The organism is Micromonospora sp. NPDC005203, from assembly GCF_042872705.1.
Taxonomy (GTDB): domain Bacteria; phylum Actinomycetota; class Actinomycetes; order Mycobacteriales; family Micromonosporaceae; genus Micromonospora.
The window spans coordinates 314,789-371,630 of record NZ_JBIAKV010000006.1 but is presented as its reverse complement, the minus strand read 5'-3'; the positions used below and the strand labels follow the sequence as shown (position 1 = coordinate 371,630).

Here is a 56,842-nt window from a genome sequence, read left to right as displayed (position 1 = left end):
TCCTCTCCGGATACGCGCTCACCTTCGGCCTGGCGCTGGTGCCCGCCGGTCGCTTCGGTGACGCCCGCGGCCGGCGCAACGCGTTCGTCTTCGGCATCGCACTGTTCACCCTGACCAGTGCGCTCGCCGGCCTCGCCACCACCCCGACCTGGCTGGTCATCACCCGCCTGCTCCAGGGTGCCGCCGCCGGCATCGTCAACCCGCAGGTCATCGGACTGATCCAACAACTCTTCCGCGGGCCGGAACGGGCCCGCCCGTTCGGACTGCTCGGCGCCACCATCGGTATCTCCACCGCGGTCGGACCGCTGCTCGGCGGGCTGCTCATCGCCATCGGCGGCGAGGAACACGGATGGCGGTGGGTCTTCTTCGTCAACGTGCCGGTCGGCGTCCTCGCGGTGATCCTCGGCTGGCGCCTCCTGCCCGGCCGCCCCGCCGGTCAGCCCGGCTGGCGCCAACTCGACCCCGTCGGCGTCCTTCTGCTCGGTGTCGGCGTGGTCCTCGTCCTGCTTCCGCTCGTGCAGGAGCAGCAGTGGCGGACCCCCTGGAAATGGGCGCTCATCCCGGTCGGTCTCGCGGTGCTGGTCGCCTTCGGGCTCTGGGAACGGCGATACGCACGCCAGCACCAACCGCTGTTCGACCTCCGCCTGTCTGGCCTCCGGTCGTACACCCTGGGGTCGCTCATCGCGCTGGTCTACTTCGGCGGCTTCACCGCGATCTTCTTCATCTTCACGCTGTTCCTACAGATGGGTCTCGGCTACAGCGCGCTCGTCGCGGGCCTGGCGATCACCCCGTTCGCCCTGGGTTCGGCCGCCGCCGCCGTGCTGGGTGGCCGCATCGTCAACCGCATCGGCCGACCGCTGGTCGCCATCGGTCTGCTCACCATCGTGGTCGGTCTGGCCGCGACGGTTGTCGCGTTGCGCCTCGCCCCGGACGACCCCGCCCCCTGGGTCACCGCCGGTCCGCTGCTCGTGGCCGGCATCGGCAGCGGGTTGGTGATCGCACCCAACCAGACGATCACCCTCGCCGACGTCCCGGTAGCGCAGGCGGGCAGCGGCGCGGGCATGCTCCAGACCGGTCAGCGAATCGGCGCCGCCGCCGGCATCGCCGCCGTCGGCTCGGTGTTCTTCTCGTCGCTGGCCGACAGCCGCGGCAACTGGACCACGTCCTTCGAACGGTCGCTCATGCTGGCCACCGGCATCATCGCGCTCGCGCTGGTCTGCGCGCTTATCGACATCCTCCGCACCCGCCGCCACAAGACCTGACAACACCAGGGGTACGCCGCTGGCCGGCACCCGAGTTGCGGGGTGCCGGCCAGCGGTCGGTGTCGTGCGGGTGGTGCTGGTGCGGTGGTGCTGGTGTCAGCTGTTCCAGTACTGGGCGACCAGGTCGGTGGCCTGCTGCTCCCACTGGGCGTAGGCGTCCGGGTAGGCCGACACCTGCACGGTCTGCGCGGCCTCGGTCAGCGGCATGTCCTGCCACCCGTCAACCTGCTTGAGGCCCTTCAGGAACGCCGTCGTCGAGTAGGCCGGGTCGGTGATCTGCTCCGGCGTGCCCCAACCACTGGACGGGCGCTGCTGGAACAGGCCCAACGAGTCGTGGTCGTTGGCGTCACCGAGGTGGCCCAGGTTGTCCAGCTTCGACTCCTGCAGGCTCGTCGCGATCGAGATCACCGCGGCCCGCTCGGGCAGGCCGGCCTTCTTCGTGGCGGCGATGATCGCCTTGGCGTTGGCGGTCTTCTCACCGTTCAGGTCGATGTGCGACTGCTCGCCCTGCGTGCCGTGCGGGATCAGCTTGCTGGCGTCGGGCTTGTCCGCCTGCACGGCGACCGCGACGGGCTTGCCCTCGACCGGGGTGGCGGCGTGGGCGGCGATCGGACCGGCGAACACACCACCGGCGAAGGCGAGACCAGCAACGGACAGCACGCTCTTACGCATGATCGTGTTCATGGGGGTAGCTCCTTCGGGGGTAGAACACCCCACCACCAAGAGGGGAAACGGCAGCAGGGTGTGAGCACCTCGTCCGGCGCTGCACAAACAAACGGGGAAAGTCTGGGGGATCGGCGGGCCAGGGGCTCACGGCGCCCGGGACGCGGCGACACACACGCGGGAAGGCCGGCCACGGTCGGCGACCGGCAAGCGCGGGGGCTCTCGGTGCCGGGGTCCAGGTGTAACGACCCGGGGGCCAGGATCATTCCGGGGGCGGCCCATCCATCGGCACCCACCTGAAGGCGGTGCCTGCGGTCGTCCGTGGGGACTGCAACGACCGGACCGGGGTCCCGCATTCCCACCCCGGCGGGCGGGGCGGCGGACCGGTGGTCCTGCGATCGTCAGGGTATGTAACGACCCCGGCCCCGCCATGATTCCGGCCCACGGGTGCCGCCGGTCACCGGTCGTTAAAGCCCAGAGCCGGACAAACCACCCAACCCGGACCACCGCCGACGACCCGCCGGCCCCACACCAGGGTCAGACAGGGTCAGACAGTCGCCCCGGGCATGACCTACTCGACTTGACGGATATCGCGGTGTTCGTGACGGTCCGACACCCCGACACCAGGAAAGCCGAGTCGATCACGAACGGCGACGGACGGGTCCGGCGGTGCCGGCGAGGGCCGCCTCGAACGGCACACGGACGGGCTCACCAGACGGCCAACAGGCGCTGGCGCCCGTCGGATCACTCCGACGGGCGCCAGCTTCAGGTGCGGTTCGGGCAGTGCCCGGTGGTGTGCGGACTAGTGCGCGGCCCCACCGAGGCGCTGGCGGCGACGCCAGGCCAGGGTCAGCAGCAGCATGACCGCTCCGGCGCCGACCAGGCCGCCGCCGAGCTTCATGGGCGTGCCGATGCTGTCACCGGTGACCGGCAGCGGCTGCTTCTTGTGCAGCACCCGCAGCTCGGTGCTGGCGGTACGGCCGGACTCCCGACCCGTGGCGGTGAAGGTCAGCAGACCCGTCACCGACGGCTTGTAGCTCTTGGTGAACCGTCCCTGGGCGTCGGTGTACGCCGTGAAGTTCAGCGGCGCGCTCGCCTGGTAGGCCACCGGTGCCATCGCCACGGTGGTGCCGTCGCTGCGGCGAGCCGGAGCCTGGCCGCCGGCCGGAGCGGCAAGCGGGGTCACCGTCACCGCGATGTCGACAGTCTCGTTCGGACCGAACCCGGTGCCGGTCAGGATGACCGTCTCACCGATGAAGATCGTCGGCCGGTTGACGGTGAGCGACGGGTTGGTCGGCGGGTACGGCGGCGGCTGGGTCGGGTCGGTGGTCGCGCTGGGCGTCGGCTGCGGCTGTGCCGCCCCCGCTGCCGTCGGCACGGCCACCACGGCCAGGCCGACCGTGAGCGCCATGATGATGCGGGAAAGCCGCATGATTGGTTCCCTCCTACTGGTCACAGCTTGGTGCGGAATGAACTTGGGTGATCCAGGGGTTGGCGGTGGGGGTCAGCCACAGCTCGGCCTGCCCGACTCCGGTCTTGGCCGTCAGCACGGTGGCCTCCAGCACCTTCTCGGCGCCGGGGCCGACGTCGACACTGGCGGTCGCCACGTGACGGCGGCGTTCGGTGCCGCTGCCAAGCGCCGCCTCGGCCCCGTTGAGCCGGGCCTCGACCACCGCGCCACCAGTCGGGCTGAAGATCGACACCAGGGTGCGAACGGTGTACGGGTCGCCAGCCAGCCCGAGGCCGAGGACGGATTCGCTAAGTCCGGACTTCGGCGCCGTCGAGCGCAGGGTTACCCGCAGCCGTAGCTCGCGGCGACCGTCGGGCCGGCACTCGCCGACCGTCAGGTTTGCCGTCGGCCGCAGGTAGTAGCCGAGCTTCGCACCGCTGCCGTCGTTGAAGAACACGCCGACCGTTGGCACGGTGTCCTGTTCCGGAAGCGTCCCGGCCATCCGGCTCGCGCCGAATGTCCGCTGTTCCTCAGGTCGGGCACTCCAGAACAATATCCGCCGTTCAGTGATAGCACGGTCAAATGCGGACAACAACACACGTGGGTTGACATTCTTCTTGAAAAAGGCGTCGAACACCGACGCGGCGGAGGCCGCGAAGAACTCGTCCTGCTGCCGTAGGTCCAGCCGCTGGTAGCTGTCATTGAGCAGGGTCTGCACGACCTTCTCGCTGGCCAGCGGGACACCTCCGGGCACCAGCACCGGTCCGGTCGCCTTGAGCAGGTACGACAGCACCACCGGGTCGACGGCGAGCACCCCGTCGACGGTGATCTTCGTCGAGCGCCGGAACATCTCGCGGTACAGCGCGGCGGCGCTCGGGAAGTGCGGTGACAGGTTGACGTCGGCGGGATAGATGCCGGGCAGGTCGGTCCAGATCGCCCGGATCTCGGCGGGCACCTTCAGCGGCGGGGTGAACCGGCCGAGCGAGGCACTGCTGCCCTGCTTGCCCATCTTCACCGCGCCGTCCTGGGCCTCGATCATGGCGTACGCCCCGAACATGCCTCCGGTGGCGCGCAGCTCGGCGAGGTTCTGTGAGACCAGCAGGTATCGTCGCGGCCCGTTCGCGCCGAGCAGCGGCGGCAGCAGGCGGGCTCCCTGGTCGGCGGCCGTGGTGAGGCCGGCCAGGCGATCGATCTCGTCGCGCAGGTCCGTCAACGCCTGCCGGACCTGGCTGACCAGGCGGTCGGCCGGCACCGCACCCAGGTCTCGGCGGGTCCGCTGCACCGACTCGTTGACCCGGGTCAGCTCGGTGGACACCGCGGTGAGCTGAGCGAGGTCCAGCCGTCCGCCGCTCGGCACCAGTCGGGTCAGGTCCGTGCGCAGCAGCGTCGGAAACGCCTCCCGGGCCAGTTGGTCGACGGCGAGGGCGATGCGGCGGACGGCGTCGAGATCGTCACCCGCGAGCGGTGTTCGCCGACCGAGTCGCCAACTCGGATCAGCCGTCGCCGCCCGAGCAGCACCGGACTGTTCCTGCAGGGCGGCGAGCGTCCGCTGGGCACGGTCGGTGTCCCCACCCACCACCTGGGCGCTCAGCTCGCGGGCCAGCCCGGCGGCGTTGACCAGATGGGTACGCGCCTGCCAGCCACGGAAGCCGATCCAGCCGCCGGTCGCCAGCACCAGCGAGCCGACGACCAGGGCACCGAGGAGGGCGCGCCGCAGTCGGGCACGCCGACGACGTCGGGACCGGCTCCGCCGTCGGGTCGGCCGTTCGCTCTCCGTCACACCACACTCCCGTTCGCGGAACCGGACAGAAGGTCGGTTCCCTGACGTTCTTAGCACGTGTCGGGGAACTTCGTACCCTTATTAGCTTCTTCGTCCTTTAAACGAATTTCCTTCGCGGATCACCCGCGGGCTCGGTGACTCGTCCCGCCGCCTCGTGCAGCAGCCGCTCGATCCGGTCCACACCGGCGGGCAGCGACATCTCCCGCAGGTACGCCGCCCGCCCCCGGCGACCCATCTCGTTACGCGCCGGCGGCGGGATGGTGGCGGCCAACCAGAACCGGTCGGCCAGCGCCGCCCAGTCCTCCGGTGGGCAGGACAGCCCGGCCCTGACTCGTTCGACCAGGTCGGCGGTGTCGCCGCCGGCCGACGCGACCACCGGTGCGGCGCAGGAGAGCGCCGCCTGCACCTTGCCCGGCACCGTGCCCCGCAGTTCCGGCAGGTCGCGCAGCATGACCAACTGATAGTCGGCGGCGGCGTACAGCTCAGGCATGTCGACAGGCGACCGACGCTCCACGAAGCGGACGTTGTCGGCGCCCAGCTCGGCGGCGAGCCCCCGGACCCGCCGCTCGGCCGAGCCCGAACCGACCAGGACCAGGTCCATCGTCCGGTCCAGCGCCGCGGCCGCCCGGACGGCGGTCTCCAGCCCCTGCCGTGGGCCGATCGTGCCCGCGTGCATGACCACGCACCGACCGTCCCGGCGGACCAACTGGCGGGCTGCCGCACCGGGCGTCGCCGGATAGAAGATCCGCTCGTCGGTCCAGTTGAGCACCAGCCGGACCCGATCCGGCTCGGCACCGGCGGCCACGACCAGATCCCGCATCGACGGCGCCGCGACCGCGATCCGCGCGGCGGACCGGTAGATCCGGGTCATCGCGCTACCCATCCGCGCCACCCAACGCCCCTCGCCCGCCTCGTCGGCGCCGTCGCGGGTCCAGATGTCCTGCACGTGCAGCACCGTCGGCACCCTTCCGAGCAGCCGGAGCACCCCGGCGGCGGCGAACGTCGTGGCCGGGAGTTGAAAGACGTACAGCGCGTCGAGGTCGCTGAAGTACCGGCGGGCGGTCAACGTCGCGCTGCCGGCGAAGGACAGGTAGCTGGCCATCCGGGCGCCGGTGGACGTGGCACCTGCGGGGTAGCGGGGCACCCTCCGCACGGTCAGCCGTTCACTGTGCGTCTCGTGGTGCCACCGCTGTCTCCAGCCGGGATAGACGTGCCCGCCCGGGTAGTCCGGAAACCCGGTGAGCACGCGGACCTCGTGCCCCCGCGCGGCCAACTCCTCGGCGAGGCTGCCGGGGATGAACGCGGGCTCGGGCGGAAAGTGGTAGGACAGAATTCCGATCTTCATAGCCGTGCCCCCGTCGGCCGTGAATCGGCGGCGATCGGCGCGGCACCCGGCCCGACGGGTGGACGGCCCGAGTACGATTCCGACAACCCCTCCCCGCGCGGCCGCCGGCACCGACGCACCGTTCGCACGGTGTGCCCGCGCGCGTCCGCACCCACGAGAGGGGCACCGATGGCTGATCGCGTGTTGTTCGTCTGCCACGCCAACCTGTGCCGATCACCGATGGCCGAGCACCTGGCCCGCCGGCTGCTGGCCGAACAGGTCACGGTGGCCAGCGCCGGCACCGACGCGATCGACGGGCTGTCCATGCATCCGTACGCCCTGGAGGTCGCGACCGAGAGCGGCGCGGACCCGTCGGCGTTCCGGACCCGCGGTCTGCGGCCCGAATACCTCATCGACGCGACGCTGGTGCTGACCGCCACCCGCCGCCAGCGCTCGATCTGCACCGCGCTGGCGCCCAGCGCGCTGCACCGGACGTTCACCCTGCGCCAGTTCGGTCGGCTGGCCGCGGCGGCCGAGCCGCCCGCCGAGCCGGCGGGCGACCCGTTGCGGGCGGCGATCGCCGCCGTCGCCCAGGCCCGGGGACGGCTGCAACCCGCCGCCCCGGACGCGGACGACCTTCGGGACCCGATCGGCGGTACGTCCGCCGACTTCCGACGCTGCGCCGAGGAGATCGAACGGTCGCTGCGACCCCTCGCCGCGCTCATCGGGGCAGCCGGGTGAGTTCCTGGGTGTGGTCGGCGACGCCGTTGACCCCGGTGCTGGTGTCGCTGTGCCGGCCGGCCATCGTCCGCTCGGCCGGCACCGACGCCGGCGGTGTCGCGGCGACCACCCGGTAGGCCTCGTACTGGTACGCCTCGGCCTTCGCCACCTTGGCCATGTTCAGCACGCAGCCGAGCAGGCGGACCGAGACCGAGTGCAGTGCGCGGGCCGCCGCGGCGACCTGGGTGCGGGAGGTACGGCCCTGCTGGCTCACCAGCAGCGCACCGTCGGCCTGCACGGCCACGACCACGCCGTCGGTCACCGCGAGCAGCGGAGCGGTGTCGATGATCACGATGTCCGCCGACTCCCGCAGCGCCAGCAGCAGGTCCGACATCGCCTTGGAACCGAGCAGCTCGCTCGGGTTCGGTGGAGCGGAACCGCTGGGTAGCACGAGCATCGACTTGTCGCCCCAGCGCTGCACCACGTCGCCGACCTTCACATCGCCGACGAGCACGTCGGTGAGGCCGACGCCGGCGTCCAGCCCCAGGTACTCGTCGACCTTCGGCCGGCGCAGGTCCGCGTCGACGAGCAGCACCCGCCACCCCGCCTCGGCCAGCGCGATGGCCAGGTTGCAGGAGAGCGTGGTCTTGCCCTCGCCCTGCAGCGCGCTGGTCACGGCGATGACCCGGGCCGGCTCGTGGACATCCACGAAGCGCAGGTTCGTCCGCAGCTTGCGCACCGCCTCGGCGCGGGCCGAGGTCGCGGCGTCGCCGATGATCAGCGGCTCGGTGCGGGCGCTGCTCTCGTAGGGGATCTCGCCGAGCAGCGGACTACCGGTGGCGCGTTGCAGGCCGGCGGAGTCCCGCAGTCGGACATCGGCGACGCCGCGCAGGATCGCCAGGCCGACGCCGAGCACCAGGCCGATCAGGCCGCCGAGGGTGAGGTTGCGGGTGGGCTGCGGTGAGACCGGGTTGGCGGTGACCCGTGGGCCGCTGACCACCTCGATCTTGATCGGCGCCTTGCCCTCGGATGTCGTCTCGACCTTCTGCACCAGGTCGACGAACTTCGCCGCGAGCGACTCCGTCACCCGCAGCGCCCGGGCCTGGTCGGTGTCGGTGACCGAGGCGCGCAGCAGGACGGTGCCGGTCTCGGTGGAGGTGCTGACCCGGCTCCGCACCTCGTCCGCGGTGAGGCCCACCGGGGTCTCGGCCACCACGCTCTGCGCCAGCCGGTCGCTGGTGAGCAGGTCGGCGTACGACTTGACGCGCTGTTGGAGGAAGAGCCCGCCCTGGTAGGCATCGCTGACGCCGGAGTTGGGGGTGGTGACGAAGAAGGTCACCGAGGCGACGTACCGGGGTTGTGCCCGTACGGTCAGGAACGCCGAGGCGCCCAGGGCCACCATGACCGTGACCAGCACGACCCACCAGTGCCGACGCACGTGGCGCAATTGGCGGAGCAGGTCCATCAGGTGCGCCTCCGCGTCGGTCCGGTTACGCCAAAAAACTTCACAAAAACCCCCAAGGTCGTCTGTCAACTCGTGAAACCATTAAAGCGGCTCTTACGGCCTATGTCCGGAGTTAGGTGGTTCTGACTTCGACACGTGCGCCCGCATAACCAACCGGGCAACGGGGCATTCGGCTGCGGCGAGACCCGGGGGAAAAGTCGGCCGCCGATCGGATACCGACCAAACGACCCCTGCGATCGCCACCGCGCCCGAGCCCGGATAGGGTCGGCAGCGGTGTGCCGGGAAGTCTGGTCGGCGAGTGGATTCCTGCCGTCCCAATTCCCGAGGTGAGCCCCGCCGATGACCTCCCCCACCCCACCGCCCGTCCGGCGACCGAAGGCCCGGCTGTTCTCCCGAACGTCCTGGCCCGAGGCCCGGCAGCTGGCCGACGTCCTGCGCACCGAGACGGTCGGTGGCGCGTTGCTGCTGCTCGGCGCCGTGACAGCGCTGGCCTGGGCCAACTCGCCCTGGTCCGACTCGTACACCCGGCTCGGCGGTTGGGTGCCCTGGCCCGGCGGCGCACCCTGGCACCTCGACCTGGACGTGGCCACCTGGGCGGCGGACGGCCTGCTGGCCGTCTTCTTCTTCGTGGTGGGTCTGGAACTCAAGCGGGAGTTCGTCGCCGGGGAACTGCGCGACCCGCGCCGGGCCGCGCTGCCCGTGGTGGCCGCCCTCGGCGGGATGCTGCTGCCGGCGCTGATCTACGTGGCTGTCGTCGTGGCCGGGGGTGGGCCGGGGCTGCGCGGCTGGGCGATTCCGACCGCCACCGACATCGCCTTCGCGCTCGCCGTGCTCGCGCTGGTCAGCTCACACCTGCCCCAGGGCCTGCGCGCCTTTCTGCTCACCCTCGCCGTGGTCGACGACCTGTTCGCCATCACCATCATCGCGGTCTTCTACACCGCCGACTTCCATCCCGTCCTGCTGCTCGCGGCGCTCGCGCCGATCGGGGTCTTCGCGGTGCTGGTGCGACGCGGCCACACGTGGTGGTGGGCGCTGATCCCCCTCGCGGCGGCGGCCTGGGCACTCGTGCACGCCTCCGGTGTGCACGCCACAGTGGCCGGTGTCCTGCTCGGCTTCACCGTCCCGGTGCTCGCCCGTCAGCGGACGGCGGGCACCAGCGGCACGGAGACGGACGGCGGCGGGCTCGCGGCGCGCCTGGAGCACCGGTGGCGGCCGGTGTCGGCAGGCATCGCGGTGCCGATCTTCGCCCTGTTCGCCGCCGGGGTCACCCTGCGCGGCACCGACCTCGGCGCCCTGCTGACCGACCCGGTGGTGCTCGCCATCGTCGCCGGACTCGTGCTCGGCAAGAGCATCGGCATCTTCGGCTCGACGTACCTGCTGGCCCGGTTCACCCGGGCCGAGCTCGACGAGGACATCACCTGGGCGGACCTGGCCGGGATCGCCCTGCTGGCCGGGGTCGGGTTCACCGTGTCGCTGCTCATCGGCGACCTGGCCTTCGGCACGGGCAGCACGGCCGACGACCGGGTCAAGGTGGCCGTGCTGCTCGGATCGGTGCTCTCCGCCGGGCTGGCCGCCTCGGTGCTCCGCCGCCGCAACGCCGCCTACCGCCGGGTGGCGCGGCGGGAGCGGCTCGACGCCGACGGCGACGGCGTGCCCGACGTCTACCAGCGGCCCGCCGACCGTTGATCGGTGCCGTCCGGGCCACACGGCGGGTCTGCGGTCAGCGGCGACGCTCGGCGGGCGGCAGGTCCTCGGTCTCCTCGGCCAGCGCCTCCGCGGCCGGCGCGGTGAGGTCGTCGCCCGGCACCGCGACCTCCTCGACGCGATCCTGCTCGTCGGGCTTGCCGGCCGGCGGTGGCTCCGGAGCGGTGCCATCGCCGGCGAAGCCGTACTCGTTCGGTTCGTCGTGCCGGCTCATCTGGTCATCCTCCCGCTTTCCCGGTGTCGCCCCTCACCGCCAACGGTAGGTGGTGATCGTCCTCGGCGCAGGGCGCCGGGGATTGTCGGGACCAGGGCGGTGGGGTGCTCAGCGCCGCCCCGAGCAGCTGACGCAGGGCGATGATCGCCACCGCGCCGGCCAGACCCTTCCACCCCGGGTCGCCGGCAAGCCGGAGCAGTCCGGCCGCGGTCAGCAGGTCCAGCAGTACCCGGACGCCACTGCGCAACGCCCCGGTGCTGAGCGTGGTGAGCACCCCGGCGACCAGCGCCAGGGCGGTGACCGCCGTGATCAGCACCCCCGTTCCGTGCGTCGCTCACCCTCGGCCACCTGCCGCTGCTCCTGGCGGATCTCCCGACCCAGGAAGTAGTTGAGCGCCGTCCGGATCGTCGCGATCGCGGCCAGTTGGCCGATCTGGTCGAACGACGGGGACACCGCCGTCCGCAGGACGTCTGCCGCCAACTGGAACTCGAGGCCGAGGGTCAGGAAGCGACCCAGCGAGAGCCGGATCGGCGTGAAGAGGGCGGCGCTGCGGCGGCGCAGCCCTTCGACCACGAACCGCACCGCCGCCCAGACCGCCCCGACGAAGATGACGAGCGCGCCGGCGACCTCCACCACGGCAACCAGCACCTGGTCGCCCTGGCGCAACAGCTCGGCCGCATCCACTCCGGGCCGTTACCCGCCCTCGGGCCAGCTAGTCGGCACTCAGGTCAGCTCGTCGACCGCCTCCAGGATCAGCCAGAGACCGGAGATGGCGAACAGGATCGCGGCGCCGTACTTGATGGCCTTCTCCGGCAGCCGCCGACCGAGCATCCGGCCGACCAGAATGGCCAGCGCGTCCGCGGCCACCATGCCGATGGTGGAGCCGAGCCAGGTGCCGAACCAGCCGTACTTGGTGGCGAGCGTGATCGTGGCGAGCATCGTCTTGTCGCCCAACTCGGCCAGGAAGAACGCCACCGACACCGCCACGATCGCGGTCTTGCTCGTCTTCTCCGCCTTGCGCTTCTCCTCTTCGGTGAGCTTGTCACCGCGCAACGTCCACGCGCCGAAGCCGAGGAACGCCACACCGGCCACCAGGGAGATCCACTCGGTCGGCAACACCGCCCCGAGACCCACGCCGATGGCCACCGACGCCAGGTGCACCACCGCCGTGGCGACCGTGATGCCGATCAGCACCGGGATCGGCTTGAACCGCGTGGCGAAGGTCAGTGCCATCAACTGGGACTTGTCCCCCAGCTCAGCGACGAAGATGACGCCGAAGCTGATCACCAGCGCGGCGAAAAATCCCTCCATGACATCCTTCCCGTTCACGCCGGGAGGAGGTACAGGGGCGCCCTCGACCCGGCTGCAACAGCCTGAGTCGAAGGTCTCGCCCGCCCCGGAAAAACCGGGGCCGCGTGGCCGGATGCGGAACGCACCAGTATGTCGACCACGACATTGGGGGCTACTCCCCTTCGCGGGATCAGCCTAGCCGATCACTTCCGGGCCGGGCCGGGGTGGGTGAACCGGCTCACCGCGCCCTCGCCAGCGTGACCCCGAAGAGCCCGTCCGGGTCGGTCCAGAACTCCGTCGTGGCGAAGCCCGCCGTGGCCAACTCCGCGGCGATCCCCTCCGGGCGGAACTTCGCCGAGACCTCGGTGCGCAACTCCTCCCCGGCGGCGAAGTCCACGATCAGGTCCAGCACCCGTACCCGCATCGGCCGGGTCGCCCGCAACCGCATCTCGATCCACTCGTTTGTCGGGTCCCAGCGGGCCACGTGCGCGAACGCCTCCGGATCGAAGTCGGCGCCCAACTCCCGATTGATCACCCGCAGCACGTTGCGGTTGAACTCGGCGGTGACCCCGGCGGCGTCGTCGTAGGCGGGCACGACCACCGACGGGTCCTTCACCAGGTCGGTGCCGAGCAGCAGCCAGTCGCCGACCTCCAGCGCGCCGCGCATCGCCGTCAGGAACTCGGCTCGCTCGGCGGGCAGCAGATTGCCGATGGTGCCGCCCAGGAACGCCACCAACCGACGGCCGCCGGTGGGCAGCCGGTCCAGCTGCCGGGTGAAGTCGCCCACGATGCCCCGGACCCGCAGGCGGGGAAAGTCCGCGGCGATCTGGGCCGTGGAACTCGTCAACGCGCTGACCGACACGTCGAGCGGGACGAACGTGCCCAGCCCGCCGCGCCGGCTGAAGGCGTCCAACAGCAGCCGGGTCTTCTCCGACGAGCCGGAACCCAACTCGATCAGGGTCTTCGCCCCGGTCAACGCCGCGATCGCGGGAGCACGCTCGGCCAACACCGCCCGCTCGGCCCGGGTCGGGTAGTACTCGGGTAGCCGGGTGATCTCCTCGAACAACTCACTGCCCCGGGCGTCGTAGAACCATTTCGGCGGCAGCCACTTCTGCCCGGCGCTCAGCCCGGCCCGGACGTCGTCGCGCAGGCCGCGCTCCAGGTCGCCCTCTTCGAGGTAGATCTCCAGCGGATCCGCGGTCATCGGTTCGCCTCTCTCTTGGACCAACAGGTGGTGCCTCGACCGGTGCGCTTCACCGGATCGCCAACGGGCGTACCCGTACCTCGCCGGCAGTGGCCAGGACCAGGTGCCCCTCCGGCACCGCCCGCCACCCCGGGTCGTCGTCGTGCGGCTCGGAGGCGAGCAGCACCGAGTCCGGCGTCGCACGGACCGACAACGCGTGCCCGGACACGCTGGCGACCGCCCGGCGGCCGTCGGTGAGCAGCAGGTTGAGCCGCGACCCGGGGGCCGCCGCGGCCACGTCCGTCACCGTCCGCCCGACCGCCTCCGCCGGGTCCTCGCCGGCGCGCAGCCGATGCCGCACCAGCGCCCAGAGCAACGCCGAGTCGGTGGCGGCATCCAGCGTGAGCAGGTCACGCACCGGCAGCCCGGCGGCGAGCGGCACCACCGCGTCGGGCCAGCCGCGGACCACGCCGTTGTGGCTGAACAACCACCGCCCCTCGGCGAACGGCGCGGCCGCCCCGTCGAGCACCGCCATCCCGACGGTGGCCGACCGCACCGCCGCGAGCAACGCGCCGGCGGAGGTGACCGCGGCGAGCTGGGCGATCGTCGGGTCGCTCCAGATCGGCTGCGCCCGCCGGTAGCGCACCGGCTCGCCGTCGCCCGGATACCAGCCGACCCCGAACCCGTCGGCGTTGATGGTGCCGCCGCCGCGCATGTCACGCGGCGCCCAGGACTGCCGCACCAGCGAGTGCGCCGGGTCGAAGAGCACCTCGGCCAGGGTGACCGGCGGCCCCAGGTAGGCCAGGTGACGACACATCAGCGCCCCGTGCGCGCCGGGCCGTTGGCCGCACGGCGCCTCACCGGTACGACTCCTCCGCTCGGACGTCGCGGGCGCAGCGGAAACCACTGAAGATCTGCCGGCGGATCGGATAGTCCCAGTTGCGGAAGGTGCCCCGACAGGCCGAGCGGTCGGTGCCGAACGAGCCGCCGCGCAGCACCCGGTGGTCGCCGCCGAAGAAGACCTCCGAGTATTCGCGGTAGGGGAACGCGGTGAAGCCGGGATGCCCGTCGAACGCGGTCGAGGTCCACTCCCAGACGTCACCGATGAGCTGGTGCACACCCAACGGCGAGGCACCACCCGGGTACGCGCCCACCGGCGCCGGCCGCAGATGACGTTGGTCGAGGTTGGCGTGGGCCTCGGTCGGGTCGTCATCTCCCCAGGGATAACGGCGCGACCGCCCGGTCGCCGGGTCCCACCGGGCCGCCTTCTCCCACTCCGCCTCGGTCGGCAGCCGCTTGCCGGCCCACGCCGCGTACGCCTGCGCCTCGTACCAGCACACGTGCACCACCGGCTCGTCGGCGCGGACCCGGCTCCACCGGCCGAAGCGCCGGTACGACCAGTCGTCACCGTCGCGGCGCCAGTGCAGCGGCGCGCCGAGCTGCTCCCGAACCCGGTGCGACCAGCCCGCCGCGCTCCACCACCGCGGATCGGTGTAACCGCCGTCGGCGATGAACGCCGCGTACTGCCCGTTGCTGACCGGGGCGGCGTCGATGACGTACGCGGGCAGGTCGACGCGGTGTGCCGGGCGCTCGTTGTCCAGCGCCCACGGGTCGCTGTCGGTGCCCATGGTGAACTCGCCGGCCGGCACCAGCACCTCGCCACCAACCCCGACGGTGGGCTCGGGCGGCGGCGGGGCGTGCAGCACCGCCGACCCCGACCGCAGCTGGTGGGTGGCGAGCATGGTCTCGTCGTGCTGCTGCTCGTGCTGCACGATCATGCCGAAGGCGAACCCGTCGGCGACCAGCGGCCGCTCGGTGAACGCCACCCGGTCGAGCAGGTCGTGCACCTTGTCCCGGACGGTGGCCAGGTAGGCGCGCGCCTCGGCGGGCGGCAGCAGCGGCAGCGTGGGACGGTCCCGTCGCGGCTGCTTGAACGCGTCGTACAGCTCGTCGATGTCACACCGGACCGGCTCGCGGCCCCCGACGTCACGGACCAGCCACAGTTCCTCCTGATTGCCCACGTGGGCGAGATCCCAGACCAGCGGCGACATCAGCGGTGAGTGTTGGCGCAGCAGATCCGCCTCGTCGACCACCTCGGTCAGCAGCGTCGTGCGGGCGCGGGCCCGCGCCAACTCTCCCGCGATCCGGTCGCGCAACCGCTCCCCGTCGATGTGTCCCGTCGTGCTCGCGCTCACCACGCCGCCCTTCGCTCGCGTCCCCGGCGCACTCCTCGTGGTCACCTGTGCCGCCCTCCCGTCGCGGCGGACAGCCGCCGTCGTAAACCGTGCTGGATCTCGTCGTGGATGCCCGCCGCCAGGTCCAGCCGGGGCAGTGTGCGCAGGGCCAGGTCGAGCAGCGCCGCCGACGCGGCGGCCAGCGCGGGATCGGCCAGGCCGTGTCGGGCGGCGGCCGACCAGCGGTGCGCCACCGGCGCGGCGACCTCGTGTGCCGCGCGCACCGTGCCCGGATCGGTGAAGAGGGCGGCCAGCACGGCCAGCGGTAGTCGCCAGTCCCGGTCGGACTGGGCGTCCAGGTAGCGCAGCTCCAGATAGCCGCGCGGGCGCACCGGCGGAAAGAGGGTGCTGACGTGGTAGTCGAGGTCGTCAGTGGTGGGCGGTCGGGGCAACGCGCCGTCGAGCCAGTCGGCGAAGGTCACGCCGGGCGGCGCGGTCCAGTTCGTGCCCTGCCGGCGCAGACAGAGCAGGGGCGCGGCCAGCACGTACCGGATCCAGCTGGCCCTCGGGTCGTCGTCGGCGTGGCCGGGCGTCCAGACCGGGCGGGTGCGGGCCGGGTCGATGGCCAGCCAGGCGGCCATCCGCGCGGAAGCCCAGCCGGTGCGCCGCCCGGCGTGCCGGTTGGCCGACGCGAACACCGCGAGCAGCGGCGGTCCGACCGCGTGGGCGGCCGCCCAGCGAGCCGCGACCTGGTCCGGCTCACCGGCGTCGAGGCAGATTTGCAGGCCGGCGGTGCTGTACATCATGGTGCGGCCGGCTGCGCCGTACCTGTCGAAGGCGTCGCGCATCGCGCGGTAGCGGGGAGTTTCCACCACCGGGCGGGGCCGTCGGTGGGGGTCGATGCCGCTGCGGCCGAGGATCAGCCCGGCGGCGGCCAGCAGGTCGGTGACCTGGGCGATGTCGGCCTCGGTGGCCTGGATCAATGCGGTGACCGAGGGGCGGGGCGGGGTGGATATTTCCAACTGGCCACCCGGCTCGAGGGTCACCAGGCCGCCGTGTCGCAGCGGCTCGGCCGGGCTGGTGGCATCCAGCGTGGCGGGGCTGTGCCGCCCCAACGCCGCCCGTAGCCGCGTCGTGTCGACGGGGCGGGCGGGATCGGCGGCGTCGTGCACGGTCCATTCCAGTTCGACGCCGGTGAGTGTCGGTGGGCCGGTCTTGAAGCAGATCCGGGCTAGGTGGTGGCCGGCGGCCCCGGACTCGCGCAGGATGGCGCTGCGATCCAACTCGGGTGACGTAACCAACGGTAGGGACCCCTCTCCGTGTGCCGACTCGGGGACACGGGTGCCACCGTAAACCCACCCACCGACACCGTCGGGGACGTACGAGCGCCACCCACCCCTGTCTAACAGAGGATCTTCCCCACGCAGGGCGGAACGGAAACGCGGCTGCCACCGGCCGTTCACCGACGGGCGGGGTGGCCCGTCGGTGAACGTGGCGCCTTGGGCTTCGCCGGCTCGGAAGGTCGGGACTCGGGCACCAACCGCTGGCAGTACGCCTCGACCTCGGCGACGCCGCCGGCGGCGGCGACCAACCTCTCGAAGGCCGGCGTCCGTAGCGCCTGCTCCCGCTGTTCGGGCTTCTTGGCCTGCCAGGCACGGCACAGGCCGTGCAACTGGCCGGCCGGCGCGCCAGGGGTCGACGGCGTGCCCGGTGACGGCGGGCCGGGCACCGGCGGTCGGTCCGACACCGGCGCACTGGGAGACGGTTGGCCCGTCGCCGGTGGGCCGGGCGGGGTCGATCGACCGGACCCACCGGACGTGGGTGCGCTCCGGTCGGGGCTCGCCGACGTCCGCGACGGCGCCGGCGCGACCGGCTCCGGTGTCCGGTCGAGGTTGACCGCGGCGAAGGCGGCGCCCGCCGTCGCGGTGGCCGCGACCGCGCCGATCCAGACCAACGCGCCGGTGGTCAGGCGGCGACGGCCGGGTCGGTGGGGCACGGACGGCGCCGGCGCGGCCCGGGCGGCCCGGAACGCGGCCAGCGCGGCCTCCTCGCCGGCCAACTCGCCGGGCCGGGCCGGGCCGGAGGCCGCAGCGAGCACGCCGGCCACCGGGTCCGCCGGGGGCACGCGGGCCGGCGACGACGCCGCCTCCCCTCCGGACGACGTGGCCGGTCGCGCCTGGTCCGCCGACGCGTCCACGTCGGCCCGGGCCGAGTCGAGCAGCCGTTCGGTCTCGGCGTGGTCGACGCGCCGGAACGGGTTCATCCAGAATCCCCTCACGTCAGCCGTCCGCCGGCTCGGCGTGCGGTGCCCGCAGGGATGAGCTGCCGCCCGTGCGGGGCGGGGGCACCCCGTCGACCTCGCGGGACGGCTCGGCCGCGCGTTGCGTCTCCAGCACGGCCGCGAGCCGTCGCAGACCGCGGTGGGCGGCCGTGCGGACGGCACCGGCCCGGCGGCCCAGCACCCGGCCGGCGGATCCCGCGTCCAGCCCGATCACGGCCCGCAGCAGGACCGCTTCGGCTTCCCGGGGAGGCAGGGTGGCGATCAGCGCCAGGGCCGTCTCGGTGCCGATCGTCTCGCTGGCACCCTCGGCGGTGTCCGCCGTGCTGGCCAGGTCGACAAGCGCGTGCACCGGGACCGGCAGGGACGGTCGACGGCGCAGCCGGCGCAGGTGGTCCATCGCCCGGTTGCGGGCGATCGTGACGGCCCAGGCGCGGAACTCGCCACCGGTGAAGGTGGGCAGGTCGCGGGAGATCTGCAACCAGGTCTCGGAGGCGACGTCCTCCGCATCCGGGCCGACCAGGGCGGTCAGGTAGCGCAGCAGACCCGGTTGGAGGCTGCGGTAGAGCAGGCGGAACGCGTCCTCGTCCCCCGCCTGCGCCGCGCTGACCGCCTCGGACAGCTCGCCGGTCATCCGCGCCCCGTGGCACGCCCGGCTCGGGCCGCCCTGCTCCGCCGCGACGGAGCAGACCACGCGGTACGCATCGTCCGCCCGCTCACCACCCGCCCCGCCGCCCTCCGCCGATCTGGTCCCGCCCGTGGCCGAGGTCGCCGGCCCGGGTGTCTGTGGGCCGACGCCAGGGTCGTCAGCTCGGCGCGCCGGCGGCCGAGGTGACCGGGGGCGGCTTGAGCCGGGCTAACGCTAGGACGGGGCCAACGACGCGACAAGCCGGGAGGTTGTCACGGAAGAGTGACAATAATCAACCCGGCGAGCCGGCGTGTCGTCATCACTGCCCGTGAGCAGAGCGCGCAAACCTGGCCGCTTCCCACCCTTTCGGCCAGCGTCGATCACACCGACGTGCCGAAATATGTCACTTTTCATCACAGCACGTTGCCGCACCGTCACAGGGCGGCGGTGTCCATCCAGGTCAGAGCGGATACCCCACGGTTGTCACTCGTTCGGCGGACAGCCCGTGTCGCGCCGCCGCGCGCCACTCTGGGTACGGTATTGCGGTGTTGTCATCGGGGGTCGTGCTCAGCGGTCGGTACCGCCTGGAGGAACGTGTCGCCACGGGCGGCATGGGCGACGTCTGGCTTGCCGCGGACCTGATCCTCGGCCGGCAGGTAGCGGTCAAGGTGTTGCTGCCGACGCTGGTCTCCGACCCCGACTTCATCGCCCGGTTCCGGGCCGAGGCCCGGATCATGGCGGCGCTTCGGCACCCCGGCATCGTTCAGGTCTTCGACTGCGGCGCCGACGACCTGCCCGACGGCGCCGGTCGGGCGGACTACCTGGTCATGGAGTTCGTCGCCGGCGAGCCGTTGTCCAAGCGGATCGAGACGGCCGGCCGCCTCGACGTGGGCGAGACGATGTCGATCGTGGCCCAGGCCGCCGCGGCGCTGAACGCGGCGCACCGCGGCGGCATCGTGCACCGCGACGTCAAGCCCAGCAATCTGCTCGTGCTCGAGGACGGTTCGGTCGTCCTGGTGGACTTCGGCGTGGCGCGTTCGCTCGACATCACCAGCATCACCAGCACCAACGCGGTGCCCGGCACCGCCCTCTACATGGCCCCCGAGCAGGCCGCCGGGCGACCGGTCACCGGCGCGACAGACATCTACGCGCTGGGCGCGGTCACCTACTGCTGCCTCACCGGCAGTCCGCCGTTCACCGGCGACAACCCCCTCCAGGTTGCCGTGCGACACCTCGACGACGAGCCGCCGGAGCTGCCGCACGAGATTCCGGAGGCGGTCCGCGCCCTGGTGTCCCGGGCCCTGGCCAAGGACCCGGTCGAGCGTTTCACCAGCGGCGCGGCGATGTCCGAGGCCGCGCGGACCGCGGTGACCGGCGGCGAGCCGCCCACCGCAATGGCGGCAGCCGCTCCGCTGCGCGACGCCGGGCCGGGCACCCGCGGCGACGGGCCGCTTGGCGCGGCGGTGGCGGGTGGGGCTCGGGACGCGCGTCAGCGACGCCGGGGTCCGCTGGTCGGCGCGGCGGTGGCCGTGCTCGTCGCGGTGGTCGGGCTCGCGGTGGCACTGGCCACGACGCGCAAGACCAACGAGGACCCGGCGGTCAACCTGCCGTCCAGCTCGCCGACGGCGGCGCCGAGCGGCCCGTTGGATCTGCCAGCGGGCAACGAGCAGATCGCTACCGGTGGCCCGACCCGGCCCGACCGGTCGGTGGTGCCCGGCAACTCCCCGTCGGCGTCGATCTCCGTCTCGCCGACCACGCGCCCCAGTCAGACGGTCAGGCCGCCGACACCTTCGCTGACGCCGACGATGACCACCCCGCCGACCTCCACCGCGCCGAGCACCCCGACGACCCCGTCGTCCGTGCCCACTCCGACGGCCACGGACAGCCCGCCGGCCGTCCCGGAGGGACCGGCGGTCAACTGAGCGCGCCGGCTTCGCCTGCCGCCGACAGTCCCACCAGCACCGATATTCCCAAAACGGACTTGGGCCGCCGAACACCCCTCTAGGCTCCTCAGCAGGTCATATCCACCGTCTGCTGCGGGAGCCTGGGTGAACGCTGAAAAGCTGGTCGTGATCGGTCAGGGGTACGTCGGGCTGCCGCTGGCGATGCGCGCGGTGGAGGCGGGGCTGGACGTCGTCGGCCTCGACGTCGACGCCGACCGGGTGAAGCGTCTCGCCTCGGGCGAGTCGTTCATCGAGGACATCCCGACCGACCGGCTGGGCCGCGCGTTGGGTAGCGGCCGGTACAACCCCAGCACGGAATACACGGATGCCGAGGGCTTCGACATCTGTGTCATCACCGTGCCGACCCCGCTGCGCGACGGCACCCCCGACCTGAGCTTCGTCGAGCAGGCCGGTGTCGGCATCGGCCCGTACGTCCGCCCGGGGTGCACGGTGATCCTGGAGTCGACCACGTACCCGGGCACCACCGAGGAGTTGCTACGCCCCCTGTTGGAGTCGGCCAGCGGGCTGCGCAGCCCGGGGGACTTCCATCTCGGCTACAGCCCGGAGCGGATCGACCCGGGCAACCCGACGTGGCGGTTGGAGAACACCCCGAAGGTGGTCTCCGGCGTGGACGCCACATCGCTGGCCAGGGTGGACGAGTTCTACCAGCGCCTCGTGGAACGCACCGTGCCGGTGGGCTCGACCCAGGTGGCCGAGCTGACCAAGCTGATCGAGAACACCTTCCGCCAGGTCAACATCGCGCTGATCAACGAGCTGACCATGCTCTCGCACCACCTCGACATCGACGTCTGGCAGGCGATCGACGCCGCCGAGACCAAACCGTTCGGATTCCTGCCGTTCCGGCCCGGTCCCGGAGTCGGTGGGCACTGCCTGCCGATCGACCCGTGTTACCTGTCCTGGCAGGTCAAGCGCCGCCTCGGCCGGCAGTTCCGGTTCATCGAGCTGGCCAACGACATCAACCACGAGATGCCCGAGCACGTCGCGCAGCGGATCATGGCGGGACTGAACCGGGACAGCCGGGCCGTCAGCGGCGCCCGGCTGCTGCTGCTCGGTCTGGCGTACAAGAAGAACACCGGCGACATGCGCGACTCCCCCGCGGTCGACGTGGCCCTCCGGCTGCGGTCGCTGGGCGCCGAGGTGCACGCGGTCGAGCCGTACGCCGAGGCGCACCAGATCCCGGCCGGGGTGACCGTGGTCGGGCTCACCGAGCAGGAGATCCGCGCCGCCGACGCGGTGGTGGTGGTCACCGACCACGACAGCTTCGACTACGACCTGGTGGTCCGGCACGCGCGCTACGTCTTCGACACCCGCAACCGGTGCGTCGGCCCGATGGTCGAGCGCCTGTAGACCCGGCACCGCTGGCCGGTCCCGCCGCCGGGGAAGACGGCGGGACCGGCCGGCGGATGTCCGTTCCCGCCCCCGGCGGCCAGCCCCCGTCGACGGAGCCGGCCAGCCGCAGCGGGCGGCGGCAACCGCTGGACGCAGCGGGCGGCCGCACCGCCGGCGGGTCCAGCGTCGGTCACTGGTCGGCGAGCGCCTCGACGACCGGGCGGGACAGCGCCCGGCGGGCCGGCAGGACCGAGGCGAGCAGGGCGGCCAGCACCGCGACGCCGAGGATCAGCCCGAGCTGGCCGAACGGCAGCACCAGGTGGAAGTCCCCGCCGAGGCGCGTCAACAGGGCCATCGCGGAGGCGCTGACGGCGGTGCCCAGCCCCACGCCGAGCACCGCACCGACCAGTGCCATCAGCACCGCCTCGACGGCGAGCACCGCGCGCATCCGTCCGCGGGTGAGCCCGACCGCCCGCAGCACGGCGTTCTCCCTGGTCCGCTCGACCACCGACAGGCTCAGCGTGTTCGCCACGCCGACCAGGGCGATCACCACGGCCAAGCCGAGCAGCGCGGTGACGAAGCCGAGCACCATGTCCACCGTGCCGGTGAGCATCTTCTTGTACGCGCCCTGGTCCATCAGGTTCACCGTCGGGTAGCGGGCCAGCACCGCCTCGACCACGTCCCGGGCCCGCTCGGCGCTCACCCCGGCGGCGGGGTCGATCTCGGCCAGGAAGCCGCGCTGACCGGGAAAGAGCGCGGCGAAGTCCGCGTCGGCCATGTCGATGACGTGACCCGCGGGCGCGCCGTCGGCGGGTGTGTCGTCGGTGACCACCGCCGCCACCCGGAACGACCGGTCCGCGACGGTCACCGGGGAGCCGACCTCCAGGCCGCGTGCCTGCGCCAACTCCCGGTGGACAAGCACCTGCCCAGGACCCACCCGGGTGGCGTCGCCGGTCAGCACCCCGCCCAGCGTCCGGCTGACCAGCGCCGGGTGGGCCGCCCGGATCTCGACGCCGGCGACGACGGTGTGGCGCTGCTCGTGCACCACCCCCAACTCGGGTCGGGCGGCAAGCTCGCCGGTGAGCGCGGCCGGGAGTTCCTGGCCGATTCCGCTGACCACGAAGTCCGTCCCGATCTGGGCGTCCACGCTGCGCTCGATGCCGTCCTTGGTGCTACGCGCGCCGACCACGAAGGCCGACACCAGTCCGATCCCGATCACCAGGGCGGTGGCGGTCGCGGCGACCCGCCGCGGATTGCGGACCGTGTTGGCCACCGCCAGCGCGCCGGTCGCCCCCAGGACGCGACGGGCCGGCCAGCCGAACACCTGGGCCAGCGCCGGGACGAGCACCGGCCCGAACAGCACGATCCCGAAGAAGGTCAGCACCCCGCCGGCCGCCACCAGCACCAACTGGCCGGCGCTGGCGGCACCGGCCAGCGCGGCGACACCGACGGCCAGCAGCACCGCGCCGAGGGCCAACCGAACCCGACCGGCGCCCCGGCTCGGCTGCACCGCGGCGTCGGTGAGCGCGGCCACCGGAGCGATCCGGGTGCCCCGCCAGGCCGGGAGCAGGGCGGCGCACACGGTGAGCGCGGTGCCCAACAGCAGGCCGGTCAGCACCGTCGAACCGGTCACGGTCAGGCCACCGGTGCCCGGCACGTCCAGGTGGGACATCAGCAGCCGCAGTCCGGCGGCGAGGGCCACCCCGAGCAGCACCCCGAGTGCGGAGGCGGCCAGCCCGAGCACCGCCGACTCCAGCAGGGCGGCCCGGAACACCTGCCCCCGGGTGGCGCCGATCAGGCGCAACAGGGCGGTGCGCCGGGTGCGCTGTGCCAGCACGATCGCGAAGGTGTTGGCGATCACGAAGCCGGCCACCACCACCGCGACCCCCACGAAGATCAACAGCAGCATCCGGAACTGGTCCACATTGCGGACCGACTCCTCGACGGCCTCGTCGAGGATCCGCTGGCGACTCTTCACGGTGGTGTCGCCGCCGGCCACGGCATGCACCCGCTCGGTCACCGCCGCGACGGGGGCGCCCGGTCGGGCCGCCACCATGATGCGGCCGTACCCCCGCTGGCCGGTGAGGGCCAACGCGTCCGGCCCGACCAGACCGACGAACGGGCCTCCCACGTCGCGCACGGTGCCGGCCACGTCGACGGTGCCCACCAGGGTGTAGGGGCGGGCCGCGCCGCCACTGCCGCCGACGCGGACCTCGGCGCCGAGGGCGAAGCCCTCCTCGGTCGCCGTCGGCGCGTCGAGCACCACCTCCCCGGCCCGGTCGGGCAGCCGGCCGGCAACCACGTCGTACGAGCGCAGAGCCTGCTCGGTGGGGATGGCCACGAGCATGGTGAAGCCGAGCACCGGACGGCCGTCGGAGCCGACGATCCCGGCGGTGTTGGTCAGCTCACCGGCCGCCGCGGCCACCCCGTCGACCGCCCGCACCTCATCGACGAGGGCCGGGGACAACAACTGCGCGCCGGTCGCGTAGACGCCCAGGTCGGTGTGCCGGTCGAAGGTGCCGGCCCGCTCGTACGCCCCGGTCCGCATCCCGTCGACGAAGATCATCGTGCCGGCGACGAACGCGACACCGAGCACGACGGCCAGCGCGGAGAGCAGCATGCGCAGCGCCTCGGCACGCAACGAGCGCAAAGTCAGGCGGATCATGCGGGGCTCCCGGTGCAGGTGGCGGATCGGACCCCTCCGACGCTATGGCCGCCGCCGGTCGGTGGATCTCCACCTGCGCTCTCGACCTGCGTGCGTCCCGGGTCGCGGTGCGCCCGCCGCCCCCTACGCCCCAGGTCGTACGCGGCGTCATCCGCCGGGTGTCACCAGCCCGCTCTCGTACGCCAGGACCACCGCCTGGACCCGGTCGCGTAGCTGGAGCTTCGCCAGGATCCGACCGACGTGGGTCTTCACCGTCGCCTCCGCCACGTGCACCCGGGCGGCGATCTCCGCGTTGGACAGGCCCTGCGCGACAAGCAGCAGCACCTCCCGCTCCCGCTCGGTGAGCTGCGTGAGGCGCGGGTCCACGCTCGGGGCGGCGCCGAGCTGCCCGGCGAACCGGTCCAGCAACCGCCGGGTGATCGACGGGGCCACCACCGAGTCGCCCTGGGCCACCACCCGGATCGCGGCCAGCAGCTCCTCCGGCGGGACGTTCTTGAGCAGGAACCCGCTCGCCCCGGCCTGGAGGGCGGCGAACGCGTCCGCCTCGGTGTCGAAGGTGGTCAGCACCAGCACCCGGGGCGGGCCGGCGGGCCGGCCCGCGCAGAGCTGCCGGGTCGCCTCCACCCCGTCCATGGTGGGCATCCGGATGTCCATCACGACCACGTCGGCCTCGGTGCGGGCGAGCACCCGCAGGGCGTCCGCGCCGTCGATCGCCTCCCCGACCACCTCCAGGTCGGGCTGGGAGCCCAGCACCATCCGGAACCCGGCGCGCACCAGCGCCTGGTCGTCCACGATCACCACCCGGACCGTCATGCCGCGATCACCTCCGTTGCCGGCTCCGACGGTAGCGGTAGCCGGACCTCGAGCTGCCAGCCCCCGGCCGGCCGGGGGCCGGCGGTGAGGCTGCCGTCGTACACCGTCACCCGCTCCCGCATGCCGAGCAGACCGTGACCGCCGGACGGCGCCGGGCTGACCAGCGGGCGACCCCGACCGTCGTCGCGCACCCGGACCACGACGGCCTCGGTGGTGTGGGTCAGGGTGACCTCGACGACAGCGCCGACGCCGGCATGCTTGAGCGCGTTCGTCAGCGCCTCCTGCACCACCCGGTAGACGGTCAGCTCCAACCCCGGAGGCAGGGCAGGCTGCTCGCCGGTGACAGTGCTGCGGATGTGCAGCCCGGCGTTCCCGAAGCGGGCCAGCAGGTCGGGCAGCTCGGCCAGCGCGAGGCGCCGGTGCTCCGGGTCGGCGGCCGCCGCGAGCCCGTCGCCGCCGGACGGGGCGGCGTCGCGCAGGACACCGACCAACCGGCGCATCTCCTCCAGCGCCGACCGGCCGGTGTCCGCGACCACCTTCACGGCGGTGCGGGCCTGCGCGGGGTCACGGTCGAGCATGAACCGGGCGCCGTCGGCCTGGACGATCATCACCGCCAGGCTGTGCGCGACGACGTCGTGCAGTTCACGAGCGATCCGGGTGCGCTCCTCGGCGACCGCCGCCCGGGACTCGGCCTCCCGTTCGCGTTCCAGGGTGGTGGCCCGTTCCTCCAGGCTGAGCACGTAGAGCCGGCGGGTCCGCACGTTCAGCGCGACCAGCCACACCGCGCCGGTGACCAGCGCGTACCACAGCGCGGTCACCCACCAGCTGATGACGCCCGGCGTCTGCACGGCGGCGAGCACCACTCCCACGGCGGCGACCGCACCGGCGAGCACCGCCGCGCGCAGCCGCTCGCCGTACTTCACCACGCTGTAGAGCGCGATCAGGACGGCGACGTCGAACGGCAGCGGACCCCACTGGGCGATCACCTGCACCAGGCCGAGCGCGGCGATCACCACGGTCACCGCGCCCGGGTGCGCGCGGCGGAACAGCAGCGCCACGGCCATCCCCAGACAGACCAGCGCCGCCGCCCAACCGCCCGCCAGGTTCGCCGCGCCGGCCAGGCCGATGAAAGCCACCACGACGGAGACGGCCACGTCGAAGGCGACGCCGCGCAGCGGGCGACCGAACATCGTGCGTCTCACGGTCACCCAGCGTACGTGTCGACGGACGTGACCCTCGCGCCTCGGCCGGGTCGACCGGACCGGATCGTGCGGGTCGGCCCGATCGGCGCGGGTCAGCGGCCGAGGACCTCGCGCATCCGGTCGATCTCGACGGTCTGCTCGGTGGCGACCGAGGTGGCGAACTCGTTGAGCGTGAGGTCGGAGCCGACCGTGAGCAGGTTGGTGGCCATCTCGATGGCACCCTTGTGATGCGCGGTCATCATCCGGACGAAGAGCCTGTCGAAGCCGGGGCCACGGCTGGCGGCGAGCTGCCGCATCGCATCGGGTGACTGCATGCCGCGCATGGCGCCGTGGTCGTGCCCCTCGACCTCCGGCGGGAGGCCGCGGGTCTGCAACCAGCCCCGCATCATGCCCATCTCCGGTCCCTGGCTGGCCCGGATGCGCTCGGCGATGGCGCGGATGTCGGGGTCGGCGGCGCGGTCCGCGGCGAGTTCCGCCATCGCGAGGGCCTGCGCGTGGTGCGGGATCATCATCCGGACGAACAAGACGTCCAACGAGTTGTGCGGCGCGGGGCCCGCGTCGCGGACCTCGTGGGCCGCGCGGGTGGCCGCGACCTCACCCGGGCGGCCGGGCGCGATGACGGTCAGGTCGGTGGGGACCGGGCTGACCGTCGGCGAGGCGGAGGTGGCGGGTGCGGAGGCCGACGGGGCAGCGGTTGTCGTGGCGTCGCCCCCGGCACGGCTCACGACGACTGTCACGAGCGCCAGCAGGACCGCGAGTGTGACGATCGCCAGGGTTCGTGCGCGCCGATCGGTCATGGGCCACTCCCTGGAGTCGAGGTCATCGCGATGCTATCCATTGACGCAGGCACTTTGATGTGACCCGCATCACATCGACGTTCTTCGTCGGACGGTAAGGTGTCGACCATCATCTCCCCCTTGCGAAGGGCCTCGCCGATGATCAGACTCCACATGCCACGGCCACGACACCTGCGCATCGTGGCGCTCGCCACCACCGGGCTCCTCGTCGCCAGCGCGCTCGTCGCCCCGCCGGGCAACGCCCAGGTGGCGCCGCCGTCGGCCCCCACCACCAACGCGATCCCCGGCGTCGACGAGATCGTCAGCAGCCCCAACCTGCGGCAGATCGCCAACGTGCCCAAGGTCGCCCCACTGGACGCGACCAACAGCGACATCGCCTTCCAGGGCAGGTACGCGTTCGCCGGCAACTACAACGGCTTCGTCATCTACGACATCTCGCGGCCCAGCGCCCCGACGGTCAAGGCCCGGGTGCTCTGTCCGGGGTCGCAGAACGACATCTCCGTGCACGGCGACCTGCTGTTCCTCTCCACCGACTCGTCGCGCAGCGACGACTCCTGCAACAGCACCACGCAGGGGGCGGACGTGAAGGGGTCCTGGGAGGGCATCAAGGTCTTCGACATCAGGGACAAGGCCAACCCGCGCTACATCAAGTCCGTCGAGACGGCCTGCGGCTCGCACACCCACACCCTGGTGCCGGGCAAGGACCGCAAGGCCATCTACCTGTACGTCTCGTCGTACAGCCCGCGGGCCGAGTTCCCCGACTGCCAGCCGCCGCACGACTCGATCTCGATCATCAAGGTGCCGCTGAAGAAGCCCACCGACGCGGCCGTGGTCGCGACGCCGAACCTCTTCCCGGACGGCGGCTTCCCGGGCAGCCCGACCGGCTCGGCGACCACCGGTTGCCACGACATCACCGCCTACCCGTCGAAGGACCTGGCCGCCGGCGCCTGCATGGGTGACGGCATCCTGCTCGACATCAAGAACCGGGAGGCGCCCCGGGTCATCAACCGGGTGCGGGACACCGTCAACTTCGCGTTCTGGCACTCCGCCACGTTCAACAACTCCGGCACCAAGGTGGTCTTCACCGACGAACTGGGTGGCGGCGGGGCGGCGACCTGCAACGAGGCCATCGGACCGAACCGGGGCGCGGACGCCATCTACGACATCGCCGGCCGCGGTAACGCCCGGACGATGACCTTCCGCAGCTACTACAAGATCCCCCGGGTCAACGCGGCCACCGAGAACTGCGTGGCGCACAACGGCTCGCTGGTGCCGGTGCTCGGTCGCGACATCATGGTCCAGGCGTGGTACCAGGGCGGCATCTCGGTCTGGGACTTCACCGACTCGGCCAACCCGAAGGAGATCGCCTTCTGGGAGCGCGGCCCGCTCTCGGCCGACACGTTCGTCGGCGGTGGCACCTGGTCCGCGTACTACTACAACGGCCACATCTACTCGAACGACATGGTCAAGGGCCTGGACGTCCTGGAGCTGAACGACTGGCGGACCTGGACGGCCAAGCTGACCCGCTACAACGAGCTCAACGTGCAGACCCAGCCCAGCTACCTGGGCTGGTAGGCACCGCGCACCACACCGGGCCCGGTCCCCGACCCTGGGGGCCGGGCCCGGCCATGTGCGGATGTGTACCCAACTCGTCAGACCGCCTGCACCCGGCGACCCGTTTGCCCGTCCTTTGCTCTGCTTCACCGGGCGCAACAGCCGGTGTCCGGATAGCGGACGTCTGGTGTTGCGTGGGGTGAAGCAGAGCAAAGGACGGAGAACCAAGAGGGTCGGCCCGACGTCGACGGTGGGACTGGTCACCAGAGCGTGGGGTTGCCGGGCGATTGACCAGGTGCTGTGCCAACGTGGGCAGACGTGACGCTTGCAGCCCCGCCCGAGCCAACCACGCGCTGGCGACCCCACCCGCTGGACATGGTGGCGGTCGTCCTCGCCGTCCTCGGCCTCACCTGCGCGCTGAGCGGGCTGCTGCCACGAGCGGAGACCACCGCCACCCTGCACCGCATCCTGCCGCTGCTGCTCTTCCTCGGCACCGTGATCGTGCTCGCCGAGCTGACCGCCGTGGCCGGCGTCTTCGACGTGCTGGCCAGCCGACTGGCCATCGCCTCCCGGGGCAGGTGGGCGGCGCTGTTCCTGCTCTGCGGCGGTCTCGCCACGCTGACCACCCTCGTACTCAACCTCGACACCACCGCCGTGCTGCTCACCCCCGTGCTGCTCGCGTTGGCCCGCAACCTGCGCGTCCCGGCCGGCCCGCTCGCGGTCACCACGGTCTGGCTGGCGAACACCGCGAGTCTGCTGCTGCCGGTCTCGAACCTGACCAACCTGCTCGCCGCCGACCGGGTCGGGTTGTCCCCGTTGGCCTACGCCGAGCGGATGGCGCTGCCGCAACTCGCCGCCGTGGCGGTCACCATGGCGTTGCTGTGGTACGCGTGGTGGCGGCGGGACCAGCCGGTCGGCGGGCGTTTCGTACCGCCGGCCCGGCACGTGCCGCCGGACCCGGTGCTGCACCGCGTCGCGCTCGCCGGCTGTCTGCTCTTCGTCGCCGGCATCCTCGCCGGGGTGGAGATCGGTCTGGCCTCCACGGTCGCGCTCGCGCTGGTGCTCGTCGGGTTCGTCGTCCGCTCCCCCGCCACGCTGCGCCCGAAGCTGGTGCCGGTGCGGCTGCTGCTCTTCGTCGTCGGTCTGTTCCTGGTGGTGCAGACCCTCGGTCAGCACGGTTTGGACGACCTGGTCGGCGGCCTGCTGGGCAGCCACGGTGGAACACTCGGCGAGCTGCGCGCCGGCGGTACGGGTGCGTTGCTGGCCAACGTGGTCAACAACCTGCCGGCCTACCTGGCCGGCGAGTCGGTGCTGCCGTCCGGCGATCACACCCGTCTGCTGGCGCTGCTGATCGGCACCAACGTCGGCCCGCTGGCCGTCCCCTGGGCGTCGCTGGCCACCCTGCTGTGGTTCGAGCGGTGCCGGGCGGCCGGGGTGGCGGTGCCGATGCGGCGGTTCGTGCTGACCAGCGCGCTGCTCGCGGTGACCGGCACCGTCGCGGCGGTCGGCGCGCTCCTGCTGGCTAGTTGAGCCACTATTGAGTGGTTGCAACTCCGTTGCGGTGTATGAACCCACTGCTTCGTGTTATCGACCGAAAGCGCGAGATGACCGTTTATGCTGGGTTCGACACCGACACGAGTAGGAGCACCAATGACAGCGCAGCACGAGCTGGACACCGCCCAGACGGCCCCCTCGGACTACCGCCCGCCGACGATCCAGCGCCTGGGCACACTCGCCGAGTTGACCAGGGGCGGCACCGTCGGCCCGGACGACGGCCTGGGCGGCGGCGGTGACGGTTCACTCTGACCCGTCACCGCCCGCCATCGTGGGAGGACCGCCGTTGCTCACGATCCGCCGGGCACAGCGCCGGTTCGGTCGTCGGGTGATCTTCACCGACCTGGACCTCGACGTCCCGGTCGGTGCCCGGGTGTTCCTGGGCGGCAACAACGGCTCCGGCAAGACCACGCTGCTCCGGTGCCTGTCCGGCACGCTGACCCTCAGCGCCGGACAGGCCACCGTCGGCGGCCACCCGGTCGGCTCACTGCCCGCCCGACGCCTGACCGCTGTCTGCCTCGCCCCGGAACAGGGCCTCTACGAGCAGCTGTCGGCGCGGGAGAACGTGACCCTCGTGGCCCGACTCCGGCTGCCCCGGCGAGCCGTCCGCGCGGCCGTCGCCCGGGTCGAAGCCGAACTGGACCTGGCCAGCTACGCGACCGTGCCCGCGCAACGGTGCTCGGCGGGGATGCGGGCCCGGGTCAGCATCGCGCGGGCTCTCGTCGCCGAGCCCGCGCTGCTGCTGCTCGACGAGCCGGGCCGCTCACTCGACGAGACGTCGCGGCTGCTGTTGTGGCAGGCGCTCGACCGGCGGCCCGAGCTGACCTGCGTGATCGCGTCGCACCTCGCCGACGACCGCGACCGGTGCCAGTCCACCCTGACCCTCCCGGCCACCCGATGACGACGCCGACCACACCTGCCGTCTCGGTCGCGACCACCAGCCGACCGGTCGGTCGGCGGGCCGCCGGCGCCAGTCCCCTCGCGATGATCCTCGCCCTGGTCCGCCGTGATCTCGGCGACCCCCGGCAGTTCCGGCTGCCGCTGCTGCTGGACCTCGCCTTCGGGGTGGTGAACCTGATCGTCTTCCTGTTCATCTCCCGGGTGCTCAGCCCGTCGGCGGGCACCGACCTCGCCCGCTCGCCCAGCTACTTCGACTTCGTGGCGGTCGGCATCACCTTCCTGCTCGTCCTGCAGGCCGCCACCACCCAGCTGACCGGTCGGGTGATCCGGGAACAGCGCAGCGGGACACTGGAGGTGCTGGCCGCCCAACCCGTGCCGGTCAGCGCGCTGGCCATCGGGACCGCCGGCTACCCGTTCCTGTTCGCCCTGCTGCGCTCCTGCGTCTACCTGGTCATCCTCGGCACCGTGCTCGGCCTGCACACCGGCCGGGCGGACTGGTGGGGAGTCGCGGTGCTGCTGATCGCCGGCACCGCCTCGGTGCTGGGTCTCGGCATCGCGCTCGCGGCGTTCACCGTCGCCGTCGGGCACGGCGACGCCGCCGCACGGCTGTTCGTCGTCGGGCTCACCTTCGTGTCCGGCACGTACTTCCCGGTCTCCGAACTCCCCGGTCCCCTGCCGGCGCTGTCCGCGGTGCTGCCCAGCCGGATCGCCCTGGACGGCCTGCGCTCCGCGCTTGCCGGCGGCGACTGGGCCTGGTCGGCCGGCGCGCTGCTCGGTGCCACCGCGCTCGTGCTGCCGCTGTCGAACTGGGCCTTCGCGGGGGCGCTGCGGGTCGCCGCCGGCCGCGGCGCCCTGAAACGCGATTGAGGTACGACATGCTCCGTCCGACACCGTTCGACCTCGCCACCGGAACGCTGCTCGGTGTCGCCGCGCCACGGCCGCGTCGCCCCGTGCCGTCCGGCGTGCCGGACCCGTTGGGCGCGCTCGACACCGCCGTGCTGGCCGGCCTGACCCGCCCACCGTGTGTGGTGAGCTTCTCCGGTGGGCTGGACTCGTCGCTGATCCTGGCGGTGGCCGTTCGGGCTGCCCGCCGGGAGGGGCTGCCGGACCCGGTCCCGGTGACCTGGCGGTTCAGCGGGGCTCCCCGGGCGGACGAGTCGGACTGGCAGCACCGGGTGATCGGGGCACTGGGGATCGGCGGTTCGTGGCAGGTCCTGCGGGCCGATGACGAGCTGGATCTGGTCGGGCCGGTGGCCCGCCGGCTGCTGCACCACCACGGAGTGGTCCATCCGGTCAACCTGCACCTGCACCTGCCCCTGGCCGAGTTGGCCGCCGGCGGAGCGCTGCTCACCGGCGGTGGTGGCGACCAGATGCTGGCCGGCTGGCGCCGCCCGCCGGCCACGTCACTGCGCGCCCGGCTGTGGTGGCTGCGGCACACCGCACGGACGAGGCGGGGGCCGGCGGAGGTGTTTCCGTGGCTGCGTCCGACGGTGGCCCGCGAGGTGCACCGGGCGCACCGGGCGGAGCAGCGCGCCGAACCGCGCCGTCTGCGTCACCGGATCGCCTGGCACGCCCGGCGTCGGGACCTGCGGATGACCTGCTCGGCACTGTCGACGCTGGCCACCGAGCACCGGGCGGTGGCGATCCATCCCCTGCTGGACGAGGGATTCCTGGCCGCGCTGACGTCGCGGTTCGGCGATCGTCGGGATGCCGGCCGGGACGACCTGCTCGCCGCCATCGTCCGGGACACCATGCCGGCGGAGGTCACCGCACCGCGCCGTAAGGCCCGGTTCCTCGAGGTGTTCTTCCGGGCGCCCACCCGCGAGTTCGTCCGCTCGTGGGACGGCACCGGAGCCGACCCGGAGCTGGTGGACGTGGACGCGTTGCGCGAGCTCTGGACCCGCTGGCCGATCCCGGGCGGCACGGCCAGCCTGGTGCAACAGCTCTGGCTGGCCGCCAACCCCGCCGGGCCGACGGACCCGGCGCAGAGTTCCACCGATGTGGAGGTCACCTCATGACGCAGCAGGACATCGTGCACCGGGTCGACCCGGACCGGGTCGCTTGGCGGATGGCCGGCGACGAGGTGGTGGTCCTGGACACCAGCAACTCGGTCTACTTCGGGCTGGCGTCCTCCGGTGCGCTGCTCTGGCAACGGCTGGTGCACGGCGCCACCGACACCGAGTTGGTCAGCACGCTGGTGGCCGCCACCGCCGTGGACCGGGACCGGGCCCGCGCCGACGTGGCCGCCTTCCTGGCCGACCTGCGCGGCCACGGGCTGCTGCTTCAGCGACCCTGACCAGCCCTCGCCAGCCAGTGCTCGGGCGTCGGGTGGCGCAGGATCTCGACCATCTCCTCCCGCTCGGCGTCGGTTTCCCCATCCAGCCAGGCGTGGGCGTGGAAGCCGGCGCTGGGCGCGGTCACCCCGATCACCACGGTACGGCGGATACGCTGCCCGGCGTACCAGCGTTGCAGCACCAGCGAGCGTTGCAGGCAGCTCGCCTCGGTGCGGCGCAGCACGCCCAGCACCACCGAGCGGTGTGCTGCCGCGCCCGGTGGCGGGGTCGGCAGCCGGACGGACGCCAGGTCCTGTCGGGTGAGCTGGCGACGGACCGACCACACCGCACGGAGGGTCCACACCGCGGCCCGTACCGCCGGCAGCCCGCCCCGCCGGACCATCCGCACCAAGGCATGCGGCGCGGTCGCTCGCTCAGCCACCGTCGCTCCGGTGGGCTTCGCGCAGTTCGGCGAGCGCGGTCGGCAGCCGCCCGGCGTTCCGGGCGAGCCGGGCCAGGTGCGCCAGCAGCAGCCCGACCGGGCCGCTGCGGGCCAGCGGGCTGGCGTGCCGCATCGACGCTGGCGCCGGGAACAGTCGTGGGCCGAGGTGGCGCAGCCGGTCGGCCACGGTGGGCAGCTCGGCGAGCTGGGCCATCGCCACGGCGGCGGGCGACGCCCGGTGGGCCCGCAACCGCAGCGCAGCCGTGCTGCGCCCGGGTAGGCCCAACGTCGCGGCCAGGGCCACGCCGGCCGGTGCCAGGCGCAGGCCGAGCGCGAACGACGGGGTCGCGCCGACGCGCGCGGCGACGTCGGCAGCCGGCCGCCAGACGTCGACGGGAAAGACGGTCAATGCCCGCAGCAGGTCGGTACGGGGCCGGTCGGACCGGCCTGGCGCGGCGGCGTGCAGCGCCACCAACAGGGCGGCGCCCGCCGGGTCCGGTACGGCGACAGTGCCCCCGGCCAGCGCCATCCGCTCCGCCGAGGTGGACAGCACGCTCCACAGCGCCTCGGGGTCGGTCGCGCCGTGGAAGCCCCGGTGCAGGTCGACGGTGAGCGGCAGCGGGCCGGGCAGCCGCCACGGCCGCTCGTACCAGTGCGACCGGTGGTCGGGGCGGCCCTCGGGGAGGGCGCTGTGGCAGCCGAGGTCGACAAGCGTCCGCTGCGCGAGGTCGAACGAGGCGGGGGCGACCAGCAGGTCGATGTCGGTGTAGAGCCGGTGCCGTTCCTGGCCCAGCCGGCGGGCGAGCCCGGCCCCCTTGAGCAGCACGGCCTGCACACCGCGTTCGCCGAGTGCGGCGGAGACGGTCGCGGCGGCCCTGTCGAGGCTCAGGCAGCGGACGGCCTCGGGCAGCGCGGTCACCGGGTCGCCCCGACGGCCTGGGCGGCGGCGGTCGTGTCGACGAGCAGTCGGTGGGTGTCGTCGAGCGCGGCCCAGTCACGCGGCCGGGTCAGTTCCCACGCCGGCAAGGCCGCGATCGACAGCAGTGCGGCCGCGTCGGAGGGCAACTGACCGAACGACCGCAGGCCGGCGAGCCGGGCCAGCAGGCTCGCGCCCGGCAGTCGCGTGCGGGTGACCGCGGCACCCCAGCGCAGGAAGAACCAGCCGCCAAGCGGAACGCGGGACGTGATCGGCGGCAGCGCGACCCGCAGCCGTTCACCGCCGCGGACCGCCCGGGCGGGCAGCGCCACCCCCGGCACGGGCTGCCGTAGGTCGACGCAGCGTGGGCCGGCGAGGGCATCGGCGCGGTCGACGACCAGGATGTCGTCGGTCAGGATCGGCACACCCCGGGCGGCCAGGGCAGCGACCAGGCTGCTCTTGCCGGCGGTACGCGGGCCGAGCACCGCCCAGGCCCGACCGGCGAGGACGAAGGCCCCACTGTGGAAGGTTTCCCGGCCGACCCAACGGTTGAGCGTGGTCGCCACCGGGGCGAGGTAGGGGTGGGCCAGCACGTCCGGCGTGAGCGGGGGGCCGTAGAAGGTGGCGGTGCCCCGCAGCCGGTCCAGGGCGAGGGTTCGCCCGTCGGCGAGGATCCTCGTCCCCTGACGCCCGTCCAGGGGGACCGGCGGCGGCGCCGGCTGGTCGAGCTGTCGAACGCGCACCGCGGGCCAGTCGAGGGCGTCGTCGTCGACCGGCGAGAGTTCGACGACCTCGTCCAGCCCGTGCACCCGCAGCCCATACACACCTCGGCCGGGTGTCGGCATGCTCCCCCCGTTCACAGGGTCGTCAACGATCATTGGTGGTGACACGGCGCGGGTGGCGCTCGTGGTGACACGCCGCCCGCACCGTCACCGGGCGAGCGTCAGCGCAGCGTGCCGCTGATGATGCTCAATTTCCTGGAGTCGGCCAGCCGTCGGGCGTCGAGAGCGTTCTGCTTGGCAGCGGCCTTGCCGCCCTTCTTGGCCAGCGACGCCTTGGCCGCCTTCGCCACGGCGAGTGACGGCGCACCACCCAGCGCGTCGACGTTGTAGCCGACCCAGAAGGGACCGGGCGTGTCGACGGCGAACGTCAGCGCTATGTGCACCGAAGCGCCGGGAGCCAGCCCGCCCAGCTCGAGCGGAATGCTCAGCGTCGTGCACAGGCCACCACCGGGCGGGCTGGTGGCCGGCGCGTCCATCGACAGGTTGCGCACCACAAGCGTCCGTCCGTCGCTGACCGTGATCGAGCTGCTCGGCATGGCCGGGTTGATCAGTCGCAGGTTGGCGTGCGCGGCCGGACTCACACCATTTTGCAGCGGGGCACCGTTCACCTGACTGAGCGCGGTGATCCGGATCCGGGCCTGCGTGATCGGGGCGAGGGACCGGTTGGTGATGGTCCGCCGGATGACCAGCCGGCCCGGGGCACGCACCCGGTTGGGTTCGGCCGACTGGGCCACGTTCGAGTCGAGCAGGGTCGACTGCATCGAAGCGTTCTGCTCGTAGGTGCCGAGGGTGTTGTGTGGTGACGGCGAGCCCAGGGCGGACGGGACCCCGTTGATCGGCCCGTGCACGGTGGCCGCCAGCCGGAAATCAGTCGCGTTGTCGTTGGTGTCGAACGGTACGGCGGCGACTCTGGAGCGGATCCAGGCGTGGTTCACGAACGGCGGGCTGCCGAAGCCCGGCAGGGCCGCGCCCTCGGCGTAGCCGGGCGTCGATCCCGCGGCGTCGACGACCGTCTGGGCGGCGTCCGGAGCGATCAGCCGCAGGCCACCCTGCCCCAGGCTGGGCACGACGAGGTCGGCCTGGATGTTGGTCAGGGAGTAGTCGGCCCCGGCCAGCAACCAACCGCGCCTCGGTGGCAGCGGGCGCTCGGTGCCGGGGATCACCACGGAGATCCCGCCGGGAGCCTGGAACTTGAACCCCGCGATCGGCAGGTCCAGGGCCGTGTTGTTGACCACCGAAACGAACTGGTCGGCGAGTCCGGAGATGCCGGACTGGGCGAACTGCTCGATCAACAGTTGCCCCGGCGCGGCGGACACCTCGATGGTGACGGTGTTCGACAGCGCCTCGGCGTGCGGGTTGTTGCCGTCGTACTGGGCCCGGAACCGGTTGACGCCGAAGGCCGGCATCTGGAGGTCGAACGAGGCGGCGTTGAGCGTCAGCGGGTACGTCCCGAGCGGAGTCTCGACACCGTTGGGCCGCTCGTCGATGAGCGACACGGTGCCGTTGGCGATGCCTGGGCCCACCAGAACCTCGAAGTGCACTGCCGTACCAAAGGTCGCGGCGTTCGTGGACGCGGTCAGCGTGACCACGCTTGCCGGCTGGATGACCAGGCGGATCGCCTTGGTGGTGCTGAAGCCGTTGGCGTCCGTCACCCGGATGGTGGACAGGTAGGCGCCTGCCACGGTGGGCCGGCCGGAGAGCAGGCCGGTCCCCGGGGCCAGGGTCAGCCCCGGCGGCAGCGCGCCGGAGGCGAGAGACCAGGTGAACGGCGCGGTGCCGCCGGTCACGGTGAGCTGGTCGGCGTACGCGCCGCCGACCTCACCCAGCGGTGGCGCCGGGAAGTTGAGCACGGGCTCGTGATTGACGGTCAGCACGATCAGCCGGGTACCGACCTTGTCGACGGCACCGACCACGCCGATCACCACCGGGTAGATGCCCGCCGTGGTGGGCACGCCGGAGATGCCACCCGACGATGGGTTCAGGATGAGCCCCGGCGGGAGCGTCCCGGACGCCACCGACCAGGTGAAGGGCGGTTCACCGTGGGTGATGTTCAGTGCCACGGCGAAGGCGACGCCGACGGTTGCGGCGCTCGGCGCGTCGAACAGCAGCGTCGGTGAGACGTTGGCGGTGACCTCGTGCGACAGGGCCGACTCCGGGCCGGTGCCCTCGGCGGTACGGGCGGCCACCGTGAATCGGTAGGTGATGGTCGGGGTTAGGCCGGTGACGGTCTGCGTGCTGGCCGGGCCGAAGGTCTGGGCCGCCTGGCGCACTCCGCCGATCCACGGGGTGACCTCGTAGCCGGTGATGGGTGACCCGCCGTCCGGGCCGGGCGTCCAGCTCAACACGGCCATGGCGGTGTCGGCGGTGACCGCGATGATGGTCGGCGCGCCCGGCAGCGCCATGATCTTGGCGGCCTTGGAGGGCTTGCTGGCCGGGCCCGTGCCCTCGGCGTTCTTCGCGGCGACGGTGAAGGTGTAGGTGCCCCTGGCAGTCAGCCCGCCGACCTTCTGGGTGGTCTCCGACGCGTCGAAGACCACCGTCTTCGCCTGCTTGCCGTTGCGGTACGCGGTGACCAGGTAGCCGGTGAGGGCCGAGCCGCGGTCAGCCGGCGCCTGCCATCTCACCGTCGCCGTTCCGGCTCGCCAGGAGGCGGTCGGCTTGGCCGGGGCGGCCGGTGGCTGCGCCGGGGCGGCCGCCCCGGCGATCCGTTCCAGGGTGACGGCAGGCGCTGCCACCGGCGCGGACGCGGGTGTGGGGGTGCGACTCGGGGCGCGGGCCGAGGCCGCCGCGGGAGCGACGAGCAGGCTGACGATCAGCGCCAGTATTGCGGCGCAGGCCGTGACAGCCCGTGGACGGGCACGGAGCACTGGGGACATGAATGTTTTCTCCCTCTCCCGGGACGAGGACCACCGCGGATGGGGGAAGGGGACAGGCGACCGGCTGATGGTGCGTGGCGGCCACGTGCCTGAGACCCCCGGCCGCGGGGCCGACTGGCGGAAATCCGACCGTCACTCACGGAACGGCTTTCACGTACTGAGTGACGTATCTCTATCCATTCCTACCAGTTTTCCCAGCTCAGGCGACATCTAGATAATGGGAGTGTCGTCCCGTGGGTGGAGGCTGTCCGAAACCCGACTGCCGTCGCGTCCCTGGTGGGCGGACGCGACGGCAGGGTCGAGTCAGTCCTGGCGCACCGCGAGCTGAAGCTCGGTGACGCCCTTCTCCGGCTGGTCCGGGCAGTAGTCCAGGTACACCTCGCGGGCGAACCCGTCGGCGCGGTAGCCGTTGTCGTCGATCCAGCGGGCGAGCACCTGCATGCTCTGGTCGACGTCGTCCATCGCGCCATGATGGACGATCGTCGCGGCGGCGCCCAACGCGGGCAGGTCGCGGACCTCGACATCGAGACGGGTCGACACCCCGACGGCGACGATCACCCCGGCGTGCACCAGCACCGCCTCGCCCTCGCCGTCGACGGCTGGCTCGTACCAGGCGACTGTCGGCCCGGTCGGGGTGATCCCGGCGTCGGCCAGCCGGCGGAACAACTCCGGATAGAGCGGCCCGATCACCGGGCCGATGTCCTGGCTCTGGTAACTCGGGGCGACCGCGGTCACCTCCGCGACGCGCACCGCTGCGATCTCCTTCAGAACGACGTCCTGCGTACTCATCGTGCCCTCCGACTCGATCATCCGGAGCCTCGCCTCGACCGCGACCAGCCGGGCGGCGTCCGCGGCCAGTTGCTCTTCCAACTGGGTACGCCGCAACCGCAGCATGCCGCGCAGCTCGACCACGTCGACGGCGTCGTCGACGATGACCCGCACCTGCTCCAGGGTGAGGCCCAACTCCTTCAGGGCGATCACCCGGTTGAGCCGGCGCAGCTGGTCCGCGCGGTAGAACCGGTATCCGGTGTGCCTGTCGACGACGGCCGGACGCAGCAGCCCGATGCTGTCGTAGTGACGCAGCATTCGCACCGACACCCGGCCCAGTCGGGCGAAGTCTCCGATGGTGAACATGGTCCCCTCACGCTCGTCCCTGACACGGTGTCAGAGTCAAGCGTCGGGTCAACCGACCGACGAGCGGCGGGCCGGGCGCGGGCCGACCAACCGGCGGACCATCGGCGCGGCGTTCCATTTGGCGGCGCCGACCAGGTCGCGGGCGTGCTCCAGGACCGTGTAGTCGGGCCGGTCGAGCCCGTCGGCGATCGCCCGTTCGAGGTCGTTGCCGCACCGGCTCAGCACGGTGTCGAAGTCGCGGCGCACCGGCTCCTGCAGGTCGTAGCCGAAGGAGCGGTGCAGCCGGGCGAACAGCGGCTTGTAGAGCCGGACCCGCTCGTGCAACCCCGACGAGTACGACATCGGGTTCTTCGGCCGGCGCAGGATGTAGTCGGGCAGCACGTCGGCGAACGCCCGTCGGACGATCCACTTCTCCTGCCCGTCGCGCAGTTTCAGACTCAGCGGCAGCCGCATGGCCAACTCCACCACGCTGAGGTCGAGAAACGGCACCCGGGCCTCCACCCCGTGGGCCATGGCGGCCCGGTCGACCCGCTGCAACTCGGTGCGGCACAGGTTGCGGATCCGGTGCAGGAACAGCCGGCGGGCCGCGGCCGGGCCGACCTGGTGGTACATCGGGTACCCACCGAACAGCTCGTCGGAGCCGTCGCCGGTCAGCACCACCTTGATGCCCAGGTCACGCAGGCGCCGGAAAATGGGGACCGACACGACGGCGTTGATGATGTCGCCGTACTCCGTCAACTCGGAGATCCGGATCGCCTCGCGCACGTCGGCGAGCCGGATGTCGCGCGGACGCAGCTCGACCACGACGTGCGGCACCTCGAGGTCGGCGGCGAGCCGCCGGGCGTACGCGACGTCGGGGCTGTCCGCGACGCCGACAGTCACCGCGACGCAGTCCGGGTGGATATCGCGCACCTGCCGCAGCATCAGCGAGCTGTCCAGCCCTCCGGAGAGCACCACCCCGACGGTCAGGTCGGTCTCCACCCGCATCCGGATGGCGTCGCTCAGCGCGGCACGCACGAGCAGGGCGGCCTCCTCCGGGTCGTCGATGACCGGCAGGCCCGCGCCGATGGTGAGCAGATCGACGTACGGGCGCAGTCGCACGTGCCCGTCCGCCTCCACCCAGCCGTGGTGCCCGGGCGGCACCTCGACGATCGGGGCGCCGTGCCCGACGAGCGCCTTGACCTCGGAGGCGAGGTGCAGGCAGCCGGGCCGACGGGACCAGTACAGCGGTTTGACCCCGAGTGGGTCGCGGGCCAGGTAGGCCCGGCCGGTGCTGCGCTGCACGGCGGCGAACGCGTACTCGCCACGCAGTCGGGTCACCGCCGCCTCGCCCCACTGTTGGAACGCGGCGAGCAGCACCTCGGTGTCACCCTCGGTGCGGAACGCCTGACCCAGGCGGGTCAGTTGCGCGCGCAGCTCCCGGTAGTTGAAGATCTCGCCGTTGAAGCAGAGCAGCCAGCGCTCGTCGGTCGAGGTCCACGGTTGCACCGCCCGGTCCCGGTCAACGACGCGCAGGCGGCGGGTGCCGGCGAGCAGCCCTCGCTCCGACCGGGTTTCGGTGACCTCGCCGCGTGGGGCCAGGACGGCGAGCATCCGCCGGAAGGTCGCCGGGTCGGCCTCGGGGCCGATGCTCAACGCGATGCCGCACACCGGCTCAGACCCCCATCTCGGCCTCGTACGCGCGGCGGAAGCGACGCCGGGCGGTGGGCGCGAGGCACAGGTGCCACGCCTGCCCCTCGTCGATCACGTTGACCTCACCAGCCTCCTGCCGGGCCAGCAGCAGTTCCGCCAGCGCCTGGCGCGCGCCGAACCGTTCGAACCAGTTCAGCTCGACGTCGACGGAGTAGCCGAGGCAGTGCCCGCTGGGCAACATCGCGGCGTAACCCAGCCGGCGCAGCCGGTACTGGTGTTCGGCACTGCGGACCAGGCTGGTCACCCACAGCGGCGGGGTGTTCGTCGGCGCGGCGGCGGCGAACTCCCGCGCGAGGTCGTTGAGTAGCGCCACCACCTCCCGACGGGCACGACGGAACAGCAGCCCGGCGGTCTGCGGGGCGGCATCCGGGCGCAGTCGACGTCGCAGCCCGCGGGCGGCGCGGCCCAGCAACGTGGCGGGCTGCTCCTGGTAGCGGAACCGCAGCAGGTCGCGGCGGCGCAGCCACTCCAGGTCGACCAACTCGGCGCTGCCGTTGACCTGGTCGTCGGTGACGAACGTCGGGGCGTCCTGCCACCACAGCACGTCGATGCGGGAGAGCAGGTAGATCCGCACCAGCGCGCTCAGGTCACGCGCCGAGGTGCGCTCATTGGGCTGGTAGCGGGCCATCTCCAGCAGCAGCGTCTCGCGCGCCCCGAGCAGCCCCTGGGGGGTGGCGTCGAGGACGGCGGCGAGGGCCGGCTCCCGCAACCGTTCGTCGACGAGCACCTGGCGGGCCCGGGTGCTCGCCGCGTCGGCCAGGGCGCCCACCTCGATCAGCAGTTCGGCGACGGCTGCCCGGTAGGCGGCCAGGTCGGGCTCGGCGGCGGACCGGCGGCGCGCGGTGCTGCCGGAGGGCCGGCGGCGGGGCGGCGCGGTGGGTGAGACGGGCGAACCAGGTTGCTGTCCCGGACTACGGCTGGGCACTCGCATGACGGGGGTCCCTTCTCCGCTCGCGGCACTGGGTGGATCGCCCTGAAACCCACCGTAATCAGCCGGACCGGGATGGATCGAACAATCCTCCGATTCACCCCTAACGGAACTGGACCTCGCGCTCGCCGCTACGCCGAACGGCGGCACCTGGCATACCAGCGAGTGATCAGACGCTGACGGATTGCCGCCATACTTCGTCAATGGCTGACCAATTCGGCGGGGTCAATCCCTTCGCGACGACCGCACTGCGGACCGCTCTGGTGATCGTCGCGCACCCGGACGACGAGGCACTGCTCTGCGGCGGCACCATCGCCCGGATGACCCAGGCCGGGATGGACGTCCACGTCGCCTCCCTGTCGCGCGGGAGTCAGGGCCGGGACAAGGCGTTCGACGCCTGCTGCGAGATCCTCGGGGCAACCGGCGAGGTGGGCGACCTGGCCTCCAACGACCTACGTACCGGCGGGGACCTGGTCACCATCACGGACGCGTTGATCGACGCCCGCCGCCCGGACGTGGTGATCACCCACGGTCCCGGCGCCGGGCAGAACCAGGACCACAGCGCGATCTGCCACGCCGTGCGGATCACCGTCAGCCGCAGCCGGCACCCCGCGATGCTCCTCCTCGGCCACCCGACCTTCGCCACGACGGACTTCCGCCCGACCTTCTTCGTGGACGTCACGAACGTCTGGTGCGCCAAGATGAAGGCGCTCGCCGCGTACCGGCAGATCCTCGATCGGGACTACATGACGGAGGAGTACCTGCGGGTCAAGAGTCGGTGGTGGGCACAGGTGGCAGGCCGCGACCGAGGGCTGTGCGAGGCCTTCGAGGTCGGCCTGTGGCGTCCCGCGCCGGCCTAGCTCCGGTCGCGCTGGCCGAGCGCCAGGCCCTGCACCTCGGCGTACGACGGCAGGCCCGACGGGCTGACCGGCCCGCCCGCGCGGGCCGCGTCGGCGGCGGCGACGGCCGCGGCAAGCGCGGCCCGAAACAGCAGGGAGCCGGTGCTGACCCGGGCGACGCCGGCCGCGCCCAGCTCGTCCAGGGCCGGCCCGCCCGGCTGGTACAGCGCGTTCAGCGGAGCGTCGATCCGCTCGCTGAGCACCCGCAGCGTCCCCAGGTCGACGGTGCCGGGCACGAAGATCCCGTCCGCCCCGGCAGCCCGGTAGGCACGGGCGCGGGCCAGGGTCCGCGGCAACGGGTCCGGCACCCCGAGCCACCACGTGTCGACGCGGGCGTTGACGAACAGGTCCGGCACCGCCGCCTTCACGGCCGCGACCTTCTCCGCGACGCACCCCGGATCGGCAAGCGTGCCGTCGGCGCACCCGTCCTCCAGGTTGATCCCGACCACGCCCAGCCCGGCCAGCTCCGCCACGTACCCGGCGACCGCCGCCGGGTCGTCATCGAACCCGGCCTCGACGTCGACGCTGAGCAGCACCGGCAGGCGGGCCAACCGGCGGGCCAGGGCCAGGGTCTCCCCCGCGGTGGCCGCGGCGCCGTCGGGTCGCCCGGCGGCCGCGGCGACGCCGAGGCTGGTGGTGCCGATCGCCGGGTGCCCGCGCGCCGCGAGGGCCGCCGCCGACGCGTGGTCCCAGGCGTTCGGCAGCAGCAGCGGCCGGCCGCCGTGGTGCAGGGCGCGGAACTGCGCACGCCGTCCGGTCATCGGACGCTCACCTCCAGGGTCGTCGCCACCGCCAGGGTCGGGTGCGGCTCGTGGCACAGCGGGACCCGGGTGCGCTGACAGCGTTCGCGCAGCACGTCGAGCACCCCGGTGGCGAGCGCCAGGGCGTGCCGGTCGCCGGGGCAGCCGCGCTCCCCCGCCCCGAAGGTCAGCAGACCGGCACCGGGACGACCCGGCCGGAACGCCGCCGGCTCCGCGAACACCGCCGGGTCACGATTCGCCGCGTCGAAGCGGAGAAGCACCGGGCTGTCCGCCGGCAGTTCCCGCCCGCCCAGTCGCACCCCGCTCGCGGTGACCCGCCGGGTCGCCCGTACCGGCGGGTCGAGCCGCAGCACCTCGGCCAGCAAATCTGCCGTCCGCACCGCGCCCGCACCGTCGCCGCCCGGCCGGGGCAGCAGGTGGTGGGCGGCGGCGCCGATCAGACCGGCGGTCGCGTCGCACGCCTGGACCAGCAGGCCGATCATGTTCGCGCGTACCTCCGGCGCCGCCGGCGGCACCTCCGCCAGCAGCGTCGCCACCGCCCGGTCGGCCCGCCGGACCGCTGCCACGTCAACCCCCGGGTGGTACGCCGCCGCGACGACCGCGACCGCCGTCCCGGCGGCTGCCGGATCGGCGAGACCGAGGCGCCCGGCCAGCACCCGCAACGGCACCGACCGGGCCAGTTCGCGCATGACGTCGAGGCGGTCACCGGCGCGGTCCAGGACGCCGCCGGTCAGCCGGGCCGCCTCCTGCCGCAGCTCGTCCGGGTCCAGCGCGTCCAGCGCGCTGACCACGATCGAGCGGCGCTCGACGTGCCGTCGCGGCGAGCTGAACCTGCTCACCAAGGCGCGCAGCCAGGCGAGCGTGCCGGGTGGGCCGCTCTCGACCGCCGGAACCCGGAAGGCCGGCTCGGTCAGCGCCGCCCGTACGTCGGCGTGCCGGGTCACCCACCAGCCGCGCTCGGGTGCGAACGAGGGTGGGCCGCACGTCGGCGTTGCGGCGGCGGGTGCGATGTCGGGCCAGGTGTCGGTCACCGCCCGACGGTAGAACCCGGACCCTTCGGCCCCCGCCGAACGATCCCGCCCGGCCCGCGTGCCGGGCGGGCGGGTCAGGCGCGGCCGCCGCCGGGCACCGGGGGCGGGGTGGGCGCGAGGGTCGACGCGGGGACGGCAAGGGTCTCGGCGAGCGCGGTACGGCCGGTCGGGGTGAGTCGGACCGCGCGACCGGTGCCCGAGGTGATCCAACCCAGGTCGGTGAATCGGCCGCGCAACGCCGCGCCGAGCCCTCCGGCCAGGTGCGGGCGGCGCTCGGTCCAGTCCAGGCAGTCGCGGACCACCGGGCGTCGGGCGGTGCGCAGGGCATCCACCGGTACGCCCAACCCGGCCGCCCACGCCCAGCCCGCGGCGGTCACCGTCAGGCCGCTGGAGCGGTCCAGTCGTCCGTCGGCCACCAACGCGTCGTACATCAGCACGCCCACCCGTCCGGCCAGGTGGTCGTAGCAGGTCCGGGCGTACGTCAGGGCGGCGCTGGCGGTGGCCGCGCGCAACGACCCGGCGGGCGCCGGTGGGGCCGGAGCGTGCCCGGCCAGATCCTCGATCAGCTGGGCCACCGACGGCCCGGCCAGCCGCAGGTAGCGGTGGCGGCCCTGCCTCTCCTCGACAAGCAGGCCGCCGTGGACCAGTCGGGTGAGGTGGTCGCTGGCTGTCGACGGCGCGACACCGGCTCGTCGGGCCAGCTCGCCGGCCGTCCAGGCCCGACCGTCGAGCAACGCCACACAGATGCCGGCCCGGGTGCCGTCGGCCAGCAGGGCCGCCAACTCGGCCATCGCGCGACCCTCGGTGCCTGCACTCATGCCGCCATCATCGTCCCGGCGTCCGGCGTACCGACCATCCGGGTCCGGCCCACGCCCGCAGCGTCACCCACTCACGGTCCATCAGCGCACTGGCGGGCGTGGTGTTCCGCTGCCGCGTGCCACCAGGCGGGCGGGCTCGGGTCCGTGGCCGTCGCTGTCGGCTGGTCCGGGTGCAGGCCGAGTCGGCGCAGTGCGGCAGCCTGGACACGAATGCCGACCCAGCCGTGCCATCGACCGTCGTCGCGCACACCACAGGTCAGGTCGACGGCAACCGCGTCTACCGCGAAGGGCAGCCAGTCGATACCCCGATCCCGCAGTCAAGCGCGGACGGCCGCCATCGGCTGCGGGCATCCGCTGGTGTTCGGATAGGCCGCGATGGTGACCCACTCAGTTGGCGCAGCGCTCATGCCGAGCATGATCCCCGATGTCGCCCCGCACCGGAAGTGGGATCCGTGGACCGTCGGCGATGTCGGCGGCCCCGGCAGGTGCCGGCGGACGGGGGTCAGCGCAGGTGGCGGACCAGGCGGGCAATGATTCGGGCGCGGACCCGCCGCACCACGCCCGGCTTCCGTAGGCGGGTCCGCTCCGGCTCATCCCACCAGGTCAGCTTCCGGCGGGCGGCGAGGTCCACAAGGGCCGGATCGACCTGGCCGAGCTGCGCCTCTCCCTCGTGCCACTCGTGCAGGTCCCGGATCGCCGCGCGCAGCTCGTCGCGTTCCAGCGGGTCCGCGGTCTGCTCCGCGGCCTGCGAGAGGGCGGCCTCCGCCTGCGTGGCCCGGACGGAGAACACGCTCAGCAGGCTCATCGAGGCATGACGTACCGCGGGCTGCGCCGCGGTGAGCAGCGCCGCGAAGAGCACATGCGCGTCCTGCACGGCCCGGTGACTCGCGGTCTCCAATGGCACGGTCTCACCCCGGTAGCTGACGATGAAGTCGGCTGGCGCACCCGCCGCGCAGATATGCCAGAGCACCCGCAGACCGCGCACCTGACCGGCGGCGCTCCAGCCGGGCAGGGCGCCCACGATCGCGGCGGCGACCGGCGGCGCCGCTTCGTAGAGGCCCCCGTCCGGTGCCACCTCGCCCACGAGGTGTTGGAAGGCCTGCTCGCCGTCGGCGCTGCCCGGCTGGGCGTCGAGCCGGCTGATGGCAGCGGGCAGCGCCGACGCCCGGCCCGAGGCCGCGCGCAACGAACCCCAGTCGACAACCATCGACCCACGGTACGCGCTGACCGGTCACCGTCGTCGCCGCTGCCGCCAGCCCGCCGTGGTGCGGACGGCCACCCGGCAGGCGTCCACCAGATCAGCGTCGAGTTCGACGGCGTGCCGCGCCCGGTACTCCGCCGGCATCGACACCTTCCGGCCCTCGGACGCGACCCGCTCGACCCAGCCGCCGCGCAGCACGTGCGGCGTGAGCACCTGATCCGCGCTGTCCAGGTCGGCGAGGAGCGTCGGCAGGTCGATCCGGTCCTCCTGCCGACCGCCGAGCCCCGCGAAGATCCTCTGGTACGGGCCGCCCTCGTACCCCACCGTGGACGAGACGCCCAGCAGCACCCGACCCTCGGCCGGCGGGCCGACCGCCGGTGGCACCTCGCCGGCCCGCAGGGCGTGGAACGGGAGCATGGCGAACCACCCGTGCGCCGACCAGAGGATGAGCGTCCTGGCGGGCGGGCTGACGTGCACCCGCCACGCGTCCCCGCGCACACCCGTCCAGTCCGGCCACCGCCGGCAGAAATAGTCACCGGCACCACTCGCCCACCGGCGGGCGAGGCCCGACTCCCGCAGGCACCTGAGGTGGCACTGGCCGTACCGGTCGTCGGTGCCGGACCGGTCCGGTCCGAGGAAGTAGGGCGCCAGGTAGAAGTCCTGACCCGCCAGGCCGAGCGACAGCCGGCCGCAGAAGCAGCACTGTTCAGGGACACCCGCGTCGCGCACCTGAACGTCGTGGGAACCGACATCCCGCACCCGGAACCCCCGCTCCGACGACTGGGCGCTGACCCTAGCGGAGCCGGGTCAGCGGCGTCACCGTCCGGTCCGATCCGTCGTAGCTGCGGGCGGCGTCGAAGTCCCCCGTCGGGCGCTGCCCGCCCGCGACGCCCCGGGCCGCCCGCAGGTCCGCGTCGCGGAACCGCAGGGCCAGGCTCAGGTGCGGCACCCACGCCCCCGGGGCGTGCCACGGGCGGTGCCCGTCGGCCTCGGCGAGGACGTCCCAGACGGCGGCGTGCAGCCGGGTCAGCGCCGGCGTCGGCCGGACGAGCCAGACCAGCGGGGCGCTGCCGTCGAGGACGACGACGCGGTCTAGCGCGACCGGCACCGGCAGCGCGGCGTCGAACACCTCGGCCAGGCGGTCTTCGACCCCGGGCGGAAACTCGTCGACGGCGGCGAGGGTCAGGTGCGGCCGGTTGGTCGGGTGGATGTTGCGAGCCAGGCTGGGCAACCCGGCGGCGGCCAACCGCTGCCAGACCGCCCGGACCGCGACCTCCAGGCCAGGCGAGCAGACCAGTTCCACCGTACGCACGCGCCCACGCTAGCCGGACCGTGGCCGTCATCCGGACGGATCGGTGTCCTGGTTCCTGAGCGGTGCCGGATCGTTCGCTCAGGCGAAGAAGATCTCGTCGGGAACCGCGGTGTCCCCGTGCTCCCCCAGCAACGGGGACGGGTCAGCCGGCGAGACACCGACCTCGGCCCAGTAGACCCGGCCGGCCACCACATAATCCGTGGCCCGGTCGCGATCGAGGAGGAACATCGTCCCGTACGGCCAGCGCATCCCGAGGCGTTCCTCCTCGGCGGCCTTCTGCTCGGCGGAGGCAACCCGGAGTGCGAACCGACGGCAGACGTCCGGAACGCAGATCCGCGAGACGTTGTGGAACACCAGGTCCAGCACCCGGAGGTCGTCGTCGCCCTCCTGGTCGCCGATGATGCCCCGCAGGTGCAGCTTGCTGTGACCGACGTCCATCGACCAGGGCTTGACCACTCCCTCGATCCGCAGGGGCAGATCTCCATGGACGATCCGCGGCCCGCTGACCTGCCGCCACCCGTCGGCTACGTTCACCGCGCGCCCTCGCCCTCTCGTCACTCGTCCAACTGTCGCCGCACGGACCTGCCCGCCCGCCTCGCGCGGCGGGGCAGCCAGAGCCCGCCGACAACCAGCACCACGATCACAAGGAGGAGCAGCCAGCGCATCTCGGCCTCCGATTCCGGGCACCCATGACACCTCGGGACGTCGCTCCTCATTGCCCGGCAACCGGCCGCCCCCAAACCGGTACGCCATCGGCCGACGCCCGACGGGGCGAAGGTCGACGGCCCCTTCCGGTGTGGCCAGTGTCAGCGATCCGAGGTGGCGCGATCCCACGCCACGACGTACGAGCTAGTGCTGGGCTCGCGTGAATGCGACGAAGCCTCGCCACGCCCCCGGCGCGAAGGCCAACGTGGCGCCGTCACGGTCCTTCGTGTCCCGAACCAGGACGACGCCCGGAAGGTTGTCGGCGACCTCCACGCACGATCCCCCGTTGTTGCCGCTCTTGGTGCTCTTGCGCCACCGCGCACCGGTCACGTCCATGATGATGCCGCTTCCCTGAGCAGGTCTAGGGACTGTCCGCGCGAGAGAGTCTCCCCGCGAATGCGTTCCCATCGTCGGTCCAGGGTAGCAATTTCGACCTGCTGCTCCGTTATCTGCGCCTGCGCCTGACCGTCGATGTGGGCGACGCGTCCGCCGCCCTCCAACTCCGCGACGATGAACGGTCCGCCCAGGCCCGGGTACATGCCGACTGTGGTCGGCACGACGTAGACCTGCACCGACGGCAGTTGCCCACACGCGACGAGATGCTCGCACTGCTCACGCATGAGATCGCGATCGCCGTACGCCGAACGCCGCACCACGGCCTCGTCCAGCACGGCGATCAGGAGCGGCGGCTGGTCGCGGTGGAGGATGGTCTGCCGTCCGATGCGTGCCTGCACGAGACGATCGACCTCCTCGCCGGACAGTGATTCCCCCGCCAGCGTCGCCCGCGCGTACGCCTCGGTCTGCAGGAGACCAGGCACCCAGGCCAGCTCGAACCAGCGCAGCGCGACCGCCTCCCGTTCCCAGTCGACCCACGCCCGCAACCAGATCGGATCGCGCCGCTTCAGGACGTCCGGCCACAGGTCGATTACCTCACGGCCGAGGATCGCCGCGACCTGGGCACGGTGTCGTGTCTGCGGAATTCGTCCAGGGTTTGCCCAACGGGCCGCCGTCTTCGGGTCGACACCGGTCTGAGCGGCGAGAGAGTCGGCGGTCTCACCACATTGGGTCATGGCTTCCACGACGGCGTGATTCATCCTCTGTCCTCCCGGGATATCCCGAACACCCATTGACCATAGTGCGACGCTGTGTGATTGCGTCGCAACGATCGGCGGATGTCGGTTGAGAGTGTGGGTCGTCACCGGGGGCACGCTCGCGCCAAGACACGGCGGCGGCGTACGTGGTGGCAACGCGGAGGTAGCCACGGAAGCGGTCAGAGCCAGCCGTTGTCCCGGGCGGCGCGGACCGCCTCGGCTCGGTCGGCCGCGCCGAGCTTCTGCACGGCGGCGGACAGGTGGTTGCGGACGGTGCCGATGGACAGATGCACCCGGCGGGCGATCACCGCGACCGGGGCGCCGAACTCGGCCAGCCGCAACGTCTCCAGTTCCCGAGGCGTCAGCGGGCACGCGGGCAGGGTCAACGCGTCGGCGGCCAGCGACGGATCGACGTACCGGCCGCCGGCGTGCACCCGGCGGATCACGTCGGCGAGCGCGCCGCCCGGCGAGCCCTTGGGCACGAAACCGCGCGCCCCGGCGGTCAACGCCTGCCGCAGGTGCCCGGGACGACCGTGCCCGGTCAGCACGACCACCGCGCACTCGGGACGGACCCGGGTCAGCTCGGCGGCCACCGCGATGCCGTCCAGACCGGGCATCTCCAGGTCCACCACCGCCACGTCCGGACGATGCGCGAGCGTCGCGGTCACCGCCGTGGCTCCGTCGGCGGCCTGGGCCACCACGTCGATGTCCGGTTCGAGGCCGAGCAGCGCGGCGACCGCGACCCGGATCAGCTCCTCGTCGTCGGCGAGCAGGACCCGGATCACGACGGCACCGGCACGGTCGCCTCCAGGGTGAACACCCTGTCCTCCCGGCGGACCCGCAGCTCTCCCCCGACGGCGGCCAGCCGGTCGGCCAGGCCGCGCAGGCCGTGGCTGTGCTCGTCCGGGCCGTTGTCGTCGGCACCGTCGTTGGCGACTGTCATCCTGGCCCCGTTCTCGTCGCGCTCGATGTGGATCCGGCACCACTCGGCCCGGCTGTGTCGCAGCACGTTGGTGCCCGCCTCGCGCAGCACCGCCGCCAGTTCGGTGGCGGCCGGCTGCGGCAGGTCGACGTGTGGCGGCACCGTGCAGCGCACCCCGCAGGAGCGCAGCACGTCTGCCACGGCGGCCAGTTGCTCGCCGAGGTCGACGGCCCGGTAGCCGTGCACGCTCTCGCGGACCTCGGTGAGCGCGGAGGCGGCCAACCGTTGCACCTCGGCGGCCTCCCGCCCGGCTCGCTCCGGGTCGACGGGTGCGAGCCGCGCGGCGAGTTCGGCCTTCAGCGCGATCACGGTGAGACTGTGCCCCAACAGGTCGTGCACGTCCCGGGCGAAGCGCAGCCGCTCCTCGGCGGCGGCCAGCCGGGCCTGGGCGGTCTGACCCTGCCGAGCCTCCACCAGCAGACCCCAGAACCAGACCTGGAACCAGTTGACCGCGGCCACGCCCACCCCGATGCCGCCGGTCACGGCCAGGGACCGCCCCAGGGACCCGCCGGTCCACCAGGCCACCACCGCCGACACGAGCAGGGTGCCGGCGGTGACCGCCAGCGCGCCCGGGAGGCGGACCAGTAAGGGCGCCATCCCCACCAGGGAGGCCCCGATCCACGCCCAGGTCGGCCAGGCCCCGGCCGCCACCGGGGCCACCAACGGCACGGTCAGCGCCGCCACGACGACCAACCCGAGCTGAGCGCGACGTCGCCACCGGTGCGCGAGCCAGGGGGTGACCGCCGCGTACAGCACAGCGGTCTGGGTGGCCGCGAAGAGGAGGATCCCGACCGCGCCGAGCACGACGCGGACGGCGGACGGCTCCCGGGTCAGGCCGACCGCGGGCAGCAGGACGCTCGCCCACACGCCGGTGGCAAGCGACAGCAGTGTCGCCTGCCGGGCCCGGTGCAGCCGGCGGTCCGCCCGGGGGGTCACCGCCTCGTCCGCCACGCACCGATCCTAGGACCGCCCGGCGCACGGTCCACCCGTGCGAGACGTCATGGTTGGACCGTGTGATCCGCACGGCATTCCGGTGATGGACGAGCCTGCCGACCGCACCGGGACACCGGCAGGGTCAACGGTATGGAAAACACACGGGTGTACGCGGACAGCATGGTCGTACCGTCTCCCCCGCCGACGCCGGCGGCGCCCGGCGCCGGCACGCGGCGGCTGTGGTGGCACCTGGCCGAGATGGCGCTGGCGATGGTCGGCGGGATGCTGCTGCTCGGGCCCCTGTGGGACGCTGCCGGCGTCCTGCTCGGGCTGACCGGGACGCTGGGCCGGCCGGACGTCGCCGCGCTGGTGATGGCCACGAACATGACGGTCGGGATGACGGTGTGGATGCGCTACCGGGCGCACCACTGGCGTGGGGTCGCCGAGATGGCCGCGGCGATGTACGTGCCGTTCCTGTTGGTGCTCGTACCGTTCTGGGCGGGCCGGCTGGGTGCGGACGCCCTGATGCTCGGCGGTCACCTGCTGATGGTGCCGGCGATGGTGCTGGTGGCGGTGCGTCATCGGCACGAGACGCCGGTGGCGGTACGCCGGCACCCGGTCGTGACGGCGCTGGCCCACCGCTGGCCGGCCGGGCTGGCGCTGCTGCTGACGGTGGAGCTGTGGGTCGACCCGAGGATACTCAGCCCGTGGACGATGCTGGTGCTGCCCGGCGGGTACCTGCTGATCGGCCTGATCCGACGCACCCTGCGCGGGCCGGGCGTGCTCGCCACCCAACTGGTCGGTCTGGTCGTCTGGGTGGGGCTGACGCTGACCGCGGTCACGGTCGGGGGTCAGGTCGCCGCGTGGCTGGTGGCGCTCGGGTGGCTGGTGCACGCCGGGTGGGACCTGGTCCACCACCGCACCGGCCGGGTGGTGCCACGCGGGTACGCCGAGTGGTGCGGCGTGCTCGACCTGACGCTGGGGGGCATCATGATCGTGGCAATCCTGAGCGGCGCCGCCTGACGGGGGCGACCTTGTGGGGGTGCCGCTGGGCGCCGATCGCACTCTTGTGGCGGTCGGCGCAGTGGCCTGGACGGCGTAATGAAAGGCTTGACCCATGAGTTCCGCACCTGCACAGCACGACGCACCGACTGACGCACCGACTGACGCCGCCCCCGCCGGCGCCGAAGAGGTGTACGCCTTCACCGAGCTCGGGCTGCGTCCCGAGCTGCTGGGCGCGCTGTCCGCCCTCGGCTACGAGGAGCCGACCCCGATCCAGCGGGAGGCGATCCCACCACTGCTCGAGGGGCGGGACCTGCTGGGCCAGGCAGCCACCGGCACCGGCAAGACGGCGGCGTTCGCGCTCCCGCTGCTGAACCTCATGACGCCCCACCGCCGCGACGGCGACCCGGTGGCGCTGGTGCTGGTGCCGACCCGGGAGCTGGCGGTGCAGGTCTCCGAGGCGTTCCACCGCTACGGCAAGGACCTGGGCGCCCGGGTGCTGCCGATCTACGGTGGGCAGCCGATCGGGCGGCAGTTGCGGGCGCTGGACAGCGGCGTCGACGTCGTGGTGGCCACCCCGGGTCGGGCCCTCGACCACATCGCCCGGGGCACCCTGCGCCTGGGTGGCCTGGCCACGGTGGTGCTCGACGAGGCCGACGAGATGCTCGACATGGGCTTCGCCGAGGACATCGAGGCGATCCTGGAGCACGCTCCGGCGCAGCGTCAGACGGTGCTCTTCTCGGCCACCATGCCGTCGCGCATCGACGGGATGGCCCGGCAGCACCTGCGCGAACCGGTCCGGATCGAGATCGGCCGGGAACAGACGGTCGCCGGTGAGGCGCCCCGGGTGCGGCAGAGCGCCTACATCGTGACGCGGGCCCACAAGCCGGCGGCGCTGGGCCGGGTGCTGGACGTGGAGTCCCCCACCGCCGCGATCGTGTTCTGCCGCAGCCGGGAGGAGGTCGACCGGCTGACCGAGACGATGAACGGTCGGGGTTACCGCTCCGAGGCGCTGCACGGCGGGATGAGCCAGGAGCAGCGCGACCGGGTCATGGGCCGGCTGCGGGCGGGCACCGCCGACCTGCTGGTGGCCACCGACGTGGCGGCCCGCGGGCTGGACATCGAGCAGCTCAGCCACGTCGTCAACTACGACGTGCCGTCGGCCCCCGAGTCGTACGTGCACCGGATCGGTCGGGTGGGCCGGGCCGGCCGCGAGGGCGTGGCGATCACTCTCGCCGAGCCGCGCGAGCACCGGATGCTCAAGACCATCGAGCGGGTAACCGGTCAGCGGATCACCATCGACAAGATCCCCACCGTGGCCGACATGCGCACCCGACGGTTGGAGCTGACCCAGGCGGCGCTGCGGGAGAGCCTGCTGGAGGACGACCTCGACCCGTTCCGGGTGATCGTGGAGACGCTCACCGACGAGTTCGACCTGATGGAGGTCGCCCTCGCCGCCGTGAAGCTGGCCCACGAGGTGACGTCGCCGGGCTCCGACGACGAGGTGGAGATCCCGCAGGCGCCGGTGCGCGGTCCGCGCGAGGGTCGACCGGAGAGCGGCGGCCGCGGCGGCGACCGGCGGGGCGGGGGCCGGCCGCGCTCGGGCGGCGGCAACACCGTCCAGGTCTTCGTCGGCCTGGGCCGGCGGGCCGGGGTGCGCCCGCAGGATCTGGTGGGCGCGATCACCGGGGAGACCGGGATCCGTGGCCGGGACATCGGCTCGATCGAGATCGCCGACCGGTTCTCGTTGGTGGAGGTGCCGCAGGGGGTGGCCGACGAGGTGATCTCCGGGCTGCGGCAGAGCACGATCAAGGGCCGCAAGGCCACCGTGCGCCGCGACCGCGGGGGCGAGGACCGCGGGGGCGACGAGCGCTGAGTGCGCCGCCGGCGACCGCCGGAGTACGACGGTCGCCGGCGCGGCGGATCAGAGGGAGTACGGGCCGAACCGACCCCAGGCCACCACGGCGGCGAGCACGAGCAGCACCGCGCAGGTGATCGCGCCTTGCAGCTCCTTACGACGCTGCTCCGCCGTGTCCTGCTTCTTCCTGTCGCGCAGGTGCACGAGGATGCCGCCGATCATGACGATGACCAGCCCGGTGGCGGCGAGCGGGGTGAGCACGGTGGCGATGCCGGTGAGTGGGGGCAGGACCAGCCCGATGGCGGCCAGCACCTCGACGGCGCCGAGCGCCTTGACCTGGGTCGGCGGGACCGGGTCGACCCACCGCATCAGCTCGCGCAGCTTGTCCTTGGGCTGGGTCAGCTTGGCCAGGCCGGCGCCGAGGAAGACGACAGCGAGCAGGATCTGGATGATCCCGAGCACCAGGTTCACGGGGGTTACCTCCGGGGGCACCGCCTCGCGGCGGAGAGGTGGTTGAGGGTTCAGGCGAGACAGTAGACCTGTTCCGCGACAACCAAGGACCCCCGCCGTCTGCACTGACGGCGGGGGTCCTTGGTTGTCGGAGCGTCAGACCGTGAAGAGCGCCGGCCCGTCAAGCGTCGTGACGTCGGCCGGGCGCAACGCCAGGGCGAGCACGTCGGCCACGTCGGCCAGGGTGTGCACGGTCAGCGCCTCGCGCACCTCGGCCGGCAGGTCGTCCAGGTCGGGCTCGTTACGCGCCGGGATGATCACCTCGGTGAGGCCGGCCCGGTGCGCGGCGAGCAGCTTCTGCTTCACCCCGCCGATCGGCAGCACCCGGCCGGAGAGCGTCACCTCGCCAGTCATCCCGAACTCCGGGCGGACCGGCCGGCCGGTGACCAGCGACGCCAGGGCCGTGACCATGGTGATGCCGGCGCTCGGGCCGTCCTTGGGCACCGCGCCCGCTGGGAAGTGGACGTGGATCCGGCGTCCGGCGAGGACGTTCGGGTCGATGCCGAACCGGCGCCCGTTGGAGCGCAGGTACGACAGGGCGATGTGCGCCGACTCCTTCATCACGTCGCCGAGCTGGCCGGTCAGGGTCAGCCCCGGCTCGCCCTCCATGCTCGTCGCCTCGATGAAGAGCACGTCGCCACCGGCCCCGGTGACGGCGAGGCCGGTCGCCACGCCGGGCACGGCGGTACGCTCCGCCGATTCCGGGGTGAACTTCGGCCGCCCCAGGTAGCGGGTGAGGTTGTCGGTGTCGACGCGGACCGGCGACGGGTCGGTCGCCAGCGTCACCGCCACCTTGCGCAGGATCTTGGCGAGGCCACGTTCGAGCTGCCGGACTCCGGCCTCCCGGGTGTACTCCCCCGCGATCTGCGCCAACGCCTCGTCGGCGATCTCCACCTCGTCAGCGGTCAGCCCGGCCCGCTCCCGCTGCCGGGGCAGCAGGTGGTCGCGGGCGATGCCGACCTTCTCGTCCTCGGTGTAGCCGTCCAGGGTGACCAGCTCCATCCGGTCCAGCAGCGGACCGGGGATGGACTCCACCACGTTGGCGGTGGCCAGGAACAGCACGTCGGACAGGTCCAGGTCGACCTCCAGGTAGTGGTCCCGGAAGGTGTGGTTCTGGGCGGGGTCGAGCACCTCCAGCAGGGCGGCGGCCGGGTCACCGGCGTAGCCGGCGGCCAGCTTGTCCACCTCGTCGAGGAGCACGACCGGGTTCATCGAGCCGGCCTCGCGCAGGGCGCGGACGATCCGACCGGGCAGCGCGCCGACGTAGGTGCGCCGATGACCGCGGATCTCCGCCTCGTCGCGGACGCCGCCGAGCGACACCCGGACGAAGTTGCGCCCGAGCGCGCGTGCCACGGACTCGCCGAGGCTGGTCTTGCCGACCCCGGGAGGGCCGGCGAGGGCGAGCACCGCGCCGGAGCCGCGACCGCCGACCACACCGAGGTTGCGCTCGGCCCGTCGGTTGCGCACGGCCAGGTACTCCAGGATGCGGTCCTTCACGTCGGCCAGGCCGGTGTGGTCGGCGTCGAGCACCGCCCGGGCCGCGGCCAGGTCGGTGTTGTCCTCGGTACGCGTGCCCCACGGCATTTCGAGCACGGTGTCGAGCCAGGTGCGGATCCAGCCGGCCTCCGGGGAGGCGTCGCTGGCCCGCTCCAGCTTGCCGACCTCGCGCAGGGCCGCCTCGCGCACCTTCTCCGGCAGCTCGGCGGACTCGACCCGGGAGCGATAGTCGGCCGAGCCGTCCGGCTCGTCCTCACCCAGCTCCCTGCGGATCGCGGCGAGCTGC

54 protein-coding genes (2 of these 54 cut by a window edge) are annotated in these 56,842 nt (G+C 72.8%); 15 read left to right on the top strand and 39 right to left on the bottom strand.

The window, feature by feature from the left end; all coding sequences use genetic code 11:
* On the top strand, window positions 1–1,262 hold the 3' portion of the coding sequence (locus ACFYPM_RS17210; protein WP_387197336.1) for an MFS transporter. Its footprint begins 178 nt before the window's first position; only the last 1,262 of its 1,440 coding nucleotides appear in the window; its start codon lies beyond the left edge, outside the window; it ends in the stop codon at window positions 1,260–1,262.
* A 96-nt stretch (window positions 1,263–1,358) separates the two neighbouring features.
* Here the strand turns inward: ACFYPM_RS17210 and ACFYPM_RS17205 are convergent, their stop codons facing one another.
* The 4 genes from ACFYPM_RS17205 to ACFYPM_RS17190 all read right to left on the bottom strand — a co-directional run bounded on the left by ACFYPM_RS17205 (window position 1,359) and on the right by ACFYPM_RS17190 (window position 6,500).
* On the bottom strand, window positions 1,359–1,946 hold the full coding sequence (locus ACFYPM_RS17205) for a hypothetical protein (protein ID WP_387197334.1): 588 nt from the start codon (window positions 1,944–1,946) through the stop codon (window positions 1,359–1,361).
* A 781-nt stretch (window positions 1,947–2,727) separates the two neighbouring features.
* Entirely contained in the window at window positions 2,728–3,357 is a 630-nt protein-coding gene (locus tag ACFYPM_RS17200) for a hypothetical protein (RefSeq protein WP_387197331.1), read from the bottom strand.
* 13 nt (window positions 3,358–3,370) lie between these two features.
* Window positions 3,371–5,155: a DUF4012 domain-containing protein gene (locus ACFYPM_RS17195; RefSeq protein WP_387197328.1), complete on the bottom strand. Its 1,785-nt coding sequence runs from the start codon at window positions 5,153–5,155 to the stop codon at window positions 3,371–3,373.
* Window positions 5,156–5,252: 97 nt separating this feature from the next.
* Entirely contained in the window at window positions 5,253–6,500 is a 1,248-nt protein-coding gene (locus ACFYPM_RS17190) for a glycosyltransferase family 4 protein (RefSeq protein WP_387197325.1), read from the bottom strand.
* Between the two features lie 168 nt (window positions 6,501–6,668).
* Between ACFYPM_RS17190 and ACFYPM_RS17185 the strand changes: the two genes are divergently transcribed.
* On the top strand, window positions 6,669–7,220 hold the full coding sequence (locus tag ACFYPM_RS17185; protein ID WP_387197323.1) for a low molecular weight phosphatase family protein: 552 nt from the start codon (window positions 6,669–6,671) through the stop codon (window positions 7,218–7,220).
* On the opposite strand, the gene ACFYPM_RS17180 is transcribed toward ACFYPM_RS17185, so the two are convergent.
* On the bottom strand, window positions 7,201–8,664 hold the full coding sequence (locus tag ACFYPM_RS17180; RefSeq protein WP_387197320.1) for a polysaccharide biosynthesis tyrosine autokinase: 1,464 nt from the start codon (window positions 8,662–8,664) through the stop codon (window positions 7,201–7,203). The genes ACFYPM_RS17185 and ACFYPM_RS17180 overlap by 20 nt on opposite strands.
* 339 nt (window positions 8,665–9,003) lie before the next feature.
* Here ACFYPM_RS17180 and nhaA point away from each other — a divergent pair, with 339 nt between their 5' ends.
* Window positions 9,004–10,350, top strand: a complete 1,347-nt coding sequence (gene nhaA / locus ACFYPM_RS17175) for a Na+/H+ antiporter NhaA (protein WP_387197317.1) — start codon at window positions 9,004–9,006, stop codon at window positions 10,348–10,350.
* 34 nt (window positions 10,351–10,384) lie between these two features.
* Here nhaA and ACFYPM_RS17170 read toward each other — a convergent pair whose 3' ends face one another.
* The 10 genes from ACFYPM_RS17170 to ACFYPM_RS17125 form a co-directional block, all read right to left on the bottom strand.
* A complete protein-coding gene (locus ACFYPM_RS17170; protein ID WP_387197315.1) occupies window positions 10,385–10,582 on the bottom strand; it encodes a hypothetical protein in 198 nt (65 codons plus the stop codon).
* A gap of 4 nt (window positions 10,583–10,586) precedes the next feature.
* Window positions 10,587–10,898, bottom strand: a complete 312-nt coding sequence (locus ACFYPM_RS17165) for a hypothetical protein (RefSeq protein WP_387197312.1) — start codon at window positions 10,896–10,898, stop codon at window positions 10,587–10,589.
* Window positions 10,892–11,266 (bottom strand): DUF1622 domain-containing protein, encoded by a 375-nt coding sequence (locus tag ACFYPM_RS17160; RefSeq protein ID WP_387197309.1) that lies wholly within the window; start codon window positions 11,264–11,266, stop codon window positions 10,892–10,894. The genes ACFYPM_RS17165 and ACFYPM_RS17160 overlap by 7 nt, the downstream gene beginning before the upstream one ends.
* 39 nt (window positions 11,267–11,305) lie before the next feature.
* Window positions 11,306–11,893, bottom strand: coding sequence for a TMEM165/GDT1 family protein (locus tag ACFYPM_RS17155; protein WP_387197306.1), 588 nt, complete (start codon window positions 11,891–11,893; stop codon window positions 11,306–11,308).
* A 217-nt stretch (window positions 11,894–12,110) separates the two neighbouring features.
* Complete coding sequence (egtD, locus tag ACFYPM_RS17150) at window positions 12,111–13,076, bottom strand: L-histidine N(alpha)-methyltransferase (protein ID WP_387197303.1); 966 nt, start codon at window positions 13,074–13,076, stop codon at window positions 12,111–12,113.
* Window positions 13,077–13,125: 49 nt separating this feature from the next.
* Window positions 13,126–13,872: an ergothioneine biosynthesis protein EgtC gene (gene egtC / locus ACFYPM_RS17145; protein WP_387197300.1), complete on the bottom strand. Its 747-nt coding sequence runs from the start codon at window positions 13,870–13,872 to the stop codon at window positions 13,126–13,128.
* 40 nt (window positions 13,873–13,912) lie between these two features.
* Window positions 13,913–15,250 (bottom strand): ergothioneine biosynthesis protein EgtB, encoded by a 1,338-nt coding sequence (egtB, locus tag ACFYPM_RS17140; protein ID WP_387197297.1) that lies wholly within the window; start codon window positions 15,248–15,250, stop codon window positions 13,913–13,915.
* Window positions 15,251–15,291: 41 nt separating this feature from the next.
* Complete coding sequence (gene egtA, locus ACFYPM_RS17135; protein WP_387197294.1) at window positions 15,292–16,530, bottom strand: ergothioneine biosynthesis glutamate--cysteine ligase EgtA; 1,239 nt, start codon at window positions 16,528–16,530, stop codon at window positions 15,292–15,294.
* A gap of 158 nt (window positions 16,531–16,688) precedes the next feature.
* Complete coding sequence (locus tag ACFYPM_RS17130; protein ID WP_387197291.1) at window positions 16,689–17,492, bottom strand: hypothetical protein; 804 nt, start codon at window positions 17,490–17,492, stop codon at window positions 16,689–16,691.
* 16 nt (window positions 17,493–17,508) lie between these two features.
* A complete protein-coding gene (locus ACFYPM_RS17125) occupies window positions 17,509–18,141 on the bottom strand; it encodes an RNA polymerase sigma factor (protein WP_387197288.1) in 633 nt (210 codons plus the stop codon).
* Between the two features lie 539 nt (window positions 18,142–18,680).
* Between ACFYPM_RS17125 and ACFYPM_RS17120 the strand changes: the two genes are divergently transcribed.
* Both ACFYPM_RS17120 and ACFYPM_RS17115 read left to right on the top strand, forming a co-directional pair.
* Window positions 18,681–20,057 (top strand): serine/threonine-protein kinase, encoded by a 1,377-nt coding sequence (locus ACFYPM_RS17120; protein ID WP_387197286.1) that lies wholly within the window; start codon window positions 18,681–18,683, stop codon window positions 20,055–20,057.
* A gap of 126 nt (window positions 20,058–20,183) precedes the next feature.
* Window positions 20,184–21,446, top strand: coding sequence for a nucleotide sugar dehydrogenase (locus tag ACFYPM_RS17115; RefSeq protein ID WP_387197283.1), 1,263 nt, complete (start codon window positions 20,184–20,186; stop codon window positions 21,444–21,446).
* 172 nt (window positions 21,447–21,618) lie between these two features.
* Here ACFYPM_RS17115 and ACFYPM_RS17110 read toward each other — a convergent pair whose 3' ends face one another.
* From ACFYPM_RS17110 to ACFYPM_RS17095, 4 genes are all read right to left on the bottom strand, one after another.
* The gene (locus ACFYPM_RS17110; protein ID WP_387197280.1) at window positions 21,619–24,093 is read right to left on the bottom strand and encodes an ABC transporter permease; all 2,475 of its coding nucleotides are present in this window, start codon (window positions 24,091–24,093) and stop codon (window positions 21,619–21,621) included.
* A 147-nt stretch (window positions 24,094–24,240) separates the two neighbouring features.
* Window positions 24,241–24,906, bottom strand: coding sequence for a response regulator (locus ACFYPM_RS17105; protein ID WP_387197277.1), 666 nt, complete (start codon window positions 24,904–24,906; stop codon window positions 24,241–24,243).
* Window positions 24,903–26,114, bottom strand: coding sequence for a sensor histidine kinase (locus tag ACFYPM_RS17100; RefSeq protein WP_387197274.1), 1,212 nt, complete (start codon window positions 26,112–26,114; stop codon window positions 24,903–24,905). Before ACFYPM_RS17100 ends, ACFYPM_RS17105 begins: the two co-directional genes overlap by 4 nt.
* Before the next feature lie 86 nt (window positions 26,115–26,200).
* Window positions 26,201–26,905, bottom strand: a complete 705-nt coding sequence (locus tag ACFYPM_RS17095) for a DUF305 domain-containing protein (RefSeq protein ID WP_387197271.1) — start codon at window positions 26,903–26,905, stop codon at window positions 26,201–26,203.
* A 138-nt stretch (window positions 26,906–27,043) separates the two neighbouring features.
* Between ACFYPM_RS17095 and ACFYPM_RS17090 the strand changes: the two genes are divergently transcribed.
* From ACFYPM_RS17090 to ACFYPM_RS17060, 7 genes are all read left to right on the top strand, one after another.
* Window positions 27,044–28,480 (top strand): LVIVD repeat-containing protein, encoded by a 1,437-nt coding sequence (locus ACFYPM_RS17090; protein ID WP_387197267.1) that lies wholly within the window; start codon window positions 27,044–27,046, stop codon window positions 28,478–28,480.
* 297 nt (window positions 28,481–28,777) lie between these two features.
* Window positions 28,778–29,989, top strand: coding sequence for an SLC13 family permease (locus tag ACFYPM_RS17085; protein ID WP_387197264.1), 1,212 nt, complete (start codon window positions 28,778–28,780; stop codon window positions 29,987–29,989).
* A gap of 120 nt (window positions 29,990–30,109) precedes the next feature.
* Window positions 30,110–30,265 (top strand): lasso RiPP family leader peptide-containing protein, encoded by a 156-nt coding sequence (locus ACFYPM_RS17080; RefSeq protein WP_387197261.1) that lies wholly within the window; start codon window positions 30,110–30,112, stop codon window positions 30,263–30,265.
* A gap of 34 nt (window positions 30,266–30,299) precedes the next feature.
* Window positions 30,300–30,914, top strand: a complete 615-nt coding sequence (locus ACFYPM_RS17075) for an ATP-binding cassette domain-containing protein (RefSeq protein WP_387197258.1) — start codon at window positions 30,300–30,302, stop codon at window positions 30,912–30,914.
* Entirely contained in the window at window positions 30,911–31,780 is an 870-nt protein-coding gene (locus tag ACFYPM_RS17070) for an ABC transporter permease (protein WP_387197256.1), read from the top strand. Before ACFYPM_RS17075 ends, ACFYPM_RS17070 begins: the two co-directional genes overlap by 4 nt.
* Window positions 31,781–31,788: 8 nt before the next feature.
* On the top strand, window positions 31,789–32,931 hold the full coding sequence (locus tag ACFYPM_RS17065) for an asparagine synthase-related protein (protein WP_387197253.1): 1,143 nt from the start codon (window positions 31,789–31,791) through the stop codon (window positions 32,929–32,931).
* Window positions 32,928–33,209 (top strand): PqqD family protein, encoded by a 282-nt coding sequence (locus ACFYPM_RS17060; RefSeq protein WP_387197251.1) that lies wholly within the window; start codon window positions 32,928–32,930, stop codon window positions 33,207–33,209. The genes ACFYPM_RS17065 and ACFYPM_RS17060 overlap by 4 nt, the downstream gene beginning before the upstream one ends.
* On the opposite strand, the gene ACFYPM_RS17055 is transcribed toward ACFYPM_RS17060, so the two are convergent.
* The 7 genes from ACFYPM_RS17055 to ACFYPM_RS17025 form a co-directional block, all read right to left on the bottom strand.
* Window positions 33,197–33,628 (bottom strand): lasso peptide biosynthesis B2 protein, encoded by a 432-nt coding sequence (locus ACFYPM_RS17055; protein ID WP_387197248.1) that lies wholly within the window; start codon window positions 33,626–33,628, stop codon window positions 33,197–33,199. The genes ACFYPM_RS17060 and ACFYPM_RS17055 overlap by 13 nt on opposite strands.
* Window positions 33,621–34,547 carry a nucleotidyltransferase family protein gene (locus ACFYPM_RS17050; RefSeq protein WP_387197245.1) on the bottom strand — a complete coding sequence of 309 codons (927 nt, stop codon included), beginning with the start codon at window positions 34,545–34,547 and terminating at the stop codon, window positions 33,621–33,623. Before ACFYPM_RS17050 ends, ACFYPM_RS17055 begins: the two co-directional genes overlap by 8 nt.
* Entirely contained in the window at window positions 34,544–35,389 is an 846-nt protein-coding gene (locus tag ACFYPM_RS17045) for a hypothetical protein (RefSeq protein WP_387197243.1), read from the bottom strand. Before ACFYPM_RS17045 ends, ACFYPM_RS17050 begins: the two co-directional genes overlap by 4 nt.
* Window positions 35,390–35,487: 98 nt before the next feature.
* The gene (locus tag ACFYPM_RS17040) at window positions 35,488–38,202 is read right to left on the bottom strand and encodes a fibronectin type III domain-containing protein (RefSeq protein WP_387197240.1); all 2,715 of its coding nucleotides are present in this window, start codon (window positions 38,200–38,202) and stop codon (window positions 35,488–35,490) included.
* Window positions 38,203–38,505: 303 nt separating this feature from the next.
* Complete coding sequence (locus ACFYPM_RS17035; RefSeq protein ID WP_387197238.1) at window positions 38,506–39,336, bottom strand: MerR family transcriptional regulator; 831 nt, start codon at window positions 39,334–39,336, stop codon at window positions 38,506–38,508.
* Window positions 39,337–39,384: 48 nt separating this feature from the next.
* Entirely contained in the window at window positions 39,385–40,986 is a 1,602-nt protein-coding gene (locus tag ACFYPM_RS17030) for an asparagine synthetase B family protein (protein ID WP_387197235.1), read from the bottom strand.
* Between the two features lie 4 nt (window positions 40,987–40,990).
* Entirely contained in the window at window positions 40,991–41,959 is a 969-nt protein-coding gene (locus ACFYPM_RS17025; RefSeq protein ID WP_387197233.1) for a DUF5715 family protein, read from the bottom strand.
* 200 nt (window positions 41,960–42,159) lie between these two features.
* Between ACFYPM_RS17025 and ACFYPM_RS17020 the strand changes: the two genes are divergently transcribed.
* Window positions 42,160–42,816, top strand: coding sequence for a PIG-L deacetylase family protein (locus ACFYPM_RS17020; protein WP_387197230.1), 657 nt, complete (start codon window positions 42,160–42,162; stop codon window positions 42,814–42,816).
* Here the strand turns inward: ACFYPM_RS17020 and ACFYPM_RS17015 are convergent.
* The 11 genes from ACFYPM_RS17015 to ACFYPM_RS16965 form a co-directional block, all read right to left on the bottom strand.
* The gene (locus ACFYPM_RS17015) at window positions 42,813–43,616 is read right to left on the bottom strand and encodes an isocitrate lyase/phosphoenolpyruvate mutase family protein (protein ID WP_387197228.1); all 804 of its coding nucleotides are present in this window, start codon (window positions 43,614–43,616) and stop codon (window positions 42,813–42,815) included. The genes ACFYPM_RS17020 and ACFYPM_RS17015 overlap by 4 nt on opposite strands.
* Entirely contained in the window at window positions 43,613–44,647 is a 1,035-nt protein-coding gene (locus ACFYPM_RS17010; RefSeq protein ID WP_387197225.1) for a cytochrome P450, read from the bottom strand. Before ACFYPM_RS17010 ends, ACFYPM_RS17015 begins: the two co-directional genes overlap by 4 nt.
* 74 nt (window positions 44,648–44,721) lie before the next feature.
* Entirely contained in the window at window positions 44,722–45,465 is a 744-nt protein-coding gene (locus ACFYPM_RS17005) for an ArsR/SmtB family transcription factor (RefSeq protein WP_387197223.1), read from the bottom strand.
* Between the two features lie 502 nt (window positions 45,466–45,967).
* Window positions 45,968–46,672, bottom strand: coding sequence for a hypothetical protein (locus tag ACFYPM_RS17000; protein WP_387197220.1), 705 nt, complete (start codon window positions 46,670–46,672; stop codon window positions 45,968–45,970).
* 24 nt (window positions 46,673–46,696) lie between these two features.
* Complete coding sequence (locus ACFYPM_RS16995) at window positions 46,697–47,395, bottom strand: hypothetical protein (protein ID WP_387197217.1); 699 nt, start codon at window positions 47,393–47,395, stop codon at window positions 46,697–46,699.
* A 64-nt stretch (window positions 47,396–47,459) separates the two neighbouring features.
* On the bottom strand, window positions 47,460–47,978 hold the full coding sequence (locus tag ACFYPM_RS16990; protein WP_387197214.1) for a 2'-5' RNA ligase family protein: 519 nt from the start codon (window positions 47,976–47,978) through the stop codon (window positions 47,460–47,462).
* A gap of 78 nt (window positions 47,979–48,056) precedes the next feature.
* Entirely contained in the window at window positions 48,057–48,512 is a 456-nt protein-coding gene (locus ACFYPM_RS16985) for a hypothetical protein (RefSeq protein ID WP_387197211.1), read from the bottom strand.
* A 315-nt stretch (window positions 48,513–48,827) separates the two neighbouring features.
* A complete protein-coding gene (locus ACFYPM_RS16980; RefSeq protein ID WP_387197208.1) occupies window positions 48,828–49,019 on the bottom strand; it encodes a DUF397 domain-containing protein in 192 nt (63 codons plus the stop codon).
* Window positions 49,010–49,777 carry a DUF5753 domain-containing protein gene (locus tag ACFYPM_RS16975; RefSeq protein WP_387197397.1) on the bottom strand — a complete coding sequence of 256 codons (768 nt, stop codon included), beginning with the start codon at window positions 49,775–49,777 and terminating at the stop codon, window positions 49,010–49,012. The genes ACFYPM_RS16980 and ACFYPM_RS16975 overlap by 10 nt, the downstream gene beginning before the upstream one ends.
* Before the next feature lie 176 nt (window positions 49,778–49,953).
* Window positions 49,954–50,559 carry a DNA-binding response regulator gene (locus ACFYPM_RS16970; protein ID WP_387197205.1) on the bottom strand — a complete coding sequence of 202 codons (606 nt, stop codon included), beginning with the start codon at window positions 50,557–50,559 and terminating at the stop codon, window positions 49,954–49,956.
* Complete coding sequence (locus ACFYPM_RS16965) at window positions 50,556–51,707, bottom strand: histidine kinase (protein WP_387197203.1); 1,152 nt, start codon at window positions 51,705–51,707, stop codon at window positions 50,556–50,558. Before ACFYPM_RS16965 ends, ACFYPM_RS16970 begins: the two co-directional genes overlap by 4 nt.
* A 132-nt stretch (window positions 51,708–51,839) precedes the next feature.
* Between ACFYPM_RS16965 and ACFYPM_RS16960 the strand changes: the two genes are divergently transcribed.
* Together ACFYPM_RS16960 and ACFYPM_RS16955 are read left to right on the top strand one after the other, a co-directional pair.
* The gene (locus ACFYPM_RS16960) at window positions 51,840–52,712 is read left to right on the top strand and encodes a hypothetical protein (protein WP_387197200.1); all 873 of its coding nucleotides are present in this window, start codon (window positions 51,840–51,842) and stop codon (window positions 52,710–52,712) included.
* A gap of 94 nt (window positions 52,713–52,806) precedes the next feature.
* Complete coding sequence (locus ACFYPM_RS16955) at window positions 52,807–54,567, top strand: DEAD/DEAH box helicase (RefSeq protein ID WP_387197197.1); 1,761 nt, start codon at window positions 52,807–52,809, stop codon at window positions 54,565–54,567.
* Between the two features lie 48 nt (window positions 54,568–54,615).
* Here ACFYPM_RS16955 and ACFYPM_RS16950 read toward each other — a convergent pair whose 3' ends face one another.
* Window positions 54,616–55,020, bottom strand: coding sequence for a DoxX family protein (locus ACFYPM_RS16950; protein ID WP_387197194.1), 405 nt, complete (start codon window positions 55,018–55,020; stop codon window positions 54,616–54,618).
* A 135-nt stretch (window positions 55,021–55,155) separates the two neighbouring features.
* Window positions 55,156–56,842 carry the 3' portion of an endopeptidase La gene (gene lon / locus ACFYPM_RS16945; protein ID WP_387197192.1) on the bottom strand. Its footprint extends 644 nt past the window's final position, so 1,687 of the gene's 2,331 nt are visible here — the last part of the coding sequence; its start codon lies off the right edge, out of view; its stop codon occupies window positions 55,156–55,158.

Excerpts from the sequence above, each read along its gene's own strand:
- ACFYPM_RS17205 (WP_387197334.1), bottom strand. The coding sequence starts at position 1,946 with ATGAACACGATCATGCGTAAGAGCGTGCTGTCCGTTGCTGGTCTCGCC.
- ACFYPM_RS17200 (WP_387197331.1), bottom strand. The coding sequence starts at position 3,357 with ATGCGGCTTTCCCGCATCATCATGGCGCTCACGGTCGGCCTGGCCGTG.
- ACFYPM_RS17190 (WP_387197325.1), bottom strand. The coding sequence starts at position 6,500 with ATGAAGATCGGAATTCTGTCCTACCACTTTCCGCCCGAGCCCGCGTTC.
- ACFYPM_RS17185 (WP_387197323.1), top strand. The coding sequence starts at position 6,669 with ATGGCTGATCGCGTGTTGTTCGTCTGCCACGCCAACCTGTGCCGATCA.
- ACFYPM_RS17180 (WP_387197320.1), bottom strand. The coding sequence starts at position 8,664 with ATGGACCTGCTCCGCCAATTGCGCCACGTGCGTCGGCACTGGTGGGTC.
- nhaA (WP_387197317.1), top strand. The coding sequence starts at position 9,004 with ATGACCTCCCCCACCCCACCGCCCGTCCGGCGACCGAAGGCCCGGCTG.
- ACFYPM_RS17170 (WP_387197315.1), bottom strand. The coding sequence starts at position 10,582 with ATGAGCCGGCACGACGAACCGAACGAGTACGGCTTCGCCGGCGATGGC.
- ACFYPM_RS17155 (WP_387197306.1), bottom strand. The coding sequence starts at position 11,893 with ATGGAGGGATTTTTCGCCGCGCTGGTGATCAGCTTCGGCGTCATCTTC.
- egtD (WP_387197303.1), bottom strand. The coding sequence starts at position 13,076 with ATGACCGCGGATCCGCTGGAGATCTACCTCGAAGAGGGCGACCTGGAG.
- egtC (WP_387197300.1), bottom strand. The coding sequence starts at position 13,872 with ATGTGTCGTCACCTGGCCTACCTGGGGCCGCCGGTCACCCTGGCCGAG.
- ACFYPM_RS17130 (WP_387197291.1), bottom strand. The coding sequence starts at position 17,492 with ATGAACCCGTTCCGGCGCGTCGACCACGCCGAGACCGAACGGCTGCTC.
- ACFYPM_RS17125 (WP_387197288.1), bottom strand. The coding sequence starts at position 18,141 with ATGACCGGCGAGCTGTCCGAGGCGGTCAGCGCGGCGCAGGCGGGGGAC.
- ACFYPM_RS17110 (WP_387197280.1), bottom strand. The coding sequence starts at position 24,093 with ATGATCCGCCTGACTTTGCGCTCGTTGCGTGCCGAGGCGCTGCGCATG.
- ACFYPM_RS17105 (WP_387197277.1), bottom strand. The coding sequence starts at position 24,906 with ATGACGGTCCGGGTGGTGATCGTGGACGACCAGGCGCTGGTGCGCGCC.
- ACFYPM_RS17095 (WP_387197271.1), bottom strand. The coding sequence starts at position 26,905 with ATGACCGATCGGCGCGCACGAACCCTGGCGATCGTCACACTCGCGGTC.
- ACFYPM_RS17090 (WP_387197267.1), top strand. The coding sequence starts at position 27,044 with ATGATCAGACTCCACATGCCACGGCCACGACACCTGCGCATCGTGGCG.
- ACFYPM_RS17080 (WP_387197261.1), top strand. The coding sequence starts at position 30,110 with ATGACAGCGCAGCACGAGCTGGACACCGCCCAGACGGCCCCCTCGGAC.
- ACFYPM_RS17070 (WP_387197256.1), top strand. The coding sequence starts at position 30,911 with ATGACGACGCCGACCACACCTGCCGTCTCGGTCGCGACCACCAGCCGA.
- ACFYPM_RS17065 (WP_387197253.1), top strand. The coding sequence starts at position 31,789 with ATGCTCCGTCCGACACCGTTCGACCTCGCCACCGGAACGCTGCTCGGT.
- ACFYPM_RS17060 (WP_387197251.1), top strand. The coding sequence starts at position 32,928 with ATGACGCAGCAGGACATCGTGCACCGGGTCGACCCGGACCGGGTCGCT.
- ACFYPM_RS17045 (WP_387197243.1), bottom strand. The coding sequence starts at position 35,389 with ATGCCGACACCCGGCCGAGGTGTGTATGGGCTGCGGGTGCACGGGCTG.
- ACFYPM_RS17040 (WP_387197240.1), bottom strand. The coding sequence starts at position 38,202 with ATGTCCCCAGTGCTCCGTGCCCGTCCACGGGCTGTCACGGCCTGCGCC.
- ACFYPM_RS17035 (WP_387197238.1), bottom strand. The coding sequence starts at position 39,336 with ATGTTCACCATCGGAGACTTCGCCCGACTGGGCCGGGTGTCGGTGCGA.
- ACFYPM_RS17025 (WP_387197233.1), bottom strand. The coding sequence starts at position 41,959 with ATGCGAGTGCCCAGCCGTAGTCCGGGACAGCAACCTGGTTCGCCCGTC.
- ACFYPM_RS17020 (WP_387197230.1), top strand. The coding sequence starts at position 42,160 with ATGGCTGACCAATTCGGCGGGGTCAATCCCTTCGCGACGACCGCACTG.
- ACFYPM_RS17015 (WP_387197228.1), bottom strand. The coding sequence starts at position 43,616 with ATGACCGGACGGCGTGCGCAGTTCCGCGCCCTGCACCACGGCGGCCGG.
- ACFYPM_RS17005 (WP_387197223.1), bottom strand. The coding sequence starts at position 45,465 with ATGAGTGCAGGCACCGAGGGTCGCGCGATGGCCGAGTTGGCGGCCCTG.
- ACFYPM_RS17000 (WP_387197220.1), bottom strand. The coding sequence starts at position 46,672 with ATGGTTGTCGACTGGGGTTCGTTGCGCGCGGCCTCGGGCCGGGCGTCG.
- ACFYPM_RS16980 (WP_387197208.1), bottom strand. The coding sequence starts at position 49,019 with ATGGACGTGACCGGTGCGCGGTGGCGCAAGAGCACCAAGAGCGGCAAC.
- ACFYPM_RS16975 (WP_387197397.1), bottom strand. The coding sequence starts at position 49,777 with ATGAATCACGCCGTCGTGGAAGCCATGACCCAATGTGGTGAGACCGCC.
- ACFYPM_RS16960 (WP_387197200.1), top strand. The coding sequence starts at position 51,840 with ATGGAAAACACACGGGTGTACGCGGACAGCATGGTCGTACCGTCTCCC.
- ACFYPM_RS16955 (WP_387197197.1), top strand. The coding sequence starts at position 52,807 with ATGAGTTCCGCACCTGCACAGCACGACGCACCGACTGACGCACCGACT.